The following is a 57,671-nucleotide window of genomic DNA, read 5'->3' as shown; positions in this document are numbered from 1 at the left end:
ATTAACATTAACATAAGATGTATTTAAATTCAACAATACTATCATCATCTTTGAAATTATAAAAGATTAACATTAACATAAGATGTATTTAAATTCGGAAAAGCATTACCAAAATTTGAACTAAAATCATGATTAACATTAACATAAGATGTATTTAAATTAAGAATAATCATGCAAGTCATAAGTTTTTAATTCGATTAACATTAACATAAGATGTATTTAAATGGGTCATTATATTGATAACCAATAGTGTTATCGCAGATTAACATTAACATAAGATGTATTTAAATGTTATTTATAAAGAACTTTGTTTATGGTATGCAAGGATTAACATTAACATAAGATGTATTTAAATCGATGTATCTTTGAGCTAATATTCTTAAATTAACCTGATTAACATTAACATAAGATGTATTTAAATTAGTAAACAATAAGCTCATTTTACGGTTTTTGTAAGATTAACATTAACATAAGATGTATTTAAATCCATACTTAGGAGACCAAAGAGAAACAACAGAATTAGATTAACATTAACATAAGATGTATTTAAATAAGCAATACCAGTAGCAACAGCCAAAGTAGCAACAAGATTAACATTAACATAAGATGTATTTAAATCCCTAAGGAGGAACTATGTTTAGATTTATAACAGAGATTAACATTAACATAAGATGTATTTAAATAAAGGTATCTCCCTTAGTTGGAGAGCAACTATAAAAGATTAACATTAACATAAGATGTATTTAAATTAAATATCTCTATTAATATCAAAATTAGCTATAACAGATTAACATTAACATAAGATGTATTTAAATGATGCTCCTCCGCCTTGCAATATCTATTTATTACTTGATTAACATTAACATAAGATGTATTTAAATTGAGCCATAGTTCCAATGATAGGTCTTTTCTTGCTTAGATTAACATTAACATAAGATGTATTTAAATTTAGCTTTATTTACATCAAGTAAGCTATTTTCAATAGGATTAACATTAACATAAGATGTATTTAAATGTCCAAAGATAAAAACTTCTAATCTGAACCATAATTCGATTAACATTAACATAAGATGTATTTAAATCTGTCATAACCTTTTAGCGTCTTCGGACTTTTCCCAGATTAACATTAACATAAGATGTATTTAAATTATAAAGAAAAATAAAGGAATGTATTTTAGATTGGTGATTAACATTAACATAAGATGTATTTAAATCAGTTTTCACAATAACCAAAACTCCCGTAATCGTAGATTAACATTAACATAAGATGTATTTAAATTACAATCCTCTCCTCCTAGTAAAAGAGGGAGGTATTTGATTAACATTAACATAAGATGTATTTAAATATAGTAACAATCTCATTGAAAGAAATATTTGAATAAGATTAACATTAACATAAGATGTATTTAAATTAACATAGTATTCTTTATTAGATACCATCTCATTATGATTAACATTAACATAAGATGTATTTAAATTTATTTAAAGCTATATAATCATTACTACAAATATCGATTAACATTAACATAAGATGTATTTAAATTTACAAAATGCATTCAACGCAGTAAATAGATTTGCTGGATTAACATTAACATAAGATGTATTTAAATGTTTATGCTGGAGCTATAAGTCCTCATGCAGAGTTGATTAACATTAACATAAGATGTATTTAAATAAAGATAAATGATCCATATATGGATATGGAAAAATGGGATTAACATTAACATAAGATGTATTTAAATACATATCCACAATTAATGCACTGGTTGCATCAGAGATTAACATTAACATAAGATGTATTTAAATTACTCTCCCGAATCACTAACTTCAATTCCTTCATTTGATTAACATTAACATAAGATGTATTTAAATCGTTGAACTTAGCATTACTAGTCATATTAATGAATTGATTAACATTAACATAAGATGTATTTAAATTGTTTAATTCTACTCTTGTAGATAAATATGGAAATGGATTAACATTAACATAAGATGTATTTAAATCCATCAAAACGTCTTAAACCTGTAACTAATATTTTAGATTAACATTAACATAAGATGTATTTAAATTTGTTAGTTGATCATAGTATACCTTGCTTTTTACTTCGATTAACATTAACATAAGATGTATTTAAATCCTCTAGCATCGATTACTTCTGCATTAGATGTTTGGATTAACATTAACATAAGATGTATTTAAATACTGTATAATAAGGCATATCAGAAAGCAAAGTCTTTGATTAACATTAACATAAGATGTATTTAAATTTTAACCATGCATTATTTATTGTAACTCTTTCACTTGATTAACATTAACATAAGATGTATTTAAATTTTAGTTATCATTATCAGTATATCGACCTAGCTATACGATTAACATTAACATAAGATGTATTTAAATTTAGGATATAATATAGATATATCAATGTTTCGGAGGTTATAGTATGCCAAGTATAAAGTCTATATTAACAGATATACAAACATTACCATTAGGTCAAGTAGAGGAATTATTAGCTTATTTAGAAGCAGATGAAGTATTTTTTGCCGAGAGTTTCAAAGGTACAAGAACTAATAATATGCCAAGAAAATCTCGTAAAAGAGGTAAAGAGATTAAAAAGAGAGGTATATCTAAAGAACAGATTTGTGTTGCAACAGCTTTAGATAGACAAGGTAATTTAATAATAGAGCCTTTATGTAAAGGTAGAATGACACATAAAGAACTTGAAATCCTATACAAAGGTCATATAGGAGAAAACTCTATATTATGTACAGATAGCCATAAATCATACATTAAATTTGCTACTGACTTTAATTTAGACCATAAACGCATAAAGACAGGTAAACATAAAGAAGGTATTTACCACATCCAACACATCAATAGTTTACATAGTAATTTGAAGAAATGGATGGGTAGATTTAATGGTGTTGCAAGTAAGTATATATCGAATTATATGCAATGGTTTAAGTGGTTAAGGATATTCGAAAGTGATAGGGATTCTATTAAAACTAAGAATTTTATTGTACAAAGTAATGTGGCTTATTCATACACTAAGATAAAGGATTTCAAATTAAGGACACCACAGTTTATATAATTGGTAATAAATTGGTGAAAGTAATGCTATAATAAAAATAAGTACGCAATTGTTATAAATTGTGAACGTATAATAATACGCATAAGTTTAGGGGAGATTTTAATGAAGAAAAATAACATTTTAATAATTTTAGTAGTATCTTGTATAGTTATTTTAGGATTTTATATTTGGAGATTCTCTCCATTTTTACCACATATAAATAGAAATAATGATGGTAGTTTTACTTATGAAAACATTACTTACTCACAGTATAGTGGAGAAGATTTTATGGAGAAATTTAGCCACTTAGAAAGAGGTAAAAAGGTAGCTATAATAAATAAACAAGGTGATTTACCAAAATGTAGTATTTATGAGGCAAAGGGAGACAATTCTAAGGACATACTTATTGTGTATGAGGAGATTATTATGTCAATAGATACATACTATCATCGATTAAAATAGTATTAGTTTAAGTTTTCAAACAAATTTAATGAACAATATTAATATAATGCGAACAAAAATGTAGGGGTATGTCAGTCGATATACCCCTACATTTTTGTTATTTAAATTGCCTCTAATATCAACACTATATTAAAACATAGCCTAAATTTAAAATATTTAAATGTATTGTACATATTAGAATATGATTAACATTAACATAAGATGTATTTAAATTTATTTTTGTTCTTATTATCTAAGAATTGAACTCTAGATTAACATTAACATAAGATGTATTTAAATCTAGATGGAATATTGGAAGGGGATGCAGCAAGCGATTAACATTAACATAAGATGTATTTAAATGACGGAATAAGAATATTTGTAATAATTATTTTCTAGTTTTTATACAAAAGCATATTGTTATTTACAGATGGCGTAAAAACATCAAGCTATTCCTCTAGTTTCTATAACTGGTTTTAGTATCATATTATTTACAACAAGTAACTATGAAGAAGATAAAATCAAAGAACTTGGTAAATGATAAGCCCTCATTTATGTTATACAGTTACAGTAGCAAAACTGATTTCATAAAGGGGGCATATTTTTATAAGTCACCAAATAAAAATGATTTAATTGGTAATGAGAAAATAGTAAAATGCGAGAATCAGAAAAACTAATTGAGACAGTTGTATTATCTGCAGGGCTGTGTTTAATCTTTATGGTAATAAACACAGTAGACTAATACGCCATTTTCATGGAAGTTGATATAGGTAAAGCTGGAATAGATATATACTCCAGTTTTTTACACCGAATTAAAATAAGTTTTAACTAATAGTAAAATTCCTGCCTTGACAATTATACTTGTCATACATTACAATTGATAATGACAAGGAAGATTGTCAAAGTGACAATAAAAATAGTCAGGAGGTATTAAATGCCATTAAATAATCGCTTGAAAGAATATAGAGCTAAAATTAATGTGAATCAAACTGAAATGGGACTATTGGTTGGAGTATCTAGACAAACAATAAGTCAAATTGAGCGAGGGGATTACTCTCCTTCAGTTACTTTAGCATTAAAGATAGCAAAAATTTTTGGGGTAAGTGTGGAAGATATTTTTAGTTATGAGGAGGATGAGTGTAATGAGTGATAACCGTATAAGTGAAATTAAAAAGGAAGATAAAAAAGCTTTTAAAGGATACTTAGCTATAATGGTATTAGGTGGGATAGCAGGGGCTCTGTTTAGCCAAGTATCTGGTAACCTAAAGGAAGTTTTAGGAACTAATTTAGTACATTTCTTAATGAATATCCTTGAACAAATTGCACCATATGCAACTATTGTTCTTTCTATAGTTGTAATAATAGTAAGCAGGGTAGTATACGCTAAATCACGAAAAGGATATGACTTATGGAAGGATACAATGGAAGACGATGATACTATAGATAAAATCGAAGAAAATTTATCTTACGTACTATTAGCTGTATCTGTAAATATGATACTTGGCTTCTTCTTCTTAGGGGCAGGATTTAAATTAATAATATTTGACGATATAAATAGTGACCTTGATATTGTAAAAACTATTGTTTTACTTATAGGATTTATATTATGTGTAGCATCTAGTACTTTAATCCAAAAGAAAATAGTAAATCTAGAAAAAGAAATTAATCCATTGTTAAAAGGTAGTGTATATGATACTAAATTTGCAAAGAAATGGATTGATAGTTGTGATGAATCTATAAAGCTAGATATATACAAAAGTTCTTACAAATCATACACTTCTGTATCTGCAACATGTGCGATACTTTGGATACTTTGTATTGTAGGATTTGAATTATGGAATTTTGGAATAATGCCTTTAGTAATGGTAACTATTATATGGCTAGTTTTAACAGTTTCTTATTGTTTAGAATCGATTAAGCTTTCAAAAGTAAAATAAAACCCTGTTAATGCCAAAAAGTAGCTATCTAAAAAATAGTTACTTTTTTTATTATATAAAATGATATAATAAATATACTTGTATTTAAATAAAATGGGAATAGTTAACATTAGAAATAAATAAGAAGAGATTAAACTAAGGAGAATATAATGAAGGTAACGATAAAGGACGTAGCAAAAGAAGCAAACGTAGCTACTTCAACAGTATCAAGAGTATTATCTAATAGTTCTAGAATAAGTGAAGAAACTAAAAAGAGGGTACACGAAGCCATAAAAAAGCTAAATTATAATCCAAATGTCATAGCAAGAAGCTTAGCCAACAACAAAACAAAAATAATAGGAGTTGTAATTCCTAGTGAGTCTCAAGACATACTTTCAAATCATTTCTTTATAAAATCAATGAAAGGCATGAGTAAATGTGCACAAGAAAAAAATTATTATATAACATATGTATTTAGTGATGAAAATAAAAGTGAAATTGACCATATAAAAGACATTACTAAAAGTAAATTGGTAGAAGGAGTAATCTTATTAAGAGCAAAAGAAAGCGATGAAATTATAGAGCATTTAATTTCAACAGACTTTCCTTTTTCAATTATAGGAAGACCGCAAAGCTTAAAAAATATATTATGGGTAGACAATGATAACTTTAAAGCAATGTATGATTTAATAAATAAACTTGTACAAAAAGGGCACAAAAACATTGGATTTATAGGTGCTGTTAAGGATTGGAATATGTCTAAAGACAGACTGGAAGGATACAAAATAGCAATCAAAGAAAATGGCTTAAAATACAATGAAAACATAGTAAAGCATGAAAATGAATTTACAGAAGAAAATGGATACAATGCAGCAAAAAGCATAATAAATGAAGAGGTAAGCGCGGTAGTAACAACAGATGATTTATTAGCTTTTGGAGTGTTAAAGTATTTAAAAGAAAAAAATATAGAAAACATATCAGTAGCTGGATTTAACAATACGCCACTTAGTGAATATCAAAATCCAAAGCTAGCTTCAATAGACATTAACGCCGATATATTAGGTTATAGTGCAACAAACATATTAATAAACCATCTAGAAAATAAAGAAGATATGCAAAAATTTTGTATAATAGATACTGAATTTGTAGAAAGAGAATCTTTTTTAGATACTAAGGGATTATAACTTATCTGTTTGTGGATAAGTTATAATCCCCACCGCCTATAATTTATACTCAAGAACACAATCCTCTCCAGCAGTAACCGTAGAGCCAATCAATGTATTTAATGATTTTAACTTATCATGATTAGTAATCAATAGAGGTGTAATTAAAGAGATATTATTAGATGTAAAAACATCTCTATCCAACTTCAATATAGGAGTACCACATTTGACTTTATCCTTTTCAGATACCAAAACTTCAAAGCCCCTACCCTTAAGTTCTACAGTATTGATACCGACATGAACTAATAGTTCAACACCGTCATTTGTAGACATAGCAAAAGCATGCTTAGTGTCCATAATAAATTCAATAGTACCATCACAAGGAGCAACTACAACATCACCAGTACTATCTATAGCAATTCCATCACCAATCATTTTCTTTGCAAATGCATCATCGGGAACATGACACAAATCAATTACTTTTCCTGTGATTGGAGCATTAAATACCTGAGCTTTTTTAAATATATTAAACATATAAGAGTCCCTAAAAGGGAACTTCACCATCCCTTCAAAATATAGTTTGTATTTATTCTAGCAGTATAAAATTTTAGAATCAATAGTAATAAAACTTAAGGGAAAATTACCACAAAATGAGAAAAATACGCAAATTTAAGAATAATATCTCTTTACTGTGGAAATATTGCAAACGTTTCCGTTAGTAATGTATAACTTAATTAAGACATGAGAACTCATAAAAAAATAAAAGGGGAAGTGATTTATATGATGCAAAAAATTCAAAGATTTGGATCTGCAATGTTTACACCGGTATTATTATTTGCTTTTGCAGGGATTATGGTAGGGATTTCTACAGTATGTAAGAATCAAGAAATAGTAGGAAGTATAGCAAATCCTGATGGACTTTGGTATCAAATGTGGTACGTAATAGAAGAAGGTGCATGGATGTGCTTTAGGCAGCTACCACTTCTATTTGTTATAGGCCTTCCTATAGCCTTAGCTAAAAAAGCACAAGCTCGTGCATGTTTAGAAGCATTAGCAACATACTTGACTTTTAATTATTTTATAAGTGCAATACTTTTGCAATGGGGTCCTACTTTTGGAGTAGACTTCACTGCTGAGGTAGGGGGAAGTAGTGGGCTAACTATGATAGCAGGAATCAAAACATTAGATACTGGTATGGTAGGATCTATATTAATAGCAAGTATAGTAGTTTACGTACATAATAAATACTTTGATAAAAGACTGCCTGAGTTTCTAGGGGTATTCCAAGGATCTTCGTTAGTTGTAATGATATCATTTTTTATTATGATTCCCGTTGCATTTTTAACTTCGTGGATATGGCCAATGGTACAAGGGGTAATTGGATCAGTACAAACTTTTTTAATAGCATCAGGAAATATAGGGGTCTGGTTATATACATTCTTAGAACGTATATTAATACCCACAGGACTACATCACTTTATATATAGTCCATTTGTATTTGACCAAGCAGTAGTGGAAGGTGGCCTAAATGTATACTGGGCAACACATCTATCAGATTTTGCAACAAATGCCCAATCATTAAAGGCGATGTTCCCTGAAGGTGGATTTGCTCTTCATGGTTTATCTAAAGTATTTGGTTGTACAGGTATAGGTCTAGCACTTATTGCTACAGCTAAGCCCGAAAAGAAGAAAATTGTTACAGGACTTGTTGTACCAGCTATATTAACAGCAGTATTAGTAGGTATAACAGAACCACTTGAATTCACATTTTTATTTATAGCACCACCACTATTTGTAGTACATGCAATATTAGCAGCAACATTATCAGCAGTATCATTTGCATTTGGTGTAGTTGGAAACTTTGGATCAGGACTTATAGACTGGGCAGCTCTTAACTGGATACCACTGTTTAAGTATCACTGGATGACATACTTGACTCAAATCGGTATAGGATTAGCTTTTACAGGTATATATTTTGTAACATTTAGATATTTAATATTAAAGTTTAACTTCAAAACACCAGGTAGAGAAGATGATGGTGAAGAAGCAAAACTATATACAAAAGCTGACTTTAAAGCTAAGCAAGAAGCAGGTAAAGTAACTTCTTTAAGTAAAGCAGAGCAAACTTTAGAATTATTAGGAGGAGCTTCAAATATTATAGATGTTACAAATTGTGCAACTAGACTACGTTTAAATGTTGTAGATGAAACTTTAATAGAAAGTGATAGTAAATTTAGAGAAATAGGCGCACATGGAGTATCTAGAAATAAAAAAGCAATACAAGTAATAATAGGTCTATCAGTACCACAATTTAGAGAAGAATTTGAAAAAGTATTAGAAGCTAAAAGAGCTCTAACAGATGAAAAAGCAAATTGAGAAATTTCTCACTAAATGAGAAAAAAAACAGGTTTTAAAACAAATACCAAGTTAAATTAGAATTATTGATAAGATAAAATTTAGATGATATAAATTAAGTATAAACAAAAATAATAAAGACATAGGGGGATATAGATATGAAAAGATTTTCAATAGCAATAGCTGGTGGGGGAAGTACATTTACACCAGGAATAGTATTAATGTTACTAGATAACTTAGATAAATTACCATTAAGAAAGATAAAGTTTTATGATAATGATGAAAAAAGACAAGATACAATAGCAAAAGCATGTGAAGTAATACTAAGAGAAAAAGCTCCAGAAATAGAATTTTTAGCTACAGTAGATCCAGAAGAAGCATTTACAGATATAGATTTTGTAATGGCTCATATAAGAGTTGGGAAATATGCAATGCGTGAATTAGATGAAAAAATACCACTAAGACATGGAGTAGTAGGACAAGAGACATGTGGACCAGGAGGAATGGCATATGGTATGCGTTCAATAGGTCCAGTTATAGAAATACTAGACTATATGGAAAAATATTCACCAGATGCGTGGATGTTAAATTACTCAAATCCAGCTGCAATAGTAGCAGAAGCAACTAGAAGACTGAGACCTAATTCAAAAATACTAAATATATGCGATATGCCAGTAGGAACAGAAGAATTTATGGCAAAAATTGCAGGACTTGATTCTCGTAAAGATATGAATGTACGCTACTACGGACTAAATCACTTTGGATGGTGGTCAAGTATTACAGATAAAGAGGGAAATGACTTAATGCCAAAAATAAAAGAGCATGTAAGTAAATACGGATACTGTGTAGATGTAGAGGCACAGCAACATGGAGATGCAAGTTGGAATGATACATTCTTAAAAGCTAGAGATGTATATAAAGTAGACCCAACTCATTTACCAAATACATACTTAAAATACTACTTATTCCAAGATTATGTAGTAGAACACTCTGATAAAGAATACACTCGTGCAAATGAAGTTATGGATGGACGTGAGAAGTTTGTATTTGGAGAATGTCAAAGAGTAATCGATAATCAATCAACAAAAGATTGTGAATTACACATTGATGACCATGCTTCATATATAGTGGATTTAGCTCGTGCAATAGCATACAATACTGGGGAAAGAATGCTATTAATAGTTGAAAATAATGGTTCAATAGAAAACTTTGATTCAAGTGCAATGGTTGAGATACCATGTATAGTAGGAAGTAATGGACCAGAGCCATTAAGAATAGGAAAAATACCACAGTTCCAAAAAGGATTAATGGAACAACAAGTATCAGTTGAAAAGTTAGTAGTAGAAGCATGGGTAGAAAGATCTTATCAAAAGTTATGGCAAGCAATAACACTATCAAAAACAGTACCAAGTGCAACAGTAGCAAAATCGATACTAGATGATTTAATAGAAGCAAACAAAGAATTCTGGCCTGAATTAAATAAAGAAGAGGAATTAGCGCTAGTATAAAATAAAAAGTAAATCCAAAATAATATAGGGAATATTTAGAATAATTACTTTTCTAGATATTCCCTTTTAATGCAGGAATTAAAAGAAATTTGTAGAATTATATATAATAATTGACAATTAAATAGATACTTAGGAGGATAACTAATGAATTTGGCAGAACTAGTAAACAGTAACTATAGCAAACTTAATGAAAATGATTTACATATTGTTAAATATATACTAAATAATAAAACAATATGCTCAAAAATGGGAATAAACGAACTAGCAGACAAATGTAACGTATCTAAGAGTTCGGTATTAAGACTTACACAAAAGCTTGGGTTAAGTGGATATAGCGAATTTAAGGTGTTTTTAAAATGGGAAGAACAGAGTAAATTGGATAGAAAAGAAGATGAAATGGATTATATTGAAAGTCTAAGTAAGTCTGTATGTGACACAATAAAAAATAATAATGAAGATAAAATTAGAGATATATGTAAAGTGATCCATGAAGCGGAACGAATTGTTATATATGGAACAGGAAGAGCGCAACAAATATGTTTAGAAGAACTTAAAAGATTATTCTTGTTTACACATAAATATTTTATAGCAGTAGGTGGGGCATACGAGTTTGAAGCTTTAGCAGATAGCTTAACAAATAAAGATGCAGTGATAATATTATCATACTCAGGTAACACAAATAACCTTGACACATACGTAAGAAAACTAAACATAAGTGGAATAAAAGTAATATCTATAACTAAACTAGAAAACAACAAACTAGCAAGTTTAACACCATACAACTTATATGGAACAAGTATTAGTAGATACTTAAATAGTGGTGAGAAACATAATTGTACTGTATTTTTCTATATAATAGCAGAAATATTATTTTACAACTATGAAAAATACATAAGAGAAATAAACTAGCATAATGTACTATATTAAATATTATAATAATTTATTTAATATGAAAATGATAACTAAAGAAACATGAACTGTAGAAAAATTGACTCATTCGAAAATAGTAACTTTTTTTATAGAATTATGAAAAATAATACTTGAAATTGTTTTCACAAGATGCTAATATGTAAAATATAATATTTCTCCAAAGAGAGATATTTTTTTACAAACTTGCGCAACCGATTGCACAGCAGAGGGGGAAATAAAAGATGAGAAAATTTAAATTAGGATCATTTGATTTTTGGCAAAAATTTGGTAAAGCACTTTTAGTTGTTATAGCTGTTATGCCAGCAGCAGGTCTTATGATTTCCATAGGAAAACTTATAGGTATGTCATCAGATATGGAGTTAGTTATTACTATAGCTAGAGTAGTAGAAGATATAGGTTGGGGGATTATTGGAAATTTACATGTATTATTTGCAGTTGCAATAGGTGGCTCTTGGGCTAAAGAAAGAGCTGGTGGGGCATTTGCAGCAATAATAGCATTTATATTAATAAATAGAATAACAGGTTCAATATTTGGTGTAAATAGTGATATGCTTTTAGATCCAAATGCAACTGTTACTTCATTAACTGGAGCTAATCTTTTAGTTAAAGACTACTTCACATCTATATTAGGTGCACCAGCTCTTAATATGGGAGTATTTGTTGGTATTATATCAGGGTTTATGGGAGCTCTACTTTACAACAAATTCTATAATTTCTCTAAGTTACCACAAGCTTTAGCATTCTTTAATGGAAAACGTTTTGTACCGTTTGTGGTTATAATAGGTTCTGTAGTTTCAGCTTTAGTTTTATCTATAGTATGGCCATTTATACAAGGAGCTCTTAATGCCTTTGGTATGTGGATAGCATCATCAAGAGATAGTGCCCCTATACTTGCGCCATTTGTATATGGAACTCTTGAAAGATTATTATTACCATTTGGACTTCACCATATGTTAACAGTACCTATGAACTATACAGAACTTGGTGGAGTATATGAAATTATGACAGGCTCAGCAGTAGGAACAACTGTAGCTGGACAAGATCCATTATGGCTTGCATGGATAACAGATTTGATAAATTTAAAAGAAGCAGGAAACATAGAAGGATATAATCAATTGCTACAAAGTGTAGTGCCAGCTCGTTTTAAAGCAGGACAAGTTATATTATCAACTGCATCACTTGCAGGTATATCAATGGCAATGTATAAAAATGTTGATAAAGATAAATTAGCTAAATATAAACCAATATTTTTATCAGCACTTCTTGCATGTTTTTTAACTGGCGTAAGTGAACCTATAGAATTTATGTTTATGTTTATATCACCTATATTATATCTTGTATATGCAATACTTACAGGACTTGCATTTGCACTTGCTGACATAATAGATTTAAGAGTACATGCTTTTGGATTTATAGAGTTTTTAACTCGTACACCAATGCTAGTTAAAGCTGGGCTTATTAAGGATTTATTAAACTTTGTAATGTCATGTGCTATATTCTTTGTAGGAAATTATGGAATATTTAACTTCTTAATAAAGAAATTTGATATAGCAACTCCAGGACGTAGAGGCAATTACATAGAAGACTCAGAAAAATCTGACTCTACTTCAAATAATAATGGTGATGAGCTATCAAATACAATAATAGGCCTTCTAGGTGGAAGAGAAAATATAGAAGAGGTAGATGCTTGTATGACTCGTTTAAGAGTAACTGTAAAAGATACAAATTTAGTAGCTAATGATAAAAAATGGAAAGAAGCTGGGGCGCTAGGTCTTATAATAAAGGATAGAGGTGTTCAAGCAATATATGGGCCAAAAGCTGATATATTAAAATCTAACATAATAGATGCACTAGGAGCATAATATGAAACTTTTGACATTAAATTGCCACTCCTGGCAAGAAGAAAATCAGATTGAGAAAATTAAATATATAGCAAAAACTATAAATGAAAAGGACTATGATGTGATAGCTATGCAAGAAGTAAGCCAGCATATTAATAGTGATATAGTTTATGAAAATATAAGAAAAGATAATTTTGCTTTACTACTTCAAGAGGAATTAAAAAGACTTGGAAATGATAAATATGATTTTTATTTTGATATAGTACATTTTGGATATGATGTATATGAAGAGGGGCTTTGTCTTATGACAAAGCTTCCAATTATTAGTAAAGAAAGCTTTTATGTAAGTAAAAATGATAACCTAAGTTACTGGAAAAGTAGAAAAATAGTTAAAATAAAAGCACTATATAAAGATATTGAAATGAGCTTTCTTTCATGTCACTTAGGTTGGTTTAATGATTGTGAAGAACCATTTAAATATCAAGCAGATAAACTTATGGAAAATATTGAAAAAGACAGTCTAACATTTATAATGGGAGACTTTAACAATAATGCGAATATAGTCAATGAAGGTTATGATTATTTAGCAAAAACATTAATAGACACATATAAAATCTCTAAAAATAGGGATGAAGGAATAACTGTAAAAGGTAAGATTGCAGGATGGGATAAAAATAAAGAAGATTTAAGGCTAGATATAATATTTACTAATAAAGAAGTAGAAGTGTTAAAAAGCGAAGTAATATTTAATGGAGAAAACAAAAATATAGTATCAGATCACTACGGTGTTAGTGTAGACATAAATATATAAAAAAGGTGATGTAAAAATGAACAAAAAATGGTGGAAAGAAGCAGTTGTATATCAAGTATATCCAAGAAGCTTTAAGGATTCTAATAATGATGGAATTGGAGATATACAAGGAATAATAGAAAAGTTAGATTATTTAAAAGATTTGGGGATAGATGTTATATGGGTATCTCCTTTTTATAAATCGCCAAATGATGATAATGGATATGATATAAGTGATTACAAAGGTATAATGGAAGAATTCGGTTCTATGGAGGACTTTGATAAATTATTAGAAGAGGTTCACAAAAGAGGTATGAAGCTTATAGCTGACTTAGTAATAAATCATACAAGTGATGAGCATCCTTGGTTTATTGAATCAAAATCTTCTAAAGATAATCCAAAGAGAGATTGGTATATATGGAGAGAAGGAAAAGAAGATAATGAGCCTAACAACTGGGAAAGTATTTTTAGTGGCTCTGCATGGGAGTATGAGGAAAATACAAAGGAGTATTATCTTCACTTATTTTCTAAAAAACAGCCAGACTTAAACTGGGAAAATGAAGATATGAGAAAAGCCATATATGAAATGATGAATTGGTGGCTAGATAAAGGTATAGATGGATTTAGAGTAGATGCAATTAGTCATATAAAGAAAGAAGAAGGACTTACAGACATGGCTAATCCTGATGATTTAAAGTATGTATCAAGTTTTGATAAACATATGAATGTAGATGGGATACATGAACACCTAAAAGAATTAAAAGAAAATACTTTAGATAAATACGATATAATGACTGTTGGAGAAGCTAATGGTGTTGAAGCTAGTGATTCACATCTATGGGTAGGCGAAGAAGAAGGTAAGTTTAATATGGTGTTTCAATTTGAGCATCTACATTTATGGAATGATAAGGTAGATGAAAAGCTTGAATTAAGAGATTATAAAAAAGTACTTACTAAATGGCAAAACGCTCTTGATAGAGATGGATGGAATGCTTTATTTATAGAAAATCATGATATACCAAGGTCTGTATCAGTACTTGGAAATGATCATAAATATTTAAATGAAAGTGCAAAGGCACTAGGTCTTATGTATTTTATGATGAAGGGTACACCATTTATCTATCAAGGTCAAGAGATAGGTATGACTAATGTAGCGTATGAAAATATTGAAGAATATAATGATGTAAAAACTATAAATGAGTATTATAAAGATTTAGACAATGGAATGGATATAGAAGATGCAATGAAAAAGGTATGGAAACTATCAAGAGATAACTCAAGAACTCCGATGCAGTGGGATGATAGTACATATGGAGGATTTAGTGAATTTAGTCCTTGGATTAATGTAAATGACAATTATAAAGATATTAATGTTAAAAATCAGTTAGATGATGGAAATTCTATTTTTAATTTCTACAAAAATATGATTAAAATAAGAAAAGAAAATGAATGTTTAATATATGGAAAATATAATCTTATATTAGAAGATGATGAAAATATATACGCTTATGAAAGAGTTTTAGATAAGGAAAAAATTATAGTAATAACTAACTTAAGTGATAATGAGGTAGTTTATGATTATAACATAAATATTAAGTACGATAACTTAGTTATATCTAATTATGAGGTTGATAATCATAATATTTCTAAAACTATAAATTTAAAACCTTGGGAAGCTAGAATGTATAAAGTATAAAATTAAGGAGCCTGTGAAGGCTCCTTATTTGCAAAATAAGGAAAAATTACAATTTAGTCTTTTTTTTTACATAGGAAGTCAAAACATTGGATTGATGATATACTTAATTTATAATATTTTAACAAATTATGTTAGTTTATAATACTAACTTTTTTGTTATTAAGACAAATTATTAGAATGGTATATTGGAGGAAGAAATGTATGGGGATAAAAAATATTAATCTTACGAAAAAGCAAAAAATTATTGGCTTAGTATTGATAGGGGTTTTAGCAGTTGGAGGATTTGTACTCCTAAATAAAAAAGGTAATAAAAATCAAGAGATATCTGATTCTGGACAGATGGAGACTATGGAAATGTACACTTTGCCTGGGAAAGAAAAAATATTTGTAACTGGAGCAATTCTTCCAACACAAAGTAAAGATTTTCATTATGAAGCAGATAAAGGTAGTTCATATGAAATAAGTGTTAAAAATGGAGATGTAGTAGAAAAAGGTGCAGTTTTAATTAAATACAAAAACACATCAGCTTTAGATGAAATAAAAGGGCTTGAAAGTCAAATAGCAACTCTTAAAAAGCAGAAATCAGAACAAGCAGGAGTAGTGGATGAAGAAGGCAAACCATTATATGACATATCGGCTATTGAATCAGAAATTAAGGCACTGAATAGTAAAGTTGCAGAGCTTAATAAAACAGTGTATAGCAGTGTTACAGCACCATTTAAGGGAAAAATATATATAAATGAAACAAAAAGTGAAAATAGTTCAGAGGGGCAAGTGGCGCAATCACTACTAACTCTTGATAGCTTAGACTATGAAATAAGTGGACAAGTTAATGAACAAAATTTACTTAAGGTTAAGAAAGGTGATAAAGTAGATATATTAATATTATCAACAAAAGAAAATAGAGTAGGATATGTAAAATCCATATCAGATAGACCTTCTGGAAGTTCTTCAGACATGAATGGTGGAATGGGTGGACAGAGTTCATTATCAAACTATGAGGTTAAGATACAATTTGAGAATCAAGAAGGATTATATAATGGATTCCATGCACAAGCTACAATAGTACTTGAAAATCAATCTTATAAAATACCAACTAGTGCAGTATTAGAAGAAGATGGAAAAACTTTTGTATTTAAAAATGTTGATGGTCAACTTGTAAAAGAGCCTGTAGAAGTTGAAGCAGGTGATGATAAAAGTTATGTAACGGTAATTAGTGGATTAAAAGATGAGGAATCTATACTAAGATACCCTGATGAAACAACTCTTGAAGGTAGCGCAGTTATTGAATAAACATTATAATCATTAACACAATAAAAGGAGGGGTTGTTTTGAAGGAAATTATTAGCTTAAATAACATAAATAAGTACTATAAAATAGCAAAAGAAAAACATCAAGTTTTAAAATCTATTAATTTTAATATTAATGAAGGTGATTTTCTAATAATAATGGGGAAATCAGGTAGTGGAAAAACTACTTTATTAAATATCTTAGGCTTTTTAGATAGATTTGATGAAGGAAGTTATATATTTAATGGCAAAGACGTATCAAATTTATCTGAAAGACAACGATCTGTATTTAGAAATGAAAACATAGGATTCGTCTTTCAACAGTTTAACTTAATAAATGGCTTAGATGTGTATAGTAATGTTGAGATGCCTATGGTATATAAGGGAAAAGTGAAAAAACAAGATAGAAAAGCTATAGTAAAGGAAAAGTTAGATCTAGTAGGACTTGGTGATAAAATACAACAGTTTCCACTGCAATTATCAGGAGGTCAACAACAAAGGGTAGCAATAGCTAGAGCTTTAGTTAATGATCCTCAAATAATATTTGCGGATGAACCAACTGGTGCTTTAGATAGTGATACTGGAATAGATATAATGAATTTATTAAAAGAGCTTAATAAGCAAGGAAAAACGATAATTATGGTAACTCATGATGAGGACTTAACAAGATATGCTACAAAAATAGTAAAACTTAGAGATGGAAATCTAGTATGGGAGGCGTCTATATAAATGAATTTAATAAAAAATGCTCTTGCCAACATAAAATCACATAAACTAAGAACTTTTGTAGCTATTATATGGATAATTATAGGTATTACATCTGTAATTGTAATTAGCTCTATAGGTAAGGGACTAGAATATAAAATGAGCCAGTCCGTTGAAAAAGTATCTAATAAACAGTTTACTGTAAACTTTGAGCCAACTAATTATATGAATCAATATTCAAATGGAGTATATTTAAGCCCATTTACAGTAAAAGATATTGAAGAAATATCATTTATGGAGGGTGTGTCAAAAGTTACTAAGGGTAGCGATCAAGATATGTATTGGTCAAATATTATGGGTATGGAAGTTTACTATGATAAAAAAGCTACACAATTAGAAGTAGCAGGTGCAACTATTGATGATAAAAATAAAGAAAAATACCAAGTAGCATTTGGTAGAAATTTTGCCATAGAAGATATGGATAGAGATGTAATATTAATAACTATGCAAGCTGCAACGGAACTCTTTGAAGATCCTATGGAGTCAATAGGTAAACCTATTAATCTGTCTGGTAAGGCATATGAGGTTATAGGTGTTATAGAAGAAAGAATGGATAATGGATCAAATGGTCCTACAGGCTTCTTTGATAGTATGAAAAATAGTTTTGAGTCATTAGAAAATGGTCAATCCCCTATGATGGACTACTGGTATTTGACAGGGCTTATACCACAACCTAAGATGGAAGATATGAAGACTTCTTGGGGAAATACTAATGAAGAGATATACAACATAACGGTACATATATCTAGTGGATATGACTTTTATGATGTATCAAGTAGAGTAACTGAAAAACTATCAACTATTCATGATGATATGGACGGCACATATGTGGCAAGTGACCCTAGTGATATGTTGATGGAGTTTGAGCATATGAAAGAAATGCTTAATAAGTTTGTGCAAGGAATTACATTGATTTCACTGTTTGTTGGTGGTATAGGTATAATGAATGTAATGTATGTTGCTGTTATGGAAAGACAAAGAGAAATAGGTATTAGAAGAGCAATTGGTGCCAAACCATCTACTATAATGTTCCAATTTTTAGTTGAATCTGTATTTATTACTGTTGTAGGAGGTATCATTGGTATTATAATCGGAGTTATAATTACAGTTATAGTATCAGGATATTTACCATTCTCTGCAAAGATAAATCCTTCTATTTTATCTTTTGCACTATTTACTTCTGTTTTAACAGGTGTAGTATTTGGAGTAATACCGGCATTTAAGGCATCTAGATTAGATCCAATAGAGGCAATAACAAGATAATTAAAAATATATAATGGACCATTTAAAAAAGTATGAAATATAACAATTTGCTGTTAAAAGATGACTAGTATGTCTTATAATAAAAAAAAATAAACTCTAGAACATAGAGTTTATTTTTTTATGGAATTTATTATATACTTTTATCATGTATGGTTCACTGCAGCAATTTTTCACATCTTCTATAGGAATCCATTTAACTACGCTAGTCTCGTCTTCATTTATTATAAGTGTATCATTTTTATCAGCTTCAAGAAGATATGCTATAGACAAATGCAGGTGAGAAGAAACATATTCTCCACGTTTAATATGACCATCCACAGTAAGTACATCTAAAGATAATATGTCTTTGCTTACAGGTATTACATTTTTTAATCCTGTTTCCTCAGTAGCTTCTTTAATAGCTACTTTTAATGTAGAAATATATCTATAAGGTTAATAATATATTATAAAAATATACTATGGATTAGATTAATAAATACTACTTAAGATATGAAAATGCTAGGTTGATTATATCGTTTTCCTTCAAGTTGGTATCAAACTTATTAAGGAAGTTGCTCATCATATCATACTTATCAAAAATATTACACGTAATAAATTCATTAATTAAATTGCTTGCATTAGCTTTTAAAAAATCAATATCATCATTAGATAATTTTATGTATTTATCACATGGAGTTTGTCCTATATCTTTAGTTTCTAATAGTTTAATATTTACTTCTTTGTTGCCCATGTCTAGATAAAAAATAGCATTATAAAGCGAAGAAGTAATTAATATTGAATAATCATTACTTACCTGATCATTTCCTTCTACATTATCTAAGTTTTTGCTAGCTAAATCAGAGCTATCTTTTCTTATAGTAGTATTTGGGGATTTATCTTCTATTTTATTGCTATATTGAGTATTTGAATAAGACTTTGTTAAAGCGTTATTTGCAGTTTGCATAGTGCTACTGCTAGCTATTATATAAAATAAAAATACAGCGGATATTATTATAGCTATTGAAAAAATCAACTTGAAATATTTAGACATAAGTTTATTCCTTTCTATTATATTCCTAGTAAATATATTTCCAATTTAAAAGATAATATACAAAAAAATAAACTCTGTAATGTAATACAGAGTTTATTTCCTACTAACATAAAATTTAGTTTTAAAAACTACATTCTTATACTCCAAATATACTATCATAAATCCCTAATTAGCCCTATAATTTCCAGAGTTTATCATATGATCTAACTTGAACTTAGGATAAATAGGTCTCTTAGAATACATCATATTCTTAATAACAAAATCTTTATGGTCCTCAGTATCTGGTAAGAAATATCTGTGAATTCCTAACTCTAATAAATCTTCTTTATCACCAAAATTCATATAACTTAAATAACAATCCTTAAGCTCAGGGTTATTTACAGTTAAATTATAAAATAAATCCTCAACAACCTTTAAATCATTCAATAAATGTCTAGTTCTTTCCTCTAACTCCTGATTCATATAAATAAAATCTCTACAGCAGTTAGCCAAATCAGACATAACTTGGTATTGAGTAGTAGTAATCTTTCTATTTAAAACTAAAGTTAAATAGAATAAGTCTCCCAATTCTTTTTCAACTTCATTTTCGCCTTTTAATAATAATCTTACAGATGGAAGTTCGCTAGGTGAGTGTATTGTTAACTGTGTGCCCTTATCGAATACTAAATTTAGCGGATATTTTATTTCATCATCATTCATTGTACCTATTAGTGTTGAATCTTCAACTATATAAAACTCGCCTCCTTGATATATGGCAAAGTCTTTTCCATAGTTATAGTAAAGTGTTTTTGTCGGAACCTTGTCTCCGAAATTAAATTCTTTTATATTTTCATTAACTCTTATTATTTTGTCAGAATCACTAAGTTGTGGATAGTAAAAACAATCAAATTTCATAATACTTCCCCCAATAGTTTTATATTATATTTCCTATTACTTTTATTATAGTACAAGTGTGAGGAAAATGTGATAAAAATAACAAAATAAAAATAATTTTTTAACAAAGTTACAACTTAGAAAAAAAGAGGGCTTAAAAACTTTGATTATAATATAATTAAAGTTCATAATTGTTATATAATATGAAGTGAAGATATTTTTGATATCATATAGACAAATAAAGACTTTAGGGGGAATTAGTATGAATACAGCAAAACTTTTAGAGATATTAGCAGTAGCAGAAAAGCTAAAATGTAATACTAGACATTCATGGACATCAAACGGACGCCACGAAAGTGTAGCAGAACATAGCTGGCGTATTGCATTAATGGCTTTATTAATGCGTGATGAATTTCCAGATATTGATATGGACAAGGTAATTCGTATGTGTTTGATTCATGATTTAGGGGAAAGCTTTACTGGTGATATTCCTACTTTTGAGAAGAAAGAAGAAGATAGTGAAAAAGAGGATGAGTTATTTTTAAAGTGGATTGAAACTTTCCCTAATCCTTATCGTGAGGAATTCACAGAGCTTTTAAAGGAAATGAATGAACGCAGTACTGAGGAAGCAAAGCTTTACAAAGTATTAGATAATTTAGAAGCAGTTATTCAGCATAATGAGGCGGATATTAGTACTTGGATTCCCCTAGAATATGATTTACAGTTTACTTATGGTGCGGATAAGGTGGAGTTTTCTCCTTATTTAGTAGAGCTAAAGAAAGAAATAGACAAAGTAACAACAGAAAAAATTGCTCAAAAGAGTGAAGCTTAGTTACTCAGCTAGCACTTAATTCTAGCTCTTAATTGAATAAAATCCTATAAATAAGTCTAAAATCCAAATAGATAAAATCTAAAATGAATAATGCTAATTTATCTATTAAAGATTAAAGAATAAAGAAATATAGGAGGATATTTTATGGAGAATAATAAAGTAAAAATAGTAGTGGCAGATCCATCAGCACTAGGATTATTTGGACTAGCTATTATAACATTAGTGGCATCATCTCAAAAGCTAGGGTGGACTAGTGGAGTATCATTAGTTATTCCATGGGCAATATTCTTAGGAGCAACAGCACAGTTATTTGCATGTATCAATGACTTCAAACACAACAATGTATTTGGAGCAACAGCTTTTGGTGCATATGCATTTTTCTGGTATGCAGTAGGTTTTACTTGGCTCATTCAAAACGGAGTATTTGGGCAAGCTTTAGCATCAGCTGTAGATACAAAACAACTTGGATTTGCATATTTAGGATATTTAATATTTACAATATATATGACTATTGGAGCAATGGAAACACATAAGGTATTATTTACAATATTTGTACTTATAGATTTCTTATTTATTGGACTAACATTAACTTCATTTGGAATAATGCCTCATGAGACGCATATGCTGGCAGGATATTCAGAGTTTTTAATAGCAATAGTATCTTTCTATGGTTCAGCAGCTTCTGTTTTAAACAATCACTTTGGAAGAGTATTTTTACCGGTAGGTAAGCCATTTGGAATCTTTAAAAAATAATTACTTTTTCTTTAGGCTATGTTTTAACATAGTGTTGATATTAGGAACAATTTTAATAAGAAAAGTAGGGTATACCGACTGATTGATATACCCATACTTTTTGTTCCCATTATATTAATATTGTGATTTTTTGATTTAATCAACTTTAGAATCATTATATAATATTGTTGATATACTATCATATATTTCATCATATATTTTAACTTCTACTTCATACAAAGTAGTATATTTTCTATCTATAATCAATTTTATATTTTTAGAATCTTTATTGAAACATATTTCTCTACTTTTGCCTTTTGATGATTTATATTCTTCAACAATAGTTATGTCTGAATTAAAGTATGGTTCGGTTCTATTTAATTCCTTCCAATCCTCATATTTAAGCAGATAATTAAAGTTTTCTATCTCTTTTTTATTTGTTATCTCTACTTGTTTTCCTTGAGTGTCTTTAATTATTATTTTATTTGGACCTTCACCAGATAACGCATCTTGACTACACCCTACACTGCATAAAGAGATAAGTAAAATAAGTTTAAAAATAAGTTTTTTAATAGAAACCACACTCCTATATTTGTATATAGTTTTCTATAATAAATTTTTCTTAGTCCCTTTATTTAATATGTTATCATAATCTATAAAATTATAGATATCTTTTTTGAACACATCACTAAATTTTAGAAGCTCATTTATTTCTAAATCTTCGATAGCTTTGTTATTGTCCTCGCAATAAATAACTATACTACCAACAATTCCATGAGCATCTCTAAATGCAACGCCTTCTTTAACCAAGTAATCTGCAACCTCAGTAGCATTTAAAAATCCATGATTAACAGCTTTTTTCATATTTTCTTCATTTACTTTTAAGGTAGCAATCATTCTGTCCATAATAGAAATACACATTTGTATAGTATTTACGCTATCAAAGAAACCTTCTTTATCTTCTTGCATATCCTTGTTGTAAGCAAGTGGTAATCCTTTCATAACAGTAAATAGCCCAAATAAATTGCCATAAACACGACCAGTTTTACCTCTTATTAATTCAGCGCCATCTGGATTTTTCTTTTGTGGCATTATACTGCTACCAGTTGTATATAAATCATCTATTTCTACAAATTTAAATTCTTGGCTGCTCCATAATATAAGTTCCTCACTTAATCTACTTAAATGCATCATTATTATGGAAAAATCACTCATAAGCTCAAGTAGATAATCTCTATCACTTACGCCATCCATATAGTTTTCTACAACTCTACTAAAGCCTAATTTTTCTTTAGTAATTTCTCTGTCAATACTATGAGTAGTACCTGCTAATGCACCACAGCCTAGAGGACATTCATCTAATATTTCTAAAGCATTAGTAAGTCTTTTTTCATCTCTATCGAACATGCTATAATAAGCCATCAAATGATGTTTAAAGGTTACAACTTGAGCTCTTTGTAAATGAGTATATCCTGGCATTATTACACAATTTTTGTAAGCTACTTCTTTTAAAGTTTGCTTGAAGTTTTTTATTAAATCTATTATTTCTATAGTACTTTCCTTAGCAAATAATCTCATGTCTGTTGCTACTTGATCATTACGACTACGAGCTGTGTGTAGTTTTTTACCAACTTCACCAATTCTTTGTATTAAGTTAATTTCTATAAAACTGTGTATATCTTCGTAGTTACCATCTAATAATAATGTGTTATTATCTATATCTTGAGAAATTTTAACTAAACCATCAGTAATAGTCATCCCTTCTGCTTCAGTTAATAGATTACATTTCATTTGCATGAATACATGAGCTATACTTCCTTCGATATCTTTTTTATATAATACTTTATCGTAATCAAATGATCTATTAAACTCTTCCATAAGTTTATTTTCTTCTTTTCTAAAACGCCCACCCCATAGTTTCATTCGCTTCACCTCGTAAAAAATTAAGAGATACTATTTTTTATAGTTAATGTATTCTTCTATCTATATTTATTGTTTTATCAATTATTGTTTTTGTAATGCTTTTATTTTTAAAGGAAGTGTAAATAAATTTATAAATCCACCTGCATCCTTATGATCATAAAATTCACTATCTCCAAATGAAGATATAGACTCGTCATATAGTGCATTTTCTGTAAATATACCAGCTGGTTTTATATTGCCTTTGTATAGCTTTACCTTTACAGTTCCGCATACATTTTCTTGTGTTTCTTCAATAAAAGCATCTATTGATTCTTTTAATTTACTAAACCACATTCCGTTATATATAAGCTCTGAATATTTGTGAGCTACTATTTGCTTATAATGTATAGTGTCTTTATCTAGGGTAGCGCTTTCTAGTATATTATGAGCTTCATATAAGATAGTGCCACCAGGAGTTTCATATATTCCTCTTGATTTCAACCCCACTAATCGATTTTCTAATATGTCTATAACTCCTATACCATGCTTTGCCCCTATATCATTTAGAGTCTTTATTATTTCTACAGGAGAAAGCTCATCATTATTTACTTTCTTTGGTTCTCCATTTTCAAAATAAATCTCTACATATTCTGCTATATCAGATGCCTTCTCAAGTGGCATACATTTTTTATATACTAAATCTTCTTTATGTTCATTCTTTAAATCCTCTATATCTCCACCTTCTGTTGATGTGTGGAATAGATTCGCATCTACAGAGTAAATTTTTTCTTTAGTAACTGCTATTTCAATATTATTTTCATTAGCGTAGTCTATTGCATCTTCTCTAGATTTTATATCCCATAATCTCCAAGGAGCTATAATTTTTATACTTGGGTCAAGGGCTGATATTGAAGCTTCAAATCTTACTTGATCATTTCCTTTTCCAGTACAGCCATGGCATATATATTGTGCATTTTCTTTATGAGCAATTTCAACTAAACTTTTAGCAATTATAGGTCTAGCTAAAGATGTTCCAAGTAAATATTTATTTTCATACTTTACCTCAGCTTTTATAGCTTTAAATATTGCATCAACTACAAATTCTTCACTTAAATCTTCTATGTAAGCTTTACAAGCACCACTTTTTAAAGCTTTTTCATAGATTTCATCCATATTTTCTTCTTGTCCTACATTTGCACAGACTGCGATTACATCTAAATCATAATTTTCCTTTAACCAAGGTATTATTATTGACGTATCTAATCCTCCAGAATATGCTAATACAACTTTTTCTTTAATTTTCATTTTAAATCTCCTCCTAGAATAATTTTAGAAGGTATATTTTATTAGGCCTAAAAATATATATCTCCTGGTAATTTTGGGTATTAAAAAAGCCCCTTAGTATAACACTAAGAGGCGAAATTATCGCGGTACCACTCTAATTAATAAGTAAACTTATTATCTCGGATCTTTAAGGCAGATTAAACCTACTACTTTACTAATAAATAAAATGTTTAAATAGTCTTCTCCAAAGCTCTCTTCATTTAAACTTCTTTGCCAAGCTTCCACCATCCTTAGCTCTCTATAAAATACATTTAAATTACTCTCTTCTTCACTGAATTTTTAAGTATTTAATTTGAGATTAATACTAGCATTGATTTAAATGGATGTCAACACTTTTTTACATGAAATCCATTTGAAATTAATCTCTAATTAATAGATCTTCGTTCTAATTTCTAAACTTCCAACTTTTTTACTTTCCAGGCCATATAAAAACTCAACCCAATTGACAAGCACATCCTTTACTTAACTATATTATAATATATATAGATTATACATTAATAAAAATATTCAAAAACCCACGTAGACATCCGTAGAGATAACATATAGATATACATAGATTTAGTTTGTAAAATTGAAGTTAGGAGGTAGAATTATGGATATGAATCATGTAATACAAATAATATTCACAGTTATAGTGGTATGCACAATTATTATTACGATGATAACAGTGATGAAAAGAAATGACAAGAAAAATTATAAAATTGAGGGTATGATGACTGGGTTTGTAATAGGTTCAATTTCTGGTTGCTATATACTGAATTCACTCATATGTGCTCCTATAGGAATGTTTTTAGGTATTTGGATTGGAAATAATATGAAAAGGAACAATTAAATCGCAATCAAAATCACATCTAAAATCGCATGATTTTTTAGATGTGATTTTTGTTTATATAGATATGAATCTATTTCTAATTAATAAAAAAACGTAACGAGGGTTACGGAAACTTTAAAACATCTTGGATATAATCTAACTATACAAATCAAGAAATTACAAAAATATTTTAAAGCTTAAAAAGAGTAAATAAAATACATGTTTAATAGGAGAGATATAGATGGAAAATAAAATGTTTTGTTTCCAATGTCAAGAGACAGCAGGATGCACAGGATGTACAAAATTTGGAGTATGTGGAAAATCACCAGATTTAGCAAGAATGCAAGATTTATTAATATATACAACAAAAGGATTATCAGAGGTAACAACAAGACTTAGAGCTGAAGGAAAAAAAGTAAGTGGAGAAGTTAATCATTTAATAACTATAAACTTATTTACTACAATAACAAATGCCAACTTTGATGATGCAGTATTCTACGAAAGAGTAAAGGAAACTTTATCTACTAAAGAAAATTTATTATCTAAGTTAAATAACAAAAGAAATTTATCAGAAGCAGCACTATGGAATGCAAGTTCAAATGCTGAAATGGATGATAAAGTAAATTTCTTAAGTAAAATAAAAGATGCAATACTTGGAAGTGGAAAAAAATCAGATGATTTAAACAAAGAATTAGATGAAAAATCAACTAAAGTTGGAGTACTTGCAACTAAGGATGAAGATATAAGAAGTTTAAGAGAACTTATAATATATGGATTAAAAGGAATGTCTGCATATATGAAGCATGCTAATGCATTAGGATACGACAGTGAAGAAGTAAATGCTTTTATGCAAAGTACATTAGCAAAAACTTTAGATGATAGTTTAACTATTGATGAGTTAATAGCTTTAACTTTAGAAACTGGTAAAGTTGGAGTTGATGGAATGGCACTTTTAGATAGCGCGAACACAGGAACTTACGGACATCCAGAAATAACTAAAGTAAATATAGGCGTAAGAAATAATCCGGGTATACTTGTATCAGGACATGATTTAAAAGACTTAGAGTTATTATTAAAGCAAACTGAGGGAACAGGGGTAGATGTATATACTCACTCAGAAATGCTACCAGCACACTATTATCCAGCATTTAAAAAGTATTCTCACTTTGCAGGTAACTACGGAAATGCTTGGTGGAAGCAAAAAGAAGAATTCGAAAGTTTTAACGGGCCAATATTAATGACTACAAACTGTATAGTACCACCAAAAGATAGTTATAAAGACAGAATATATACTACAGGTGCAGCAGGATTTGTTGGAGTTAAGCATATAAAGGGTGAAAGTGAAGATAATAAAGATTTTTCAGAAATAATAGATAAAGCTAAAAAGTGTGCACCACCTAAGCAAATAGAAACTGGAGAAATAATTGGTGGATTTGCACATAACCAAGTATTTGCACTTGCAGATCAAGTAGTAGAAGCAGTAAAAACTGGTGCAATAAAGAAATTCTTTGTAATGGCAGGATGTGACGGAAGAGCTAAATCAAGAAATTACTATACTGATTTTGCAAAAGCCTTACCAAAAGACACTGTAATATTAACAGCAGGTTGTGCAAAATACAAATACAATAAGTTACAATTAGGGGATATAAATGGTATTCCAAGAGTATTAGATGCAGGACAATGTAACGACTCTTACTCATTAGCTTTAATAGCATTAAAACTTAAAGAAGTATTTGAACTTCAAGATATAAATGAGCTACCAATAGCCTTTAACATTGCATGGTATGAGCAAAAAGCCGTAATAGTATTATTATCATTACTATACTTAGGGGTAAAAAACATACACCTAGGACCTACATTACCAGCTTTCTTATCACCAAATGTTGCAAATGTATTAATTGAGAACTTTGGAATAGGTGGAATAACAAACGTAGAAGACGATTTAAAAATGTTTTTAGAATAATATATAAAAATGATATCAATCAGGATCTATATAAATAGGTCCTTTTTGATATTCTGCAAAGTAGAGCTTCCAAAAGATAGTTAAAAAATATATAAATAGTCTTAGGTGCTATAGTTTAGTACCAAAGACTATTTTTGTTATAAAGAAGAGTGACAAAGAATTTCAATCTGTGTAACGTACTCATCTTCACTTGATATAGCGAATTCATTCAGCCCACACTCAAAAGCATAGCCAGTTAAAGTTAAACTATTCTCATCAGCAAAACTAACCATCTTTTCATAAAGTAAAGGAATATTATGCCAATCACCTATACAAAATCCACGTAGATATTGGCCACCAGGCTTAATTACAAGAGAGCTTTTCTTTTTATCAAATCTTGTAAATACACCGTCGTATTCCTCAAATTTTTTATCTTTGATTTTTTCTATAGAAATGTAACTTCCACAACTCTTTTTATAATTGCTAAATTCCCATGAAGCTTTTAAATGTTCCATAATCGCCTTTGAACTACTTAAAAAACTAGAAGATGTCTCAAAGGTTAAGGGTAGATTAGTCATAAGCAAGTATTCTTCCTTTAGGGTAACTAGATCGATTTTACCATCATATATTTCATCACATAAATCAAGCATTTTAGATTTTTCTTTTAAAATACCTTTTAGATGTTTTAGACGAGAGATTGTTTGGTCTATTTCACCTATTTTTAATTTTGATATTTCTTGGAAGCTATCCTTATTAGGATTTTTTATATATAGTTGTATTTCTTCAATGGACATACCTATTTCTCTTAAAGCTAAAATATTTTCAAAATCAATACTTTGATCATAGGTATAGTATCGATAACCATTTTCTCCTTTATACTTTGGTGAAAAAATACCAACACTGTCATAGTAGTGTAAAGTTCTTTTATTAATGTGGTGAAGCTTTGCAAATTCACCGGCTGTAAAGAATGCAAAATTATTTTTCATATTAAAAACTCTCCTATTGACATTACAGTTACTGTATACTTTAGACTTATTGTAGCACAGAAAAACAAGGTTAGAAAGGAGAAACAAATGACAAAAGAAAGTATATATACAAATCCGATTACATTCAAGGGGATTACAGCAATTGTTATACCTACTATGGTTATGACACTTATTCAGGCATCGTATTCTATGATAGATGGTATGTTTATTTCAAATATTTTAGGTGATGTAGCTTTATCAGCATTAACACTTATTTCACCATATTTAAATTTATTTATTGCTATTGGTGCATTATTTGCATCTGGAGGTAGTGCTGTAGTAATGAAAAAAATGGGTGAAGGTAAAAAAGATGAGGCAAGAAGTGATTTTACTACATTAACTTTTATTGGGGCAGCTATTGGTTTAATGTTAAGCATATGCTTTTTAGTTTTTACTAAACCACTTGTTGGGATATTTAATGTATCAGCTAGTGTAGAGGAACTTTGCAGAGAATATTTATTTTCATATAGCTTTTTTATAATTCCTCAAATATTATTTGCAGTATTACAGATATTTACTATTGCTTCAGGTAGACATAAGTTGGCTATGATAAGCTCATCAATAGGAGGAGTAACTAATATTATATTTGACTTTTTTATGATAAAAGTTTTAGGCATGGGAATGACAGGAGCAGCTATCTCAAGTGGACTTGGTATGTTAATACCTAGTATTATCTTGATTTCAAACTTTATAAATAAAAAGACTATTTTATATTTTTCATCATTGAAATTTGATATGAAAGTTGTATTAAAAACCTTTAGCAATGGAGTTTCAGAATTTGCATCAAACTTAGCTAGTGGAATAGTAATAATGCTATTCAATTATAAGATGTTAGCTATTGCAGGACCAAGTGGGGTAGCAGCGAGTACTATTACATTTTATGTCTTTGGATTAATGAGTGCATTATACATGGGATACATGTTAGGAGTATCACCATTACTAAGTTATTTTTATGGTTCAAATGAAACTTCTAAGCTAAGAAAAATAAAAAATATAACCCTTACATTTATAGGTATAGTATCAATAGTAACCACAACTTTAGCAATTATGAGTTCAAATATACTGGTAGGAGCTTTTACAGAACAAGGCTCAGTTGCGTACAATATTGCGGTTAGTGGAAATAAACTGTTTTCATTAGCTTTACTATTAGTTGGATTTAATACATTTTCAAGTATGCTTTTTACAGCATTATCTAATGGTAAGATTTCAGCTATAATTGCTTTTTCAAGAAGCTTTGTATTTTTATCTACAGCAATTATTGTTCTGCCATCAATTTTCGGAATAAATGGATTATGGCTTTCAGTACCTATTTCAGAGCTTTTAGCTCTATTTATTTCTGTATTTTATATAAAAAAATATAAAAAGAAATATGAGTATTAATAAGGAGAAAATAAGATTATGAAAAAAATTATTGTATTAGTGGGTGTTGTAGTAGTATGTGCTATATTAGTTTCAGCTTTTATTTATAGAAATGAGATAAATTTACTTTTCAAATCTTTAAATAGCTTCAAGGAAGAAAACCTTGCAAATACATTTCAAAACATATATAAAATACAACCAACTAAGGAGATAAAAAAAGGAAACAATGTATATGAATTTGGAAGAGAAGAAGATGAATTACCAGTTTGTTTTAAATTTAAGGGAGAAGAGTTTTTAGTAGACGATTTTTTAAAGGAAACAAAAACATCAGGGTTAATAGTTATAAAAGATGACGTAATAAAGCATGAATCATACTATTTAGGTGCAGACGAGAAAACTTTATTTGCATCAAACTCTATGGGGAAATCTTTTGTATCAGCTTTAATGGGAAATTATGCATTGAAACTGGGATTAACCGTAAAGGAAATATAGTTATGGGAGCAGTTTGCAATAGTAGGATTACAACTAATGAAATAGTAGGCTTTTTTTGATAGGAAATTAGGAAAAGATGCTACTTTTGTAATTGATAGCCACAAATCTTACATTGGCATAAAGGAAGACCTAAATGTAGAGTTAAAGCAAGTTCCAAGAGATAAATCTATGTTAGATAGCGTTTATCACCGTCAACATGTAAATGCAATTCACATCGGATTTAAGAGATGGTTAATGCCTTTTAATGGAGTGTCTAGTAAATATATCTCCAATTATTTGGCTTGGTTTAAGTTTTTGAAAATAAACAAGAAGAGTAAAAATAGTGATAGAATCAAAGATATGCTAATTAATGTCGCAACTAAAAAAACTTGCATTACGATAAATAGAATCAGAAATAGATATGTTGAATTAATTTAATATAAGTCTTTATTCTTTAGTTTAATGAAACCACTTTGTAATTGGAAAATAATTGAATATTATGTATAATATAAACAAAGTTCACAATTGTTATATAATACGAAATAAGGATAATTTTAATAAAATATATGAATTTATAAGTTTAATTCATGTTAATAATACGGGCAAATATGTTAAATATAGTTGGTGAAGATTGTTCTTATCAAACATTATAATAAATATATAAGTTGATAAGGAGGAGAAGCAATGAGTTTAGGAAACAATTTATTTCATGCAAGAAAAAAATCTGGATTGTCTCAAGAGCATGTAGCGGAGAAACTCGGCGTAAGTAGACAGACCATTTCAAAGTGGGAAACGGATGAAACGATTCCTGATATTTGTCAATCTAAAAAAATGGCTATACTATACAGTATCTCTTTGGATGAACTGATTGATTTTGATATTGATATAAAAGAAATTCAAGAGATCATTGATAAAACTAGTGAAGAAGTAGAAGATAAAATTGATTGGACAAATACGTGGGGAAAAAAGTACCCAATTCTGGTCAGATACCAAAATGAAGTTAATCATCCAAACTATGCTCGTAAATTGTGTATAATGCTCGAGGAGCTAAAGCAAGAATATCAATACAATGAATTGGATGCCTTTCTGGTTCTAAAGGATATTTTGTACAATATCTGGAAAAGCAGAAAAGATAAATAAGAAAGCTAAATTTCAATTTGTAGAGTAGATTTAGTGAACAATATTAATATAATACGAAGTAAAACTAGAGGGGGATTTATATGAAATGTCCATATTGCAATGAAGATATGAAACTAGGTGTGATACATGGGGATAGATATACTTTAAAGTGGATACCGAATGAAAAGGATAAAGGAGTGTTTCTACAAACCTTTGTTAAAGGTATAAAATTAACTGATAGTTCGGATTTTAATAGTATAGAGTCATATTTATGTGATAAATGTAAAAAAGTAATAATAGATTTGCCTAAGTAATGTATAGTTAATAATTTTATATATTACGAATTAATTGTATGCTGTAATTCAATTTGAGATAATATAGATGAACTCATATTGGTGTTCATAATTTGAGGAAACTGAATAAAGACATAAAAACGGTTAGAAGTTAAATAATTCAATACTTCTAGCCATTTTTATATCCTATTTATCACGAAATTGTTTAACAGAGCCTAGCATTAAAATATCAACTATATCAAGATAGTTGATATTTTAATGCTAGGCTCTCTGACATTTATTTTAAATGTTTTTTAATACTTAGATGTGGTTCAAGTTATTAGTTAATTATTATCAATCTTTTTTAGTTTTAATCTTCCCAAAAGGTACATAAATGCTCCGAAAAAAGTACCTGCACAAGCCCATATAACAACTGAAATTAAATCTATTCTAATTTGTTCACCTTCAAGGGCTGGAAAGATGTAATCCATCATTATTAGCATAGAAAGACCCCATTGTATTCCAGCCGTAACAGCTTGCTTTTTTAATTTTTTTAATTGCATCATATATGTAGTATTATCATAAAATTCTGTTGTATCAACGCCACTTTTTCTTAATTTTATTGTAATGTAATATGCATTAAATTGCTGAATAAAAAATAATGCAATAGTACCAAATGTAAATCTATGATTGATAGAATCAAAGACAAGACTTCCAAGCATTAAAATCGAAATTAAATAAAATGAATACATATTTACTTTTGCAAGAGTCTTATAGATTATACCTTGTTGATACTCATCTCTTTCATCTAAATAGCCTATGTAATGTTTAAAAAGTTTTTCTTCTAGCCTTTTCATAATTTTTAATCACCCTCCATATCAATCCAAAATAATGTATTTAGGTCAGTTCCTAAAGCTTTAGCAATCTTAATACACAGCTCTAGAGACGGATTATATTTTTGATTTTCAATTAAATTTATAGTTTGTCTTGCAACACCAACTTTTTTTGATAACTCTAATTGAGATATTTTAGCTAAAGTTCTATATTTTTTTATATTGTTCATAAGTTCACCTACCAACATGGTCATATATATATGACTATGTTAGCACAGTAAGAGTGAAGATGTCAAATATATATGACACTTATACATTTACTGGATAATATTTTATTAACAAGCCTTAAAATTGATATTAAGTGATTTTAAATTTTTATAGCATAAAAAAATAAATTAAAATAAAAAATACTCTCCCATACACTTTGTATGGAAGAGTATTTTTATTACATTAGTAAAAATCCAAAAGAATTAAATAAGTACCCTGTTATAATAATTCCTATAGTCACAATTCCTATAAATATTGCCAATAATTTAGGCTTAACAACCTTAGCAAGCATTATCATAGAAGGAAGGGATAAGGCAGTAACACCCATCATAAATGCAAGTACAGTTCCTATAGGAACTCCTGCCATAAACAGCGCTTCTGCTATTGGAATAGTTCCAAAAATATCTGCATACATTGGAATACCTATTATAGCAGCTATAATAACTGAGAATGGATTATCATTACCAAGTACTTTAAGTATTACAGCCTGTGGTATCCAGTTGTGTATTAATGCTCCTATACCAACACCGATTAAAACATACTTATAAACGTTCTTTACTATTATCTTAGTATCAGTTAAAGCATAATCAATTCTTTGTTTTTGATTAAAGTTTTCTGATTCATCATATAGATCTCTAGTTTTTTCAGTGTAAGTTCTTATTTCATCTTCTAAATTAAGCTTACTTATAATAGTACCACCAACTATAGCAACTATAAGTCCTAAAACAACATATAAAACAGATATATTCATACCAAAAAATCCTGCTAATAGTAGTAGTGATGCTAAATCAACCATAGGAGAAGAGATTAAGAATGAGAATGTAACACCTAGTGGAAGCCCCGCATTAGAAAAACCTATAAAGATAGGAATACTAGAACAAGAACAGAAAGGAGTAACAGTTCCTAAGAGTGCAGAAACAATAGAACCTGATATACCTTTAAATCTTGTAAGTATTTTCTTTGTTCTTTCTGGTGGAAAATAACTTTGCACATATGATATGAAAAATATTAAAACACCAAGTAATATAAATATTTTAATAGTATCATATAAGAAAAAATGAACACTACCTCCAACTCTAGTGGCTACATCTAGATTTAACACATTTTCAACTAACAATGTTACTAAATCAGATAGCCAATTCATTTTTAAAATCTGATCAGTAAAAAAATTAAATATATTCATAAAACAACCTCCATTTATATATCAAAAAAAATTGATATTAAAAATAAAAAAATATAATAGTTATTGCATAATTAATATATTTTATTAAAAAATTGATATACAAATAACTAAAAACTAAATCTTATAGTATTTATTATATCAATTTTTTTTGATTTGGCAACTTGTTTTATAAAAATAAATTTTGAATAGTTTCGTAAGTTAATATCTTTGATAGAGTGTCTTTATTTACAGAGTAAAAATTCCACTTACCTTCAGATGTCTTATTGATAAGATTAGCTGAAAGTAATAATTTTAAGTGATAAGAAAGTTTGGATTGAGAAATGTCAAATATATCACTTAACTCACAAACACAAACACTTTCAGCAGAATATAGTTTTTTTAATATATTCAATCTTATAGGATCAGATAAAGCCTTAAAAACAAAATCTATATTATTCATATTGATAACCTCCATTACTTTATAATATTATAACAAATTTTTTAATAATAATTAATATTAATATAGGCATTTATGCAAACTATATATTATGAGAAATAAAAAATGTCGATAATAAAATCAAAAAAAATTGATATAATTGTTTACATAAAAGCTATTTTAGAATATCATATGAGTATATATGAATATGATTATATAAGGAGAAAAACTAATGAGAATAGCAGTAATATCAGACATACACAGTAATGTATACGCACTAAATAAGGTTTTAGAGGATTTACAAAAAAGAAATGTAGATATGACAGTTTGTACAGGTGATTTAGTTGGATATGGAACTCGTCCTAATGAAGTTATAGATACATTAAAAAAAGAAAAAATACTTACTATAATGGGTAACTACGATGAAGCAATAGGAAACCTTAAAATAGTGTGTGGATGCGATTATCCAGATCCAAAGGATGCCCAAAAAGCAGGACTTTCAATGCATTTTACAGGTAGTGAAACAACATCAGAAAATAAAGCTTATTTGAGAAACCTACCTAAAGAAGCAACATTTACTTTTAACGACAAAACTATAAGATTTGTACACGGGAGTACTAGAATTATAAATGAGTACTTAAAAGAAAATTCAAAAGAAGCAGAGGAAGTTATGACCGAGTTAGTGGAAGATATATTAGTTTGTGGTCACACTCATATACCATATGCAAAATATTATGGTGAAAAACTGCTTATAAATGCAGGTAGTGTTGGGAAGCCAAAAACTAATAGACCTGATGCAAACTATGTAATCATAGATATAAAAAATGAAGATGAAATATCAAAAACACCATCAAGTGTTGTAGTTGAAATTATAGAAGTAGCTTATGACTTTGAGAAAATGGCAAAGGAAATAGAAGCAAATGACATACTTCCAGATGACTTCGCAAGACTTATAAGACAAGGAAGTTCAAAATAGTTTTATAGCTATAAATAATAGCTACAATAAAATCAGTATTTAAGATAAGATATTTTATCTTAAATATTAATAAACATATTCATATATGCGAATATGATAATACGATTAAGGAGGAATAATAATGAGTAATAACAAGAAAAAAGCTGGAGGACTTGGGTTTTTCGAAAAATATTTAACTATATGGGTCTTCCTATGTATAGTAGCAGGTGTTTTAATAGGTGTATACTTACCACAAATACCTCAAACTCTAGATAAATTTACATATGCTCAAGTATCCATACCTGTAGCCATACTTATATGGCTTATGATTTATCCTATGATGCTTAAGATAGATTTTACATCTATAAAAAGTGCTGCAAAACAAAAGAAAGGTTTAGGCGTTACTTGTGGAACTAACTGGTTAATAAAGCCTTTTACAATGTATGCTATATCTTATTTCTTTTTATTAGTAGTATTCAAAAATATAATACCTGCTGACTTAGCAAAAGAATATTTAGCAGGAGCAGTGTTACTTGGAGCAGCTCCATGTACAGCAATGGTATTTGTATGGAGCCATTTAACAAAAGGAAATGCTGCTTATACATTAGTACAAGTTGCAGTTAATGACCTTATACTTCTAGTAGGATTTGTTCCAATAGTTGCACTTTTATTAGGTGTTACAGATGTTTCTGTACCAATGGATACATTGTTATTATCAGTGGTTTTATTCGTTATAATACCATTTGTTGCAGGATACTTCTCAAGAACTATGATAATAAAGAAAAAAGGCTTAGATTACTTTGAAAATGTATTTTTAGCTAAGTTTAATGGAATAACTGTAGTTGGTTTATTATTAACACTAGTAATATTATTTGCTTTCCAAGGGCAAAAGATAATAGATAACCCAGTGCACATTGTATTAATAGCTATACCACTTACAATACAAACATTCTTTATATTCTTTGTTGCATACTTATGGGCTAAGGCATGGAAGTTACCACATGATATAGCGGCACCTGGTGCTATGATAGGTGCTAGTAATTTCTTTGAACTTGCAGTTGCAGTTGCGATTAGCTTATTTGGACTTAACTCAGGTGCGGCACTTGCTACTGTTGTTGGGGTTTTAGTTGAAGTTCCAGTAATGCTTGCACTTGTTGCAATAGCAAATAAAACTAGACACTGGTTTGCAAAGTAAATATCAAAATATAATTAACTAATCATGGGAAGTCAAAATTTAACATTGTGTTAGGCGAGGCTTCCTATAATTATATAAATTAAACTATAAGGAGAATTATTATGAAAATAGAGATATTTGAACCTACAATGTGTTGTTCTACAGGGATATGTGGTCCTAGTGTAGACGAAAAGTTAGTTAAAGTAAGTGAAGATATAGAAGTTGTAAAAAATGAATTTGAAGGAATAGTTATTGAAAGATATCAACCACAAACTCACTCTATGAAGTTTATGACTAATATGGAAGTAGGAAAACTTGTAAGAGAGCATGGTCAAAAAATACTTCCAATAACAGTATTAGATGGAAAGGTAATAAAAAGTGGAGAATACCCAACATTAGAAGAATTAAAATCAAACTTAAGAGGTGAGTAGATTGACACAGTTCTTATTTTTCTCAGGAAAAGGTGGAGTTGGAAAAACTTCAATGGCATGTACAACAGGAGTATACAATGCTGATAAGGGTTTAAAAACTTTAATAGTAACAACAGATCCAGCAGCTAATTTATCAGATGTTTTTGAGCAAGAAATAGGTCATAAAATAACTAAAATTAATAATATAGATAATCTTTATGCTATGGAAATAGATCCAGATGAAGCAACCAATGAATATAAAGAAAATTTACTAGCTCCTATGAGAGATATATTTGATGAAGAAATGATAAGAATAGCAGATGAACAATTAAGTGGACCTTGTACTGAAGAAATGGCTTCATTTGATAGATTCATTGACTTTATGGAGATAGATGAATATGACATTATAATATTTGACACAGCACCTACAGGTCACACAATAAGACTTTTAGAACTTCCAATAGATTGGTCAAAACATATAGAAGAAAGTGCTCAGGGCAGTGGTCAAACTTGTATGGGACCAGTATCTATGATACAAGATAGCAAAGATAAGTTTGATAGAGCTATAGCAAAACTTAGAGATACATCTCAAACAGATTTTATATTTGTTATGCAACCAGAACAAACTTCACTAGATGAAACTATAAGAGCATCACATGAACTAAAAGAGCTTGGTATAAGTACTACAAAGGTCATCATCAATGGATTTATACCAGAAGGTGAAGCAGTTATACCTTTCTTTAAATCTAGATATGAAATGCAACAAGGATATTTATCTAAGGCTAAAGGTATTTTTGATAAGTTACCTATAGATACTATGGAGTTATTTGATAGCGAACTTAAAGGTGTAGATAGATTTAGAGTAAGTGCTTCTATACTATTTGAAGGTAATAAGCCACAAAAAACTAATAAGGTAGAGTACAAAAATATTGATGATATAAAAATAGAAAAAAATGAAGAAGCCAAAAAATTAATAATACCGAAAGAAAACTCAGTTAGAAATATATTTTTCTCAGGAAAAGGCGGAGTTGGAAAAACTGTAATGGCTTGTATTACAGCTGTCAAAGCAGCTAATGAAGGCTTTAAAACACTTTTACTTACAACAGACCCCGCAGCTCATATAGGAAAAGTATTAGATAAACCTATTAAAGATAATCCAGCACAAGTAGATGGGTGCCCAAATTTATATGCAGCTAAAATAGATCCAAAGGTTGCTTTTGAAGAATATAAAGAAATGGTATTAAAAGATGCAAAATCAAAGTTTAGTGGACCAACAATAGCTACTATGGAAGAAGAATTAAACTCTCCATGTACTGAGGAAATGGCAGCTTTCCAAAAGTTTATATCATATGCATCTGAGGAAGAGTATGATGTAATAGTATTTGATACAGCTCCAACAGGTCATACCTTAAGACTATTAGAACTTCCTATGGATTGGTCTAAACAAATCCAAATGAAGGCAGGAGTTACTGCACAGATAAGTGAAGAAGATAAAAAGCAAAAAGAAAAATTTGATAGAGTTATAGCTACTATGAAGGATAAAAATAAAACTACTTTTAGTTTTGTAATGTATCCTGAAAAAACTCCTATAATAGAAGCATATAGAGCTAGTGAAGAGTTAAAAACTGTAGGAATAGAAACAGGGATGGTTATAGCAAACCTTATAATACCAGAGGAACAAGCAACTACGCCATTCTTTAGGAATAGAAGAAATATGCAGGAAAAATATTTAGGTGAAATAAAAGATGACTTCAAGGAATCTGAGGTTGTTAGAGTGCCTATGTATGATAAAGAGATAAAAGGAATAGACATGCTAACTAAGATTGGAGATAGTCTATTCTAAAGAAAATAAATATAAAAATAAATAATTAATTAGAAAATATAAGATGCCAAGCTTTAATTATGATTAAAACTTAGCATCTTATATTTAAATTTATGAATTGCTCAAAGAATAGCTTTAAATTAATTAAAAATAAACTATTATATAAATAAATTAATTCCAAATAGTAATGCAGCGACAACCAACAACCCTTGGATTATATGTATTTCTATTGAAATTAGTAAATTTAACTTATCTATATTTGATACAAAAGTCCTTTTATGATGAAAGATAGCTCCTAACACATGCCTTATAAAAAATCCGATTATTGCAATAAAAATCAATATCATTATTACTATTGATATAAGTCCAGAAAGATATATAAAAGTATGTAGTATAGAGAAAAATAATCTAAAAGAAATTACTATTAAAAAAATACTTACTAAAAATAAAATAATACTGTAAAGTACAGCTATTGTATAATCTTTTTTATTCCACATTTAAACACCTCCTTATAAAAATATATTTAATATTTATAAATATAATGTACAAAACATTTTTCGATAAAATTTCACATAAAAACTGTTTTTATATAACATAAATTGGTATAATTATGAAATAAGCATAAAACTAAAACGTATAGGGACGATATATATTAAGACACTAATAGAAAGACAAAAAATATAGGCAAAATTAGAGAAATCTAATGACGCAAAGCTACAGGGGCTAAGGTCTTAGGACTATGTCAGCCAGTTGCCAAGAGACGAACTATCTTTTGTTATAAAATCAAAGGGCACTTTTGGCATGTACTAAAGTGTCTTTTATATTGCGTAAAAAACAAAAGGAGAGTAAGTATGAAGAAAAAAATATCAAGGATACTTGCAGTAACGCTTATAGCGGTGCAGATGCAAACTGTAGTATTTGCAGATATGCGTTCTACAAATATATCTGCAGCATTAAAAAATAAAAGTGACACAGTCGGTATTTTTGAGCTTGGAATTGATAATAATTACGGAAATAATGTAGATTATGATAAAATAACAGACTTGCCTACTATAACTAAAGATAACAAGCCTTTAGAAAAAGAAATAACTTTAAATGCAGGTGATGTATATAATCCTTTAGAAAATGTAAAAGCTGTAGATGCAAAAGGTAGAGAACTTGAAGTAAAAGTAGACAGTGATAAGGAGCTTAATTTAGACCCTGATAATGATACTACATATAACTTAACTTATACTGCAATAGATATGTATGGTAATGAAGCGAAAGAAGAAGTAGTAATAAATGTAATAGCAAACAAAGCTCCAGCAATATATGCCAATGATAAAACTATTAAACAAGGAAGAGAATTTAATCCTTTAGATGGAGTGACTGCAAATGATAAGGAAGATGGAAACCTTAATTCGAATATTCTTGTAGAAGAAAACACCGTAAATACTAGTGAAGTAGGAAGCTACAAGGTAACATATAGCGTTAGTGATAGCAAAGGATTAAAAACTACAAAGACTATAGAAGTAAATGTTAGTAGTGATGTAGTACTAGCACAAAATATTAAAATAAGTAATAAATTTGATAAAATATATACTAAAGCTAGTAATGAAGTAACAGCAACAGTAAGCAATGATGCAGACAATAAAGACATAGTTTGGTCATTGAGTGACAATGACATAGCTAAATTAGAAGTAAAAGGAAGCACGGCAAAGATAATAGGAAACAAAGAAGGTAAAATAACTATTACAGCTTCAACTGTAGATGGAAGTGATAAGTCAGATAGCTTTCAAATTGAAATAGTAGATTTTGAAAATGAAAGCTCAATACCGAAAGGATTAAAAGATTTAATAGACCTAAATGTGTTAACTCCTGTTACTGGAGAAGGAAGTGAAGATTTACCTGTTGAGCTAGAAGTAAAAGATGTAGATGTAGAAGACTTTAGATTATTTATCAACGATATTAAAAGTTTAAGTCCTTCTATCTTAAGTTCTTATGAAGAAGATAACTTCACTATTTATAAAATAAAATTAACTACAATATCAAGATTATTTAAAAAATCAACAGATTACTATATAGATATAAAAATAGACAATAGCCTTAAAAATGCTGAGGAGTATAAAATCATATTAAACAAAATATCTAACAATGCACCAGAGATAATAAGTGATGGACTTAAGACAACTGTTAAAGTAGGAGAAAAATTTGACCCACTTTATGGTGTAATAGCAGTGGATAAAGAAGATGGAGACATTACATCAAAGATAAAGGTAGTAGGTAGTGTAGATACTTCAAAGGTAGGCGATTATGAAATAACTTATGAAGTTGAAGATAAAGATGGATCAAAAACTACTAAAATAGTTATTATAAAAGTAATAAAAGACGAAACCACAGTATTACCTGAAGGACCAGAAACCCCTCAAGTGCCAGGTGGAACACAAAAGCCATCTGATCCAAATACTACAGTAGACTCTGAGAATAAAGATGTATCTGGAAAAAGGGAAGATACAACAGAAGTAAGTAATGAAGATTCAGTAGTTAAAGATGAAGAAACTGAAGAAGAAAATAAAGAACTGTTAACATATTTAGGAATAGGTGCCTTATTAATAGGTACTGCATCATTTCTTTTTCAAAAAAATTAATAATAATTAAAAAAATCTGAAGGTATAATTATTACCTTCAGATTTTTTTTGTTGAAGTTAGCATATAGTAAGTTATAATTTTTGCCATAATTAATATAGCTTTTAAAAATTTTATTAATATTAGATGGATAATATTTATTATAGTGGTCAATATATAGCTATAATACAAAATAATTTATATGTATTAATTGTTAAGTATTATAATTAAAATATTCAATAGCAGTGTAGGTTTTATTTTTAGTAATTTATGATTTATTAGCAAAGGTAATCATACTTTTTATTAAAGGAGTGAATCACATGGGATATGATAACAGAGAAAGCGGAAATAATAATGGCAGTATATTAAGATGGATAGGAAGATTCATATTAGTAGCAATTATTCTAATGGTAACATCATTTGTAACTCCTGGTTTTTCGATATACGGAATGTGGTCATTTTTAATAGCTGCTATTGTAATATCAGGACTAGACTATTTTGTGGAAGTATTCATGGGAGTTGATGCATCTCCTTTTGGAAAAGGAGTAAAAGGATTTATAATTGCTGCAATAATAATATACGTAGCTCAGTTTTTAGTTCCTAATATGGGCGTTACTATTATAGGTGCATTATTAGCAGCACTAGTTATAGGTGCTTTAGATGCAATATTCCCTGCTAGGGCAATGTAATTTAAGTAAATAGTTTAATATAAGATAGTTATATAGACATTCACAAGTAATGTATATAAATTAAAAATATAATAATATGTTTGTTAAGTATGTATTGATGTGAAAATCGATACATACTTTTTTATGTATAAGGAATTTTAATGTTCACAATATCTAATCATAATTTCTGCTATAATTAAATTATTAGATATAATTAAAAGGGAGATATTACATATGACTAAATACCGATTTATAACCGGTAGCATAGAGTTATTAGAGGATGTAAAGACATTATGGGAAAAGCTTAATGAACATCATAAAAGTCATTCAAATTATTTTGAAAGTAGATTTACAAAACTTAAATTTGAAGATAGAAAAAGTAAGTTTATAAATAATAATAACATTGAGGTTAGAGTAGATTTAATTAAAGATAAAGAAAGAGAGTTATATATTGGATATTGCATTAGTACAATAAATAAAGATTTAGCTGGTGAGATTGATTCACTTTTTATTGAAGAGGATTATCGTAAATATGGATTAGGCGATCAATTAATGGCTAGAGCTTTAGAGTGGCTAGATACGAATAAAGTAAAATCAAAGATAATAGTTGTAGCAGAAGGAAATGAAAATGCATTAGAGTTTTATAAAAAATATAATTTTTATAAGAAAAGTATAACTTTAGAGCAGAAAAACTAATATATAATAATGTTTAAATTCAAATATATAGCTAGAAAAATATGGAGGTGATCTTTTGTATCTACTTGGTTTATCCCTTCTTTTTAAATAAATAAAAAGAAGGGTGATTAATTATGAAAATAAATAAATTAGCAATACCTCTTATGTTAAATAGTGTTTCATCAACTATTATTAATCTATGCGATCAAGCGATGGTTGGAAGAACATATTTAGAAGGTTTTGCTTCAGTTGGGATAATAGGAAGTAACATATATAGTATAACAGGGGTTTTGGGTGCTATTGCAGTAGGATTTAATATATTAGGTTCTAAAGCAAAGGGAAGAGATGACAATGAAGATTTAAATAATAGTTTATTTTTTAGTATTTTTATTAGTGTGATAATAGGATTTATTTTCTGGGGACTTAGTATATTTTGGGGAGAATATATTTTAGAAAACTATTTTAATATTCATGATAATGCACTTAAAGATGCGACTTTGTATCTTTATATATTTAGTTTATCACTAGGAACAAACTTAGTTTTATTTAATATATCCTCATACTTTAAGATAATTAATAAAACAAAATATATACTTTATGGAAACTTAATATCATGTATATTAAATATATTATTTGACTATATACTTATATTTGGGAAGCTTGGTTTTCCTAAGTTAGGTATAGTAGGTAATGCTATTGGATCGGTTATGTCTTTAGTTATTTGTTTAGTATTTTATATTATTATAATTAAAAAATATAATTTAATAACATTAACTAAACTTAATATATTAAAAAATTCAAAAGAGATTTTAAAAATATCAACACCTATGATTTTGCAAGAGTTAGTAGAATCAAGCATTGTTGTATTTATGATGAACTATATATTATCTCAAATAGGGTTATTAGAAGTTTCCACATATAACTTGATTTTTAGCATAATAAACGTAGCTTTAATGCCAATGTATGCTTATTCTCAAGCAGCTTTAAATATAATAAGTGAAGACATTGGAGCTAAAAACACAAGTGATATTGATAAAATAATTAAGATATGTGTTTTTAGAGCTATAAAATTTTATTTTGTTATATGTATTATAATATTAATCTTCAAAAATCAAATACCTATGATAATAACTAATGATACTGACTTGATTATAAATTCATCAAAATATATGTATTTTATAGTTATAGCAAACATTATGAATATACCTAGCTGTGTACTAAAATCTAGTATGCAAGCTTTAGGAGAAGAAAAAATTGTATTTATATATTCTTCTATATCATCGATTTTGTGTACGGTACTAATATATATATTAGCATGTAAATTAGATGGAGGTCTAGGTAGTGTATATTTAGGGCTTATGATTAATTATTTGATTTTAAGTTTTATCTTAATAAGGAAGTTTTACATTTCAAAGAAGAGATTTTTTGTTGAATTATAAAAAAATTGCCATTAGAGTTATTGATTTAACTTTAATGGCTTTTATATTAATAAAAGTAAGTGTACTATAAATTTGTGATAATATCTAAAAACAAATGCTATGTCAAATTAATTTGCTAATAAAAGAATAGATAAAAAACCTAATAATCCGACTGTAGCAATAGATGCAAGTATGTTAAGTATACTAGTCGTTTTATTTTTAAAAACTTTAATAAATAAATAAAATACTCCAATACCTATTACTCCACCTAATGTATTTCCTATAAGGTCAGTTATATCAGTGGCTCCGATAGCTAGAACAAATTGTAAAACTTCAACAGACAAACTAATAAAAAAAGCTACTGAAACTTTTTTAGGAATAGACCATTCTTGCTTTAACATGTATGTGTAAACTCCAATAGGAATGAATACTAGTATGTTATTAATAATTTCATTAATATATAATTTTCCATTTACGATAACTGAACCTAAAAAAGGAATTATATTAATACTTCTGTTTTGATGAAGTTCATCAAAGGAAAAACTCATCTTAAATAAAAGAATCCATATTAATATACAAAAATATATTGTAAATAAAATCATAGTTAAATTTCGTTGTTTTTTATTTTCCATATAATACCTCCCCTTAAGATTTCATTATATCACAAAAATAATATTTAAATATAAGTAGACCTAAGTAGTAATATTTTTATTTATAACTTATACTTCATCTTAAGCTTTAATAGCTATTTTAGTGGACACTTTTTAAAGTATAATTTCTGCTATAATTAAAATAGTAATGTTTTAACACTGAGTAGTATATTTTCAAATAGACAGGAGGGATACTATGAAACTAGAGACAAATAGGCTTGAGATAGTAGCACTTGATGAGTATTATTTAAGATTAATAACTGAAGACATTAGCAGATTTGAACAAGAGTTAAATTGCAAATATTGCGGAGAAGAAATGGAAGGGATTATATTACAAATATTTAAAGAACAGATTGAAATAGTAAGAAAAAATAGAGACAATTATATTTGGCATACATTTTGGCTTTTTAAATTGAAAAATGAAAATAAATTCATAGGTAGTGCTTGTTTTAAAAATATATCATATAGAGATGCACAAGTAGAAATAGGATATGGAATTAATAAAGAATTTGAAAATAACGGATATACTACAGAGGCTATTAATGCCATGTGCAACTGGGCATTAAGCAAACCTAATATAACTAAGATAATAGCTGAAACTGAAATAGATAATGTTGCATCTCAAAGAATTTTAAAAAAATGTAACATGAGAATATGCAAAGAAATGGAAGGATGCTATTGGTGGGAGCTTACTAGCAAAAGTAAATAGGTAAAAAATGGTTTTATTAAACAGAATTATATTTTTTCAAATCTAGTGCACAGCAAATTAGATTTCATCTAAAAATATTTTATATTTATTTATAAATTCCTCTATATCTCTAGATTTTTCCCAGATATCTACGGCACTAGGATCAAGTAAATAAAGAATACCATCATTTAAAAGCTCAACATATTCTCCGTCTTCAGATCCAAGGGCATTTCGTCTAACTTTAAATCCTTTACTTTTATAGTATTTTTCTGTTTCTTTATACAATTCTTCTCGTTTTTCTATATAATCTTTGACCTCATCATTTGAAAAACTATAGGCATCTATAGTTGTCTCTCCATCTATTAAGGTTTCATTTGTAGCTATTTTATCATTCCAAAGATGAATTTTATTCCAAATAAAATATACATCGCCTTCTTTTGGTAGGAATGAGAATTTTGAAATAACATATAGATAATTATTATAGTTTAACTCATAGTAATCAGGTATATCTTCAAATTTCATAGAGTAATCAATATAATCATTAGAGATAACTTCTTTTTTCACAAAAGGAATGCTATCAATAAATTTATATATTGATTCCTCACTTTCAAAAACACCTATATCATAGCTTTTTTCAAATTGTTCAATTTTTAATAAATACGCAATAATATCTCCTTAATTCTAAATTATTTATTTTTAAATCTCTCTAATTATAACATTAAAGAGATCTAAATTTATTTAGGTTTAAATTTATGCATTTCTGCGAGTTTTGAATTTATCTAGTATGTGTACCTTTGCTATCTCTCATAAAGAATAGCAATTCTATTAAACTTTTATGATAAGGTATAAAAGTTTCTTTATCAATCATAGATAGTATATCTTCTTCTGATGACCATTTAACTGTTTGAACTTCCTCGTATTGCAGATTCAACTTTGATATATCTATGTCTTGTTTAACTATATATATATCATCAAATCCTTTATCAAAATTTATCGTAAGGGCTGGTCTTATTCCATCCAATGATAACTTATAGCCAATTTCCTCATAGACTTCACGCTCTGCTGCTAACTGACTTGTATCCCCAGATATGGCACTACCTCCAACCGTAATATCCCACATATTTGGCCATCCATCTTTAAACGGTTGCCTTTGTTGAATTAGCATTTCGCCTTCTAAATTAAAAATACAAACATGAACTACCATGTGGTAAGTATCTTCTTTAAATTTGCTGCCTCTCACCATTGTTTCTCCAGTTTTAATTCTATCTTTATCATAAATATCCCATATTTCCATGTTTATCCCTCACTTATAATTGTAAGCTCCATTTTATCTATATTGTAATATAACAGACAAATTATTATAGATTTAATAATAAAGAAGAAACTTATTTATTTTTATATTTATTAAATACATAAACAATATCTGAATAACAACAAGTACCTTTTGGATTATTTACAGCACAATTACTATTTTTCATTGCTCCTGTTTTTGTTATAACTTCTTCTACAGTTTCGGCACCTTTTATTATTGCATCTTTAATATCATCTTCTGTTACATTATTACAATAACATACATATTTACCAATTTTAACATCATCATTATTATCATCATTACTACAACAAGAACATTTTTTATTATTCATCATATTAATTCTCCTTAAGCTAGAGCTTTATTTTAATTTATAAACCTTATCAATTTTAAAAGTATATATTAACTAGAGCGTATTATAAAGTTAATAATCATCTTATGATTCTTGAATATATCTTATTTAAATAGTTCACTAAATATAGCTAGTTTCCTTTTTATTATTGATACAATGTACTTGATAATTCAAGTAAAAGTGTATTGATATATGTTATATTATATTTAGTATAAAGTATTACAAAAAACTTTGTTTAAATATTTAGAAAGGAGGTTTTATTTATGATGATATATACAAAACAAAAAGGATTATGGAGGGGAAGTCTTCTATAATATAGGAGGATAAAGATGCAAAAAAAGTATTTTAAAATAGAAAATATACCTGCAATTTTATGGGGAGAAAGTTCTGAAAATATATTTATAGCTATACATGGAAATATGTCAAATAAAGAAGATGATGCACTAGTTATATTTGCAGAACAAGCTGTAAAATTAGGATATCAAGTAATTAGTTTTGACTTACCTGAACATGGCGAAAGAGATAAAGAAGGAAATCCATGTAAAGTACATGACTGTGTAAGAGAACTTACATTAATTATGAGTTATGTAAAAGATAACTGGAATAATATTAGCTTATTTGCATGTAGCATGGGAGCATACTTTAGCTTATTGGCATACAAAGATGAGGTTATAAATCAAACATTGTTCCTTTCGCCTGTTGTTAATATGAAAAGAATTATAACTAATATTATGAAATGGTTTAATATAGATGAAGAACAATTAAAAAATCAGCAAACCGTGGAAACTCCAATAGGACAAAGCTTATATTGGGATTATTATTGTTATGTAAATGATAATCCTATTAATAAATGGGATAAGCCAACAAACATATTATATGGATCAAAAGACGATTTATGTGAATCTGAGATAGTATTTAAGTTTGTAGAAAAATTTAAGTGTAATATTGTTGTAATGAATGAAGGTGAACACTATTTTCATACACCAGAACAATTAAAGTTTTTCAAAGAATGGTTATCAAATAGTATATATAAAATTATATGATTAATAAAATACAAGAAGTTACGGAATAGATGTACTAAGATTTGTAAAAGTAAAATAAAATAGGGGGTATGGATATGAGAAAAAGTATAAAAATAATGATTTCATTAATAATTACAGCTTTATTTGTAGTAGGATGTAGCAGTAGCAATGATATCAAAGGCAATAAGATAGAAGACATAGAGTTGAAAGAAGCAAAAAAAATAGCAACTAAACAAGGGTATTCTCTAAAGTTAGATGAGACTATCGCTTATTCAGATATTTTAATAGGTGATTCTGAAGTATTTAAGTTAATAAAAGATGCAAGTATAAAATGTGGTTATTCTGAAGCTGATTTAAATTCTATGACTGAAAGTAGAAAAGTCGTAGGATATGAGCTAGAAGAAAAATCGAAAGAGGATAAGCCTATTATGCTTTGCCTAGTTATAGACAATGAAAAGGTAATTGGAGCATTTTTATATTATCAAAATGACATATTTAAATAACACACTTCTTAGTCATATATACTTCCTATTTATACCCAACAAATTACGTATTCTGCTACAATTAAAATAACAATAGTTTTATTATGAAATAAAAGTTTGTATATTTGAAAATAGATATAGGAGGGAATATGAGAAAGGGAAGGAGTATTGCAATTTTAATATTTATAATATTAGCAGGGATTTTATTTTTTGTATATAAAAATAAAAATACATATATTACAGGAGATAAAGAATTAGACAAAATTTATAATAAAAAAGAAATTCAAGAAGATAGAGATCAAATGATAAAAACATTAGAGAATGTTCATCCTGTATTTTTAGAGGAAGTTCCTAATAAATACTATGAAGCAAAAGAAAGATACATAGAACAAACAAAAGACAAAATGTCACTAGCACAGTTTCAATTAGCCACAAGTAGATACACATCATCTCTAGAAGATGGTCATACCGGTATAGGGTGGATAGGAGCAAAATTCTTAGATGTTAATTGGAAGTACATAAATGGTGATTTAGTAATACTAGACAAAGATAACAAACCTACATCAAAAATAGTCACATCAATAAACAATATAGAAATAGATAACATTATAAAGAGAATAGACGAAACTTTTCCAATTGAAAATTATGTAGATGAATATATGAGTTACTCCAATCTTTCTAAAGAAAGATTAGTACTAAAAAGTGCAGGGGTAAACACTAATGAAAAAATAATAGCAGGAACTAAAGATGGTGATAAATTATCACAAATGGAAGTGAAATTTAAAGATACTCAATTCTCAAATAAATTTGAAGTATATGCAAAAAACATAGACGAAGATACGATGTATATTAAGCTTGGAATATGTGATATTAATGCAGATTTAGAAAAAGTAAAATATCATATAAAAAATAATCTAGACAAAAGTAAATATGTAATAATAGACGTAAGAGATAATCCTGGAGGAAAATCAGAGGCCAATGATAAAATCTTTGAGGCTTTAAAAATAGAAACTGGGTATTTTGGTGGAGAAGAGAGGTATTCAAAAGAAGTACATGATTTTTATGAGAACAAACCAAAAAAAGGTTCACAGTATTTTGAAAGAAGTAATCATGTAGTTAAAAATGAAAATATAGAATTATACGTTCTTATGAATGAAGATAGTTATAGTTCTGCACAGTGGCTTGCAACCGTAGTGAGTGATGGAGAACTTGGTACGGTTGTTGGAAAGCCAAGTAGAAATACACCTTCATCCTATGGAAATGCAATCCCATTCAAATTAGATAATACAAACATACAAGGTCAATTATCCTTTACAAAATGGCTAAGACCAGATGAAAGTAAAGATAAGGAAAAAGTACTTGAGCCAGATATAAAAGTTGAAGAAGGGGAAGATGCATTAGAAAAAACTTTAGAAATTATTAAAGATAAATAATAAAATTAAGAAATGACTAAACTTATGATAAAAGGAAAAGGGGATTGTATATGAGATTTAAAATAATCGGCAGTGGGGGATGTGTTGCACTTCCTAAACCACTATGTAAATGCAGGGTTTGTAATGAAGCAAGAATTAAAGGGAAGCCTTATTCAAGATATGGTTGTAGTTTATTTTTAGAAGATATTAATCTATTAGTTGATACCCCGGAAGACATAGTACATGCAATTAATGATTCTAATATTGAAAGTATTGATAATGTAATGTTTAGCCATGTTGACCCAGATCATACTCTTGGATTTAGAGTTTTTGAACAGTTAAGATTAAATTGGCTTCAGGTATCAGAAGGCAAAGAATGTGATAATCCAATAAATGTATACGCAATGGATCATGTAATGAGTGATATAAATTCTATAAGATTTAGATTTGGCACATTTTTAGATTACTATGAAAAAACTAGGAATTTAATTAATAGAAATGTTATACATAAATCTATATTTATAGATGATATAAAGATAAGCTGTATAAAAGTTAACCATGCTACTATATTTGTTTTTGAAAAAAATAATAAAAAAGTAATATATGCTCCTTGTGATGTAAAGCCATTTCCTAAGGATGAGATATTCAAAGATGCAGATTTATTGATAGTAGGTAATACTATTGTAGGTGATATCCTTAAGGATGGTTATATTTTGGGAGAGGATAACCCACTTAAAAAAGAGTTATTTAGTTTAGAAGAAATTGAAAATATAAAAAGTGGATATGGTATTAAGATGGTTATAATTACTCATTTAGAAGAAGACTGGGGAAAATCATATAGCGATTATTTAGAATTACAAACTCAATATGTTGATATAGAATTTGCTTATGATGGTATGGAGATTAATATTTTGTAGCGGGCAAATTATCTTATTTAGAATTAGCTATTTAGAATAAATAATAATGAACCGTAACATAATTAAGTGAGGTTTTGCTTTAAAATATTGATATTACTAGGTTTGATGCGATTTTATTTAGTTAAATACCATATCATATGCAAAATAATTTAAAGGATTCTTATATATAGAAGGAGTTATAAATTTTGTTCATATTATGTTGTGTTATAACATTTATATTAATTATAAAGGTTAGATTTTGAGGGGGTTAAAATGAGAATTGGGGTAGTACGACATTTTAAAGTTGATTATAAGGCTAAGAGAATGATGAGTTCTAGTGATTTTGAGGAGTATGTTACTAATTATGATAATTCCTCAGTTATAGAAAATAAAATTGATTTAGAGTATAGTATATGGGATAAATGTTATTGTAGTGATTTAAAGAGAGCTGTAATAACAGCAAAGAGTATTTATGATAAAGAGTTAGAAATAACGGAGTTATTAAGAGAAGTGAAAATGTATCCAGTTAAAAAATCACAGTTAAAGATACCTAGTTTTTTATGGAGCATTTCCTCAAGAATTGCATGGAAGTTAAACCATGTTTCACAATTAGAAACAGTAACATATACGAGAAAAAGAGCAAAGGAATTTTTAAGTAAGCTTGACTTAAATAGTGATGAAAATATATTAATAGTATCCCCTGGATTTTTCTTAATAACATTAATTAATGAATTGAAATCATTAGGTTTTAAAGGGAACATACCTAAGAAAATGAAAAATGGGTATTTGTATGTACTTCAAAATTAGTTGAAATACCGTATCATAAGTAATGGCAATATATAGATATTTTTAATAAGAGGTGTTTTTATAAAAATAAACGGTTAATGAATGAGCGAAATAGTTTAAAAATGAAGATTGGATTATTTTAGCACCAATTACGGCAGCACAAATAGATAATATAATACTACAAAAATATACGCCTAAGAAATATTGGAATGAGCACATTGAATTTACATATTGCTATATAGAGTATGGTAGTTTAATAAAAAAATGTAGAATATTGAGATTATTACCAAAACATGGTATGAATTTATCTGTTAAGTATTCATATTTAACAGATAAATTAGAATTTATAGGGGAGATGAAACTATGGGCTTTTTAGGGTATCAGAAAGGTGAAATACGAAAATATAACGACAAGCGTTGTTGTGGTTTGTGGTTTCTTATTATTGGTATTGTTATAATTATTTCTGCCATTTTTGGTGGAGAGCAAAAAATAAATCCGGTAATTTTTACGGTCGGATTTGCTATCGGTTTCTATATATCTGCAATTAACAAAAAAGTATTAGCCAAACTATCATGGGGAGAGTTATCAAAATTTCAAAACAATATGGCGATTTTTTCTATTGTTATCCTATTCCCTTTGATGTTTATTCTGGCTGGTTCATTTTTCCCAACACAAAACTGGAGAATGATTTGGTTGGGTACGTTTCTTGCAGTGGGATTTCATTTTTTTCCATTTTATTTTGTTCATGGTATCTCCATGATAGGAATTGCAGTTTTGTGTTCAGCCAATGCGATTATAGGAATATTTTTCCCAACAATCCCCTTTATTATTTTCGCTTTTATTGACGGGATTATAAAAGTTGTATTTGGAATTTATCTGCTGTTTTTCTCAAAGCCAACTACAAGCCGTCGAAAAATAGCATAAATGCCAGTTTAACTAATAGATGAATATACCTAACCTCACTTACTACTGATACGGTGAACCGTACCATAAGTAAATGAGGTTTTTAGCCTTAACCATTCATATTACTTAGTTAGGGCTGTTTTTATTACTAAAAATAACGTATCATAAGTAAGGTTAGATTTACAAAATATGTTATAATAAATTAAAAAATATATTTAAAGTGAAAGGTAAATAGTAATTTGAAGGAGTGTTCATTGTATGGAATTTATTGATATTTATGATAATTTAGGTCAAAAACGTGGTGTGACATTTGAGAAAGATGAAGCACATAAAAAAGCACTTATTCATAAAGGTGTTTGTGTATGGATTATTAATTCTAATGATGAGATACTACTTCAAACTCGAAGTAGTCATGTCATGTTCCCTAATATGTTAGATATTTCTTTTTCAGGACATATTCAGGCTGGCGAAACTTCTTTAGAAGCTGCTATCCGAGAAGGACGAGAAGAACTTGGTATTAATCTAGAAATAGAGAAACTTCAATATCTGTTTTCTTGTCGAGAATATGGCGGAATTGATGGATATTTTGAAAATGAAATAGATGATGTATTTCTTTATAGAGCAGATATTCCTATAGAAGAATATACTTTTTGCGATAATGAAGTAAAGGAAGTGTCATATGTTTCGCTTGATGAATTTAAAATGATGGTAGAAGCAAATTCTACTATGCTTCTACCTTATGAAACACATTATCATTTTTTTCTAACTGTTTTAAGTAGTCGCTTAATACAATAAGAGATTATAAGCAATTTATAGCATAAACTTTGAGTTTTGTATTAAATGCACAAATTCCAATTTATATTATTAAGATGAAAAATTTTAAATAAAAAATTATATAGGTTTATTTTTTATAAAGATTTGATATAATATAGATAAGAAATGCAGAAAATAAAAACAGTGTGCTACCAACGCACTATAATATACAATTCTAGTTGCATAGGCAACTGGTATCACTAAAGCTTTTTAACAAAAAACAGTAGCTTCCAAATTGCACGTGGGGCTACTATTTTTTTAATATTTTATCTATAAGTAACACTATAAATGTTAATAATGCTAATAAAAATAATACACCAGTAAATAGTAACATTAAAACGTCATTACTCATTAAGTATTTAAAAGAGGTAAGTGAGCAAGTTTTCAATTAAGTGGTATTTGATTGAATTTCTTTAATTAGACTATAAAAGAACCCTTACAGGTGCTTATGATTTAAATAGTATCTATAAACTATAAAGAGACGATAAATAATTTAATTCATCGTCTCTTTATAGTTTAATTTTTATTTATGATAAGATATATTATCACTTACTATAGAATTAGGATTTGTTCTCATATGAGGGTCAACATATGTTAATCCTCCACTTGGAGTACTTCTGTAATGACCTTTTACATTATGGATATTATCATTAATTCCATCTCCATCTAAATCAATAGTATCATAGCTATCTCTAAATGATACAAAATCATCTCCTATAGAGCTATCTGCACTTACTACATCATCTATTAAATCTCCTACCGCATTAATTATAAATGGTATTATTATTAAAAGTATTATTAATGGAGCAGATCCCATTGTAGATAAGGCAGATTTTGCTGAGTATTCATTCCTATAAAGCCAGTTTAGTGTTATGTGTAATATAAGTCCTGCAAATCCACAAATTATTGAGTAAAGTACTACTGCAATTTTATGATCTAAGGTTTTTGATTGTGTCTTAGCCCATGCTTTATATGGCGATACTTTTCTGTTCATTAATGTATATGTTGACATGACTATCTCCTTATTTATTTTTATTTTGAGATTACCCATAGATTATTTTACCATATATATATATTTTCTATGTCGCAATAAGTCGAATATTTTATTATACTTAATATAAATTTTGTGGCAATAATTGCTGTTTTTACCCATTACAAATTGTACTAGACACTTGTATATTCAAGAACGGTAGTTGATAACATAAATAAGAATAAATCTACTAAATTGAAGACGATATTGGAATAATTATATCAAATAAACTATGATATAGAAAAGATAATAGAAAAGAAGAACAAAAATATAGAAGGATATATTGCGAAAGGAATATATGATAAATGAAAACTAATATTAGAATAAAAGTGTGCTCCGTAGAGTGAGATACGGAGAACCGTATCATAAATAAGGGCCACGGATATTTACTATATTAATAAATAGAATATGCTATAATTTGGATAAAAATCTCTCATATTTGTGCATCAAATGAGAGGTTTTTAGATTTATGATTGATTATACTATTATTTATAAGGGAGATAGCTTAATGGAATGGTTAGTAAAATTAAATGAAGCACTACAATTCTAAAAGCATATCCAACTATAAGCTTCAAAATAACTATAAAGGGAGTGGAAGAAATGGAATATAGAATAGTAAAAAGAGGAGAAGTGAGAATTGTAGGAGTGAAAGCCTTATTAGAGAAAAATATTGAAGATAATTTTAAAACAGTTCCACTATTATGGCAAGAAGTAGCTCAAAATGGTAAGATTATGGAAATTGCATCTCTTATGAAGCCAAGTTCGCAAGGTGTACTAGGGGTTAGTGATTGTATGGACCATTTAGATAAATAGGAATATTATATAGCAGTAGAAACTGATAATGAAGCACCAAAAGGAATGGAAGAATATATAATTCCTGCATGTACTTGGGCAGTATTTCCTGGAGAAGGACAAATGCCAACTGCAATCCAAGATATTGAAAAAAGAGCGATAACAGAATGGTTGCCAACATCAGGATATGAATATGCAGACGCACCAGATATTGAATTATATTTAAATCAAGACCCCATGAATTCAAAGTTTGAAGTTTGGATACCTATTAGAAAAAATCCATCACAAACAAAGTAGCAAATTTTTTATATGTAATATCAAATAATCCAAAGATATATTAAATATCTTTGGATTATTTATTATGCTATAAATTTATGACTTCACTTTGATTGTAATCTAATGTGACTGTGGCTTCTTTAAAGTGAATTTCATAAAGAGATAAATAATCTCCAACCTCATTTATAGTAACTTCATAATCATGTATTTTTTTTATAAATTCATCTTTTAAATCAAAAATAGTTAAGTTACTTTTTTTTACAACTGCACCACTACATCTAATATGTTCAGTAGAATTAGATGGTATAGTAGTAAAAGAAACTAAATTATTCTTTTCAAACTCTTCAACCTTCACATTGTCTGAAAAAGTTGAAAAATATATAATTCCTTTTTGATTAATATTATAGTAAAAATTAATAATCCTAACATTAGGAATATTATTTACACTTGTTGCTAAAGCTAATTCTTTCTGTGATGACATAATTTTATTAAATTCTTTAAAAAAATCCATTTACAATAACCTCCGCATTTTATATATTGTTTGTAACAAGTTAAATATATCAAAGTAAATTTGACAGCAGTATGTCAAGGTTATATATAAATTTTAAATATAGGTTTTAGGGGGATGTATAAGTGAGAATTGATAGAATTATATCTATTATTATGGTATTACTTAACAAAGAAAGAGTTAGTGCTATAAAGTTAGCACAAATGTTTGAGGTTAGCCCTCGAACTATATATAGAGATATAGAGACAATATCTTTAGCAGGTATACCAATAACAACCTATAATGGAGTTAATGGTGGAATTAGTATAATGGAAGAATATAAAGTTGATAAAAAATTCTTTACAACATCAGATATTTCAACGCTTTTAATGGGGATTTCTAGCGTATCCACAACCTTATCAAATAAAGAGATTAAAGGCACTTTAGAAAAAGTTAAAAGTCTAATTCCTAAAGAAGAGATTGAAAATTTAGAATTAAAATCAAATCAAATAACTATTGATCTAACTACATGGATGGGAAATGATCAATTTAAATTTAATATTGAAAAAATCAAGAAAGCTTTAAATGATAACAAACATTTATCTTTTG

59 protein-coding genes, 2 pseudogenes, 1 CRISPR repeat array, 1 riboswitch and 1 other annotated feature (2 of these 64 cut by a window edge) are annotated in these 57,671 nt (G+C 28.3%); of the genes and pseudogenes, 42 read left to right on the top strand and 19 right to left on the bottom strand.

The window, feature by feature from the left end; genetic code table 11:
• Positions 1-2,401: a CRISPR direct-repeat array (repeat unit 30 nt; unit sequence GATTAACATTAACATAAGATGTATTTAAAT) (it extends 3,353 nt beyond the left edge of the window).
• Between the two features lie 118 nt (positions 2,402-2,519).
• The 5 genes and pseudogenes from ACI48P_RS16830 to ACI48P_RS16810 all read left to right on the top strand — a co-directional run.
• A pseudogene (locus ACI48P_RS16830) lies at positions 2,520-3,092 on the top strand (IS1595 family transposase); the annotation flags it as partial.
• A 102-nt stretch (positions 3,093-3,194) separates the two neighbouring features.
• Positions 3,195-3,533, top strand: a complete 339-nt coding sequence (locus ACI48P_RS16825; RefSeq protein WP_475217878.1) for a hypothetical protein — start codon at positions 3,195-3,197, stop codon at positions 3,531-3,533.
• A gap of 913 nt (positions 3,534-4,446) precedes the next feature.
• Positions 4,447-4,662, top strand: a complete 216-nt coding sequence (locus ACI48P_RS16820) for a helix-turn-helix transcriptional regulator (RefSeq protein WP_475217877.1) — start codon at positions 4,447-4,449, stop codon at positions 4,660-4,662.
• The gene (locus ACI48P_RS16815; protein WP_475217875.1) at positions 4,655-5,449 is read left to right on the top strand and encodes a DUF3169 family protein; all 795 of its coding nucleotides are present in this window, start codon (positions 4,655-4,657) and stop codon (positions 5,447-5,449) included. The genes ACI48P_RS16820 and ACI48P_RS16815 overlap by 8 nt, the downstream gene beginning before the upstream one ends.
• 149 nt (positions 5,450-5,598) lie before the next feature.
• Complete coding sequence (locus ACI48P_RS16810) at positions 5,599-6,612, top strand: LacI family DNA-binding transcriptional regulator (RefSeq protein WP_475217873.1); 1,014 nt, start codon at positions 5,599-5,601, stop codon at positions 6,610-6,612.
• Between the two features lie 36 nt (positions 6,613-6,648).
• On the opposite strand, the gene ACI48P_RS16805 is transcribed toward ACI48P_RS16810, so the two are convergent.
• Positions 6,649-7,155 (bottom strand): PTS sugar transporter subunit IIA, encoded by a 507-nt coding sequence (locus tag ACI48P_RS16805; protein ID WP_475217872.1) that lies wholly within the window; start codon positions 7,153-7,155, stop codon positions 6,649-6,651.
• 216 nt (positions 7,156-7,371) lie between these two features.
• Between ACI48P_RS16805 and ACI48P_RS16800 the strand changes: the two genes are divergently transcribed.
• From ACI48P_RS16800 to ACI48P_RS16760, 9 genes are all read left to right on the top strand, one after another.
• Positions 7,372-8,967, top strand: a complete 1,596-nt coding sequence (locus ACI48P_RS16800) for an alpha-glucoside-specific PTS transporter subunit IIBC (RefSeq protein WP_475217871.1) — start codon at positions 7,372-7,374, stop codon at positions 8,965-8,967.
• A gap of 131 nt (positions 8,968-9,098) precedes the next feature.
• A complete protein-coding gene (locus ACI48P_RS16795; RefSeq protein ID WP_475217971.1) occupies positions 9,099-10,454 on the top strand; it encodes a 6-phospho-alpha-glucosidase in 1,356 nt (451 codons plus the stop codon).
• 144 nt (positions 10,455-10,598) lie between these two features.
• Positions 10,599-11,363, top strand: a complete 765-nt coding sequence (locus ACI48P_RS16790) for a MurR/RpiR family transcriptional regulator (RefSeq protein ID WP_475217869.1) — start codon at positions 10,599-10,601, stop codon at positions 11,361-11,363.
• Between the two features lie 242 nt (positions 11,364-11,605).
• A complete protein-coding gene (locus tag ACI48P_RS16785) occupies positions 11,606-13,246 on the top strand; it encodes a PTS transporter subunit IIBC (protein WP_475217866.1) in 1,641 nt (546 codons plus the stop codon).
• A 1-nt stretch (position 13,247) separates the two neighbouring features.
• The gene (locus ACI48P_RS16780) at positions 13,248-14,036 is read left to right on the top strand and encodes an endonuclease/exonuclease/phosphatase family protein (protein WP_475217864.1); all 789 of its coding nucleotides are present in this window, start codon (positions 13,248-13,250) and stop codon (positions 14,034-14,036) included.
• 16 nt (positions 14,037-14,052) lie between these two features.
• A complete protein-coding gene (locus ACI48P_RS16775; protein WP_475217862.1) occupies positions 14,053-15,711 on the top strand; it encodes a glycoside hydrolase family 13 protein in 1,659 nt (552 codons plus the stop codon).
• A gap of 201 nt (positions 15,712-15,912) precedes the next feature.
• Entirely contained in the window at positions 15,913-17,004 is a 1,092-nt protein-coding gene (locus ACI48P_RS16770) for an efflux RND transporter periplasmic adaptor subunit (RefSeq protein ID WP_475217860.1), read from the top strand.
• 38 nt (positions 17,005-17,042) lie between these two features.
• Positions 17,043-17,729, top strand: a complete 687-nt coding sequence (locus ACI48P_RS16765; protein ID WP_475217858.1) for an ABC transporter ATP-binding protein — start codon at positions 17,043-17,045, stop codon at positions 17,727-17,729.
• Positions 17,730-19,028: an ABC transporter permease gene (locus tag ACI48P_RS16760; RefSeq protein ID WP_475217856.1), complete on the top strand. Its 1,299-nt coding sequence runs from the start codon at positions 17,730-17,732 to the stop codon at positions 19,026-19,028.
• Between the two features lie 96 nt (positions 19,029-19,124).
• Here the strand turns inward: ACI48P_RS16760 and ACI48P_RS16755 are convergent, their stop codons facing one another.
• The 3 genes from ACI48P_RS16755 to ACI48P_RS16745 form a co-directional block, all read right to left on the bottom strand.
• Positions 19,125-19,346 carry an NUDIX hydrolase gene (locus ACI48P_RS16755; protein WP_475217854.1) on the bottom strand — a complete coding sequence of 74 codons (222 nt, stop codon included), beginning with the start codon at positions 19,344-19,346 and terminating at the stop codon, positions 19,125-19,127.
• A 160-nt stretch (positions 19,347-19,506) separates the two neighbouring features.
• Positions 19,507-20,058, bottom strand: coding sequence for a hypothetical protein (locus ACI48P_RS16750; RefSeq protein WP_475217853.1), 552 nt, complete (start codon positions 20,056-20,058; stop codon positions 19,507-19,509).
• 165 nt (positions 20,059-20,223) lie between these two features.
• Positions 20,224-20,952, bottom strand: coding sequence for a hypothetical protein (locus ACI48P_RS16745; RefSeq protein ID WP_475217851.1), 729 nt, complete (start codon positions 20,950-20,952; stop codon positions 20,224-20,226).
• Between the two features lie 241 nt (positions 20,953-21,193).
• Between ACI48P_RS16745 and ACI48P_RS16740 the strand changes: the two genes are divergently transcribed.
• Positions 21,194-21,763, top strand: a complete 570-nt coding sequence (locus ACI48P_RS16740) for an HD domain-containing protein (protein WP_475217850.1) — start codon at positions 21,194-21,196, stop codon at positions 21,761-21,763.
• A 144-nt stretch (positions 21,764-21,907) separates the two neighbouring features.
• Entirely contained in the window at positions 21,908-22,516 is a 609-nt protein-coding gene (locus ACI48P_RS16735; RefSeq protein ID WP_475217848.1) for an acetate uptake transporter, read from the top strand.
• Between the two features lie 135 nt (positions 22,517-22,651).
• Here the strand turns inward: ACI48P_RS16735 and ACI48P_RS16730 are convergent, their stop codons facing one another.
• The 3 genes from ACI48P_RS16730 to ACI48P_RS16720 all read right to left on the bottom strand — a co-directional run bounded on the left by ACI48P_RS16730 (position 22,652) and on the right by ACI48P_RS16720 (position 25,696).
• Positions 22,652-23,077: a hypothetical protein gene (locus ACI48P_RS16730; protein ID WP_475217847.1), complete on the bottom strand. Its 426-nt coding sequence runs from the start codon at positions 23,075-23,077 to the stop codon at positions 22,652-22,654.
• Between the two features lie 24 nt (positions 23,078-23,101).
• Positions 23,102-24,418 carry an argininosuccinate lyase gene (argH, locus tag ACI48P_RS16725; protein ID WP_475217845.1) on the bottom strand — a complete coding sequence of 439 codons (1,317 nt, stop codon included), beginning with the start codon at positions 24,416-24,418 and terminating at the stop codon, positions 23,102-23,104.
• Positions 24,419-24,499: 81 nt separating this feature from the next.
• A complete protein-coding gene (locus ACI48P_RS16720; protein WP_475217969.1) occupies positions 24,500-25,696 on the bottom strand; it encodes an argininosuccinate synthase in 1,197 nt (398 codons plus the stop codon).
• Positions 25,697-25,806: 110 nt separating this feature from the next.
• Positions 25,807-26,022: a binding site (T-box leader), on the bottom strand.
• Between the two features lie 311 nt (positions 26,023-26,333).
• Here ACI48P_RS16720 and ACI48P_RS16715 point away from each other — a divergent pair.
• Entirely contained in the window at positions 26,334-26,573 is a 240-nt protein-coding gene (locus ACI48P_RS16715; protein ID WP_475217843.1) for a hypothetical protein, read from the top strand.
• A 220-nt stretch (positions 26,574-26,793) separates the two neighbouring features.
• Positions 26,794-28,515: a hydroxylamine reductase gene (hcp, locus tag ACI48P_RS16710; protein WP_475217842.1), complete on the top strand. Its 1,722-nt coding sequence runs from the start codon at positions 26,794-26,796 to the stop codon at positions 28,513-28,515.
• Positions 28,516-28,652: 137 nt separating this feature from the next.
• On the opposite strand, the gene ACI48P_RS16705 is transcribed toward hcp, so the two are convergent.
• A complete protein-coding gene (locus ACI48P_RS16705; RefSeq protein ID WP_475217841.1) occupies positions 28,653-29,480 on the bottom strand; it encodes a MerR family transcriptional regulator in 828 nt (275 codons plus the stop codon).
• An 87-nt stretch (positions 29,481-29,567) separates the two neighbouring features.
• On the opposite strand from ACI48P_RS16705, the gene ACI48P_RS16700 reads away from it, so the two are divergent.
• The 5 genes and pseudogenes from ACI48P_RS16700 to ACI48P_RS16680 all read left to right on the top strand — a co-directional run bounded on the left by ACI48P_RS16700 (position 29,568) and on the right by ACI48P_RS16680 (position 32,782).
• Positions 29,568-30,899 (top strand): MATE family efflux transporter, encoded by a 1,332-nt coding sequence (locus ACI48P_RS16700; protein ID WP_475217840.1) that lies wholly within the window; start codon positions 29,568-29,570, stop codon positions 30,897-30,899.
• A gap of 18 nt (positions 30,900-30,917) precedes the next feature.
• Positions 30,918-31,370: a hypothetical protein gene (locus tag ACI48P_RS16695; protein WP_475217837.1), complete on the top strand. Its 453-nt coding sequence runs from the start codon at positions 30,918-30,920 to the stop codon at positions 31,368-31,370.
• A pseudogene (locus ACI48P_RS16690) lies at positions 31,328-31,787 on the top strand (IS1595 family transposase); the annotation flags it as partial. The gene ACI48P_RS16695 and the pseudogene ACI48P_RS16690, both read left to right, overlap by 43 nt.
• Before the next feature lie 246 nt (positions 31,788-32,033).
• Positions 32,034-32,489 (top strand): helix-turn-helix transcriptional regulator, encoded by a 456-nt coding sequence (locus ACI48P_RS16685; RefSeq protein ID WP_475217834.1) that lies wholly within the window; start codon positions 32,034-32,036, stop codon positions 32,487-32,489.
• Between the two features lie 80 nt (positions 32,490-32,569).
• Complete coding sequence (locus ACI48P_RS16680; RefSeq protein ID WP_475217832.1) at positions 32,570-32,782, top strand: PF20097 family protein; 213 nt, start codon at positions 32,570-32,572, stop codon at positions 32,780-32,782.
• A gap of 302 nt (positions 32,783-33,084) precedes the next feature.
• Here the strand turns inward: ACI48P_RS16680 and ACI48P_RS16675 are convergent, their stop codons facing one another.
• The 4 genes from ACI48P_RS16675 to ACI48P_RS16660 form a co-directional block, all read right to left on the bottom strand.
• On the bottom strand, positions 33,085-33,597 hold the full coding sequence (locus ACI48P_RS16675) for a DUF3278 domain-containing protein (protein WP_475217830.1): 513 nt from the start codon (positions 33,595-33,597) through the stop codon (positions 33,085-33,087).
• Positions 33,598-33,602: 5 nt separating this feature from the next.
• Positions 33,603-33,803, bottom strand: a complete 201-nt coding sequence (locus tag ACI48P_RS16670) for a helix-turn-helix transcriptional regulator (protein ID WP_475217828.1) — start codon at positions 33,801-33,803, stop codon at positions 33,603-33,605.
• Between the two features lie 215 nt (positions 33,804-34,018).
• Complete coding sequence (locus ACI48P_RS16665; RefSeq protein ID WP_475217826.1) at positions 34,019-35,023, bottom strand: permease; 1,005 nt, start codon at positions 35,021-35,023, stop codon at positions 34,019-34,021.
• A 166-nt stretch (positions 35,024-35,189) separates the two neighbouring features.
• Entirely contained in the window at positions 35,190-35,462 is a 273-nt protein-coding gene (locus tag ACI48P_RS16660; protein WP_475217824.1) for an ArsR/SmtB family transcription factor, read from the bottom strand.
• A gap of 208 nt (positions 35,463-35,670) precedes the next feature.
• Between ACI48P_RS16660 and ACI48P_RS16655 the strand changes: the two genes are divergently transcribed.
• The 4 genes from ACI48P_RS16655 (at position 35,671) to ACI48P_RS16640 (ending at position 39,820) form a co-directional block, all read left to right on the top strand.
• On the top strand, positions 35,671-36,414 hold the full coding sequence (locus ACI48P_RS16655; protein ID WP_475217822.1) for a metallophosphoesterase family protein: 744 nt from the start codon (positions 35,671-35,673) through the stop codon (positions 36,412-36,414).
• 121 nt (positions 36,415-36,535) lie between these two features.
• A complete protein-coding gene (gene arsB, locus ACI48P_RS16650) occupies positions 36,536-37,588 on the top strand; it encodes an ACR3 family arsenite efflux transporter (RefSeq protein WP_475217819.1) in 1,053 nt (350 codons plus the stop codon).
• A 101-nt stretch (positions 37,589-37,689) separates the two neighbouring features.
• Complete coding sequence (gene arsD, locus ACI48P_RS16645; protein WP_475217816.1) at positions 37,690-37,998, top strand: arsenite efflux transporter metallochaperone ArsD; 309 nt, start codon at positions 37,690-37,692, stop codon at positions 37,996-37,998.
• A 1-nt stretch (position 37,999) separates the two neighbouring features.
• Positions 38,000-39,820: a TRC40/GET3/ArsA family transport-energizing ATPase gene (locus ACI48P_RS16640; protein WP_475217812.1), complete on the top strand. Its 1,821-nt coding sequence runs from the start codon at positions 38,000-38,002 to the stop codon at positions 39,818-39,820.
• A gap of 137 nt (positions 39,821-39,957) precedes the next feature.
• Here the strand turns inward: ACI48P_RS16640 and ACI48P_RS16635 are convergent, their stop codons facing one another.
• Positions 39,958-40,296: a hypothetical protein gene (locus tag ACI48P_RS16635; protein WP_475217808.1), complete on the bottom strand. Its 339-nt coding sequence runs from the start codon at positions 40,294-40,296 to the stop codon at positions 39,958-39,960.
• 176 nt (positions 40,297-40,472) lie between these two features.
• A riboswitch (cyclic di-GMP riboswitch) is annotated at positions 40,473-40,557 on the top strand.
• 93 nt (positions 40,558-40,650) lie between these two features.
• On the opposite strand from ACI48P_RS16635, the gene ACI48P_RS16630 reads away from it, so the two are divergent.
• The 4 genes from ACI48P_RS16630 to ACI48P_RS16615 all read left to right on the top strand — a co-directional run bounded on the left by ACI48P_RS16630 (position 40,651) and on the right by ACI48P_RS16615 (position 45,185).
• Positions 40,651-42,426 (top strand): immunoglobulin-like domain-containing protein, encoded by a 1,776-nt coding sequence (locus ACI48P_RS16630; protein ID WP_475217805.1) that lies wholly within the window; start codon positions 40,651-40,653, stop codon positions 42,424-42,426.
• A gap of 297 nt (positions 42,427-42,723) precedes the next feature.
• Positions 42,724-43,092, top strand: coding sequence for a phage holin family protein (locus ACI48P_RS16625; RefSeq protein ID WP_475217801.1), 369 nt, complete (start codon positions 42,724-42,726; stop codon positions 43,090-43,092).
• A gap of 213 nt (positions 43,093-43,305) precedes the next feature.
• Complete coding sequence (locus ACI48P_RS16620) at positions 43,306-43,767, top strand: GNAT family N-acetyltransferase (RefSeq protein WP_475217798.1); 462 nt, start codon at positions 43,306-43,308, stop codon at positions 43,765-43,767.
• 113 nt (positions 43,768-43,880) lie between these two features.
• Entirely contained in the window at positions 43,881-45,185 is a 1,305-nt protein-coding gene (locus tag ACI48P_RS16615; protein ID WP_475217794.1) for an MATE family efflux transporter, read from the top strand.
• Positions 45,186-45,292: 107 nt separating this feature from the next.
• On the opposite strand, the gene ACI48P_RS16610 is transcribed toward ACI48P_RS16615, so the two are convergent.
• On the bottom strand, positions 45,293-45,796 hold the full coding sequence (locus ACI48P_RS16610) for a VanZ family protein (protein WP_475217790.1): 504 nt from the start codon (positions 45,794-45,796) through the stop codon (positions 45,293-45,295).
• A gap of 214 nt (positions 45,797-46,010) precedes the next feature.
• Between ACI48P_RS16610 and ACI48P_RS16605 the strand changes: the two genes are divergently transcribed.
• Positions 46,011-46,523, top strand: a complete 513-nt coding sequence (locus ACI48P_RS16605) for a GNAT family N-acetyltransferase (protein ID WP_475217786.1) — start codon at positions 46,011-46,013, stop codon at positions 46,521-46,523.
• A gap of 57 nt (positions 46,524-46,580) precedes the next feature.
• On the opposite strand, the gene ACI48P_RS16600 is transcribed toward ACI48P_RS16605, so the two are convergent.
• The 3 genes from ACI48P_RS16600 to ACI48P_RS16590 all read right to left on the bottom strand — a co-directional run bounded on the left by ACI48P_RS16600 (position 46,581) and on the right by ACI48P_RS16590 (position 48,148).
• Positions 46,581-47,066: a hypothetical protein gene (locus ACI48P_RS16600; RefSeq protein ID WP_475217782.1), complete on the bottom strand. Its 486-nt coding sequence runs from the start codon at positions 47,064-47,066 to the stop codon at positions 46,581-46,583.
• Positions 47,067-47,277: 211 nt separating this feature from the next.
• Positions 47,278-47,796 (bottom strand): NUDIX hydrolase, encoded by a 519-nt coding sequence (locus ACI48P_RS16595; RefSeq protein ID WP_475217779.1) that lies wholly within the window; start codon positions 47,794-47,796, stop codon positions 47,278-47,280.
• 91 nt (positions 47,797-47,887) lie between these two features.
• Positions 47,888-48,148 carry a (2Fe-2S)-binding protein gene (locus ACI48P_RS16590; RefSeq protein ID WP_475217775.1) on the bottom strand — a complete coding sequence of 87 codons (261 nt, stop codon included), beginning with the start codon at positions 48,146-48,148 and terminating at the stop codon, positions 47,888-47,890.
• 344 nt (positions 48,149-48,492) lie between these two features.
• On the opposite strand from ACI48P_RS16590, the gene ACI48P_RS16585 reads away from it, so the two are divergent.
• From ACI48P_RS16585 to ACI48P_RS16555, 7 genes are all read left to right on the top strand, one after another.
• On the top strand, positions 48,493-49,206 hold the full coding sequence (locus ACI48P_RS16585; protein ID WP_475217771.1) for an alpha/beta hydrolase: 714 nt from the start codon (positions 48,493-48,495) through the stop codon (positions 49,204-49,206).
• A gap of 74 nt (positions 49,207-49,280) precedes the next feature.
• A complete protein-coding gene (locus tag ACI48P_RS16580; RefSeq protein WP_475217768.1) occupies positions 49,281-49,688 on the top strand; it encodes a hypothetical protein in 408 nt (135 codons plus the stop codon).
• A 128-nt stretch (positions 49,689-49,816) separates the two neighbouring features.
• Positions 49,817-51,100, top strand: coding sequence for a S41 family peptidase (locus tag ACI48P_RS16575; RefSeq protein WP_475217766.1), 1,284 nt, complete (start codon positions 49,817-49,819; stop codon positions 51,098-51,100).
• A gap of 50 nt (positions 51,101-51,150) precedes the next feature.
• Positions 51,151-51,996 carry an MBL fold metallo-hydrolase gene (locus tag ACI48P_RS16570; RefSeq protein WP_475217761.1) on the top strand — a complete coding sequence of 282 codons (846 nt, stop codon included), beginning with the start codon at positions 51,151-51,153 and terminating at the stop codon, positions 51,994-51,996.
• A 252-nt stretch (positions 51,997-52,248) separates the two neighbouring features.
• Positions 52,249-52,782, top strand: a complete 534-nt coding sequence (locus ACI48P_RS16565; RefSeq protein ID WP_475217759.1) for a histidine phosphatase family protein — start codon at positions 52,249-52,251, stop codon at positions 52,780-52,782.
• A gap of 342 nt (positions 52,783-53,124) precedes the next feature.
• Positions 53,125-53,685, top strand: a complete 561-nt coding sequence (locus ACI48P_RS16560) for a DUF6609 family protein (protein ID WP_475217755.1) — start codon at positions 53,125-53,127, stop codon at positions 53,683-53,685.
• A gap of 237 nt (positions 53,686-53,922) precedes the next feature.
• Positions 53,923-54,459, top strand: coding sequence for an NUDIX hydrolase (locus ACI48P_RS16555; protein ID WP_475217754.1), 537 nt, complete (start codon positions 53,923-53,925; stop codon positions 54,457-54,459).
• A gap of 541 nt (positions 54,460-55,000) precedes the next feature.
• On the opposite strand, the gene ACI48P_RS16550 is transcribed toward ACI48P_RS16555, so the two are convergent.
• Positions 55,001-55,489: a hypothetical protein gene (locus tag ACI48P_RS16550; protein WP_475217752.1), complete on the bottom strand. Its 489-nt coding sequence runs from the start codon at positions 55,487-55,489 to the stop codon at positions 55,001-55,003.
• Positions 55,490-56,107: 618 nt separating this feature from the next.
• On the opposite strand from ACI48P_RS16550, the gene ACI48P_RS16545 reads away from it, so the two are divergent.
• Positions 56,108-56,320, top strand: coding sequence for a GyrI-like domain-containing protein (locus ACI48P_RS16545; RefSeq protein WP_475217751.1), 213 nt, complete (start codon positions 56,108-56,110; stop codon positions 56,318-56,320).
• Positions 56,321-56,329: 9 nt separating this feature from the next.
• A complete protein-coding gene (locus ACI48P_RS16540) occupies positions 56,330-56,596 on the top strand; it encodes a GyrI-like domain-containing protein (protein WP_475217968.1) in 267 nt (88 codons plus the stop codon).
• Positions 56,597-56,663: 67 nt separating this feature from the next.
• Here ACI48P_RS16540 and ACI48P_RS16535 read toward each other — a convergent pair whose 3' ends face one another.
• A complete protein-coding gene (locus tag ACI48P_RS16535; protein WP_475217749.1) occupies positions 56,664-57,086 on the bottom strand; it encodes a pyridoxamine 5'-phosphate oxidase family protein in 423 nt (140 codons plus the stop codon).
• Between the two features lie 122 nt (positions 57,087-57,208).
• Between ACI48P_RS16535 and ACI48P_RS16530 the strand changes: the two genes are divergently transcribed.
• Positions 57,209-57,671, top strand: the start of a protein-coding gene (locus ACI48P_RS16530) for a helix-turn-helix transcriptional regulator (RefSeq protein ID WP_475217748.1). Its footprint extends 494 nt past the window's final position; 463 of the gene's 957 nt are visible here — the first part of the coding sequence; it begins with the start codon at positions 57,209-57,211; its stop codon lies beyond the right edge, outside the window.

Source organism: Romboutsia sp. LXY-2, from assembly GCF_056171995.1.
The sequence above is the reverse complement of the archived record's forward strand: the minus strand, read 5'-3'. Positions and strand labels throughout refer to the sequence as shown.

Coding starts and splice junctions, on each gene's coding strand:
- ACI48P_RS16580 (WP_475217768.1), top strand. CDS start 49,281: ATGAGAAAAAGTATAAAAATAATGATTTCATTAATAATTACAGCTTTA.
- ACI48P_RS16630 (WP_475217805.1), top strand. CDS start 40,651: ATGAAGAAAAAAATATCAAGGATACTTGCAGTAACGCTTATAGCGGTG.
- ACI48P_RS16610 (WP_475217790.1), bottom strand. CDS start 45,796: ATGGAAAATAAAAAACAACGAAATTTAACTATGATTTTATTTACAATA.
- ACI48P_RS16695 (WP_475217837.1), top strand. CDS start 30,918: ATGAAAAAAATTATTGTATTAGTGGGTGTTGTAGTAGTATGTGCTATA.
- ACI48P_RS16780 (WP_475217864.1), top strand. CDS start 13,248: ATGAAACTTTTGACATTAAATTGCCACTCCTGGCAAGAAGAAAATCAG.
- ACI48P_RS16760 (WP_475217856.1), top strand. CDS start 17,730: ATGAATTTAATAAAAAATGCTCTTGCCAACATAAAATCACATAAACTA.
- ACI48P_RS16545 (WP_475217751.1), top strand. CDS start 56,108: ATGGAATATAGAATAGTAAAAAGAGGAGAAGTGAGAATTGTAGGAGTG.
- ACI48P_RS16700 (WP_475217840.1), top strand. CDS start 29,568: ATGACAAAAGAAAGTATATATACAAATCCGATTACATTCAAGGGGATT.
- argH (WP_475217845.1), bottom strand. CDS start 24,418: ATGAAACTATGGGGTGGGCGTTTTAGAAAAGAAGAAAATAAACTTATG.
- ACI48P_RS16635 (WP_475217808.1), bottom strand. CDS start 40,296: ATGTGGAATAAAAAAGATTATACAATAGCTGTACTTTACAGTATTATT.
- ACI48P_RS16560 (WP_475217755.1), top strand. CDS start 53,125: ATGGGCTTTTTAGGGTATCAGAAAGGTGAAATACGAAAATATAACGAC.
- ACI48P_RS16825 (WP_475217878.1), top strand. CDS start 3,195: ATGAAGAAAAATAACATTTTAATAATTTTAGTAGTATCTTGTATAGTT.
- ACI48P_RS16715 (WP_475217843.1), top strand. CDS start 26,334: ATGGATATGAATCATGTAATACAAATAATATTCACAGTTATAGTGGTA.
- ACI48P_RS16535 (WP_475217749.1), bottom strand. CDS start 57,086: ATGGATTTTTTTAAAGAATTTAATAAAATTATGTCATCACAGAAAGAA.
- ACI48P_RS16675 (WP_475217830.1), bottom strand. CDS start 33,597: ATGAAAAGGCTAGAAGAAAAACTTTTTAAACATTACATAGGCTATTTA.
- arsB (WP_475217819.1), top strand. CDS start 36,536: ATGAGTAATAACAAGAAAAAAGCTGGAGGACTTGGGTTTTTCGAAAAA.
- ACI48P_RS16770 (WP_475217860.1), top strand. CDS start 15,913: ATGGGGATAAAAAATATTAATCTTACGAAAAAGCAAAAAATTATTGGC.
- ACI48P_RS16585 (WP_475217771.1), top strand. CDS start 48,493: ATGCAAAAAAAGTATTTTAAAATAGAAAATATACCTGCAATTTTATGG.
- ACI48P_RS16775 (WP_475217862.1), top strand. CDS start 14,053: ATGAACAAAAAATGGTGGAAAGAAGCAGTTGTATATCAAGTATATCCA.
- ACI48P_RS16570 (WP_475217761.1), top strand. CDS start 51,151: ATGAGATTTAAAATAATCGGCAGTGGGGGATGTGTTGCACTTCCTAAA.
- ACI48P_RS16805 (WP_475217872.1), bottom strand. CDS start 7,155: ATGGTGAAGTTCCCTTTTAGGGACTCTTATATGTTTAATATATTTAAA.
- ACI48P_RS16590 (WP_475217775.1), bottom strand. CDS start 48,148: ATGATGAATAATAAAAAATGTTCTTGTTGTAGTAATGATGATAATAAT.
- ACI48P_RS16810 (WP_475217873.1), top strand. CDS start 5,599: ATGAAGGTAACGATAAAGGACGTAGCAAAAGAAGCAAACGTAGCTACT.
- ACI48P_RS16595 (WP_475217779.1), bottom strand. CDS start 47,796: ATGGAAATATGGGATATTTATGATAAAGATAGAATTAAAACTGGAGAA.
- hcp (WP_475217842.1), top strand. CDS start 26,794: ATGGAAAATAAAATGTTTTGTTTCCAATGTCAAGAGACAGCAGGATGC.
- ACI48P_RS16555 (WP_475217754.1), top strand. CDS start 53,923: ATGGAATTTATTGATATTTATGATAATTTAGGTCAAAAACGTGGTGTG.
- ACI48P_RS16815 (WP_475217875.1), top strand. CDS start 4,655: ATGAGTGATAACCGTATAAGTGAAATTAAAAAGGAAGATAAAAAAGCT.
- ACI48P_RS16670 (WP_475217828.1), bottom strand. CDS start 33,803: ATGAACAATATAAAAAAATATAGAACTTTAGCTAAAATATCTCAATTA.
- ACI48P_RS16750 (WP_475217853.1), bottom strand. CDS start 20,058: ATGTCTAAATATTTCAAGTTGATTTTTTCAATAGCTATAATAATATCC.
- arsD (WP_475217816.1), top strand. CDS start 37,690: ATGAAAATAGAGATATTTGAACCTACAATGTGTTGTTCTACAGGGATA.
- ACI48P_RS16735 (WP_475217848.1), top strand. CDS start 21,908: ATGGAGAATAATAAAGTAAAAATAGTAGTGGCAGATCCATCAGCACTA.
- ACI48P_RS16550 (WP_475217752.1), bottom strand. CDS start 55,489: ATGTCAACATATACATTAATGAACAGAAAAGTATCGCCATATAAAGCA.
- ACI48P_RS16575 (WP_475217766.1), top strand. CDS start 49,817: ATGAGAAAGGGAAGGAGTATTGCAATTTTAATATTTATAATATTAGCA.
- ACI48P_RS16620 (WP_475217798.1), top strand. CDS start 43,306: ATGACTAAATACCGATTTATAACCGGTAGCATAGAGTTATTAGAGGAT.
- ACI48P_RS16615 (WP_475217794.1), top strand. CDS start 43,881: ATGAAAATAAATAAATTAGCAATACCTCTTATGTTAAATAGTGTTTCA.
- ACI48P_RS16655 (WP_475217822.1), top strand. CDS start 35,671: ATGAGAATAGCAGTAATATCAGACATACACAGTAATGTATACGCACTA.
- ACI48P_RS16605 (WP_475217786.1), top strand. CDS start 46,011: ATGAAACTAGAGACAAATAGGCTTGAGATAGTAGCACTTGATGAGTAT.
- ACI48P_RS16685 (WP_475217834.1), top strand. CDS start 32,034: ATGAGTTTAGGAAACAATTTATTTCATGCAAGAAAAAAATCTGGATTG.
- ACI48P_RS16800 (WP_475217871.1), top strand. CDS start 7,372: ATGATGCAAAAAATTCAAAGATTTGGATCTGCAATGTTTACACCGGTA.
- ACI48P_RS16740 (WP_475217850.1), top strand. CDS start 21,194: ATGAATACAGCAAAACTTTTAGAGATATTAGCAGTAGCAGAAAAGCTA.
- ACI48P_RS16745 (WP_475217851.1), bottom strand. CDS start 20,952: ATGAAATTTGATTGTTTTTACTATCCACAACTTAGTGATTCTGACAAA.
- ACI48P_RS16790 (WP_475217869.1), top strand. CDS start 10,599: ATGAATTTGGCAGAACTAGTAAACAGTAACTATAGCAAACTTAATGAA.
- ACI48P_RS16565 (WP_475217759.1), top strand. CDS start 52,249: ATGAGAATTGGGGTAGTACGACATTTTAAAGTTGATTATAAGGCTAAG.
- ACI48P_RS16785 (WP_475217866.1), top strand. CDS start 11,606: ATGAGAAAATTTAAATTAGGATCATTTGATTTTTGGCAAAAATTTGGT.
- ACI48P_RS16665 (WP_475217826.1), bottom strand. CDS start 35,023: ATGAATATATTTAATTTTTTTACTGATCAGATTTTAAAAATGAATTGG.
- ACI48P_RS16680 (WP_475217832.1), top strand. CDS start 32,570: ATGAAATGTCCATATTGCAATGAAGATATGAAACTAGGTGTGATACAT.
- ACI48P_RS16625 (WP_475217801.1), top strand. CDS start 42,724: ATGGGATATGATAACAGAGAAAGCGGAAATAATAATGGCAGTATATTA.
- ACI48P_RS16820 (WP_475217877.1), top strand. CDS start 4,447: ATGCCATTAAATAATCGCTTGAAAGAATATAGAGCTAAAATTAATGTG.
- ACI48P_RS16660 (WP_475217824.1), bottom strand. CDS start 35,462: ATGAATAATATAGATTTTGTTTTTAAGGCTTTATCTGATCCTATAAGA.
- ACI48P_RS16705 (WP_475217841.1), bottom strand. CDS start 29,480: ATGAAAAATAATTTTGCATTCTTTACAGCCGGTGAATTTGCAAAGCTT.